The 56,233-nt window shown below is 65.1% G+C and carries 56 protein-coding genes and 1 tRNA gene (2 of these 57 only partly in view); 29 read left to right on the top strand and 28 right to left on the bottom strand.

Features of this window, described 5'->3' with window-relative positions:
• Together RIE31_02930 and RIE31_02925 are read left to right on the top strand one after the other, a co-directional pair.
• Positions 1-404 carry the 3' portion of a cephalosporin hydroxylase family protein gene (locus tag RIE31_02930; GenBank protein MEQ8639556.1) on the top strand. The gene continues 283 nt to the left of window position 1, outside the view, so the window shows 404 of its 687 coding nt (coding positions 284-687); the start codon falls outside the window, past its left edge; it ends in the stop codon at positions 402-404.
• An 11-nt stretch (positions 405-415) separates the two neighbouring features.
• Positions 416-1,591: a DegT/DnrJ/EryC1/StrS family aminotransferase gene (locus RIE31_02925; GenBank protein ID MEQ8639555.1), complete on the top strand. Its 1,176-nt coding sequence runs from the start codon at positions 416-418 to the stop codon at positions 1,589-1,591.
• A 6-nt stretch (positions 1,592-1,597) separates the two neighbouring features.
• Here RIE31_02925 and rfbC read toward each other — a convergent pair whose 3' ends face one another.
• The 10 genes from rfbC to RIE31_02875 all read right to left on the bottom strand — a co-directional run bounded on the left by rfbC (position 1,598) and on the right by RIE31_02875 (position 11,574).
• On the bottom strand, positions 1,598-2,200 hold the full coding sequence (rfbC, locus tag RIE31_02920; GenBank protein ID MEQ8639554.1) for a dTDP-4-dehydrorhamnose 3,5-epimerase: 603 nt from the start codon (positions 2,198-2,200) through the stop codon (positions 1,598-1,600).
• A complete protein-coding gene (locus RIE31_02915; protein ID MEQ8639553.1) occupies positions 2,197-3,504 on the bottom strand; it encodes a class I SAM-dependent methyltransferase in 1,308 nt (435 codons plus the stop codon). The genes rfbC and RIE31_02915 overlap by 4 nt, the downstream gene beginning before the upstream one ends.
• Positions 3,434-4,594 carry a CDP-glucose 4,6-dehydratase gene (rfbG, locus tag RIE31_02910; protein ID MEQ8639552.1) on the bottom strand — a complete coding sequence of 387 codons (1,161 nt, stop codon included), beginning with the start codon at positions 4,592-4,594 and terminating at the stop codon, positions 3,434-3,436. Before rfbG ends, RIE31_02915 begins: the two co-directional genes overlap by 71 nt.
• Positions 4,558-5,373, bottom strand: a complete 816-nt coding sequence (gene rfbF / locus RIE31_02905; GenBank protein ID MEQ8639551.1) for a glucose-1-phosphate cytidylyltransferase — start codon at positions 5,371-5,373, stop codon at positions 4,558-4,560. Before rfbF ends, rfbG begins: the two co-directional genes overlap by 37 nt.
• Positions 5,374-5,494: 121 nt before the next feature.
• Entirely contained in the window at positions 5,495-6,043 is a 549-nt protein-coding gene (locus RIE31_02900; protein ID MEQ8639550.1) for a flagellar assembly protein FliW, read from the bottom strand.
• A gap of 41 nt (positions 6,044-6,084) precedes the next feature.
• Positions 6,085-7,017 (bottom strand): flagellin, encoded by a 933-nt coding sequence (locus RIE31_02895; GenBank protein MEQ8639549.1) that lies wholly within the window; start codon positions 7,015-7,017, stop codon positions 6,085-6,087.
• Positions 7,018-7,034: 17 nt separating this feature from the next.
• Positions 7,035-9,566, bottom strand: coding sequence for a flagellar hook-associated protein FlgK (flgK, locus tag RIE31_02890; protein ID MEQ8639548.1), 2,532 nt, complete (start codon positions 9,564-9,566; stop codon positions 7,035-7,037).
• Between the two features lie 51 nt (positions 9,567-9,617).
• Positions 9,618-10,079, bottom strand: coding sequence for a hypothetical protein (locus RIE31_02885; protein ID MEQ8639547.1), 462 nt, complete (start codon positions 10,077-10,079; stop codon positions 9,618-9,620).
• The gene (locus tag RIE31_02880; protein MEQ8639546.1) at positions 10,076-10,420 is read right to left on the bottom strand and encodes a rod-binding protein; all 345 of its coding nucleotides are present in this window, start codon (positions 10,418-10,420) and stop codon (positions 10,076-10,078) included. Before RIE31_02880 ends, RIE31_02885 begins: the two co-directional genes overlap by 4 nt.
• On the bottom strand, positions 10,420-11,574 hold the full coding sequence (locus RIE31_02875) for a flagellar basal body P-ring protein FlgI (protein ID MEQ8639545.1): 1,155 nt from the start codon (positions 11,572-11,574) through the stop codon (positions 10,420-10,422). The genes RIE31_02880 and RIE31_02875 overlap by 1 nt, the downstream gene beginning before the upstream one ends.
• Before the next feature lie 334 nt (positions 11,575-11,908).
• Between RIE31_02875 and RIE31_02870 the strand changes: the two genes are divergently transcribed.
• Both RIE31_02870 and dksA read left to right on the top strand, forming a co-directional pair.
• Positions 11,909-12,328: a flagellar assembly protein FliX gene (locus RIE31_02870; protein ID MEQ8639544.1), complete on the top strand. Its 420-nt coding sequence runs from the start codon at positions 11,909-11,911 to the stop codon at positions 12,326-12,328.
• Positions 12,329-12,737: 409 nt separating this feature from the next.
• A complete protein-coding gene (gene dksA / locus RIE31_02865) occupies positions 12,738-13,103 on the top strand; it encodes an RNA polymerase-binding protein DksA (protein MEQ8639543.1) in 366 nt (121 codons plus the stop codon).
• 166 nt (positions 13,104-13,269) lie between these two features.
• On the opposite strand, the gene flgH is transcribed toward dksA, so the two are convergent.
• The 4 genes from flgH to flgF are packed head-to-tail and all read right to left on the bottom strand — an operon-like array spanning position 13,270 to position 16,636.
• Entirely contained in the window at positions 13,270-14,037 is a 768-nt protein-coding gene (gene flgH / locus RIE31_02860) for a flagellar basal body L-ring protein FlgH (GenBank protein MEQ8639542.1), read from the bottom strand.
• Between the two features lie 34 nt (positions 14,038-14,071).
• Positions 14,072-15,049, bottom strand: a complete 978-nt coding sequence (gene flgA, locus RIE31_02855; protein MEQ8639541.1) for a flagellar basal body P-ring formation chaperone FlgA — start codon at positions 15,047-15,049, stop codon at positions 14,072-14,074.
• A gap of 4 nt (positions 15,050-15,053) precedes the next feature.
• Entirely contained in the window at positions 15,054-15,845 is a 792-nt protein-coding gene (gene flgG / locus RIE31_02850; GenBank protein MEQ8639540.1) for a flagellar basal-body rod protein FlgG, read from the bottom strand.
• A 56-nt stretch (positions 15,846-15,901) separates the two neighbouring features.
• Entirely contained in the window at positions 15,902-16,636 is a 735-nt protein-coding gene (flgF, locus tag RIE31_02845) for a flagellar basal-body rod protein FlgF (protein ID MEQ8639539.1), read from the bottom strand.
• A gap of 328 nt (positions 16,637-16,964) precedes the next feature.
• Between flgF and RIE31_02840 the strand changes: the two genes are divergently transcribed.
• The 8 genes from RIE31_02840 (at position 16,965) to RIE31_02805 (ending at position 26,012) form a co-directional block, all read left to right on the top strand.
• Complete coding sequence (locus RIE31_02840) at positions 16,965-17,489, top strand: flagellar basal body-associated FliL family protein (protein ID MEQ8639538.1); 525 nt, start codon at positions 16,965-16,967, stop codon at positions 17,487-17,489.
• A 129-nt stretch (positions 17,490-17,618) separates the two neighbouring features.
• On the top strand, positions 17,619-18,623 hold the full coding sequence (gene fliM, locus RIE31_02835; GenBank protein MEQ8639537.1) for a flagellar motor switch protein FliM: 1,005 nt from the start codon (positions 17,619-17,621) through the stop codon (positions 18,621-18,623).
• Between the two features lie 5 nt (positions 18,624-18,628).
• On the top strand, positions 18,629-19,132 hold the full coding sequence (locus RIE31_02830; protein MEQ8639536.1) for a DUF6468 domain-containing protein: 504 nt from the start codon (positions 18,629-18,631) through the stop codon (positions 19,130-19,132).
• Between the two features lie 2 nt (positions 19,133-19,134).
• Positions 19,135-19,797 (top strand): hypothetical protein, encoded by a 663-nt coding sequence (locus RIE31_02825; GenBank protein MEQ8639535.1) that lies wholly within the window; start codon positions 19,135-19,137, stop codon positions 19,795-19,797.
• 5 nt (positions 19,798-19,802) lie between these two features.
• Positions 19,803-20,573: a flagellar motor protein MotB gene (locus RIE31_02820; protein ID MEQ8639534.1), complete on the top strand. Its 771-nt coding sequence runs from the start codon at positions 19,803-19,805 to the stop codon at positions 20,571-20,573.
• Positions 20,570-21,286, top strand: coding sequence for a flagellar motor protein MotB (locus tag RIE31_02815; protein MEQ8639533.1), 717 nt, complete (start codon positions 20,570-20,572; stop codon positions 21,284-21,286). Before RIE31_02820 ends, RIE31_02815 begins: the two co-directional genes overlap by 4 nt.
• Positions 21,283-24,657, top strand: coding sequence for a hypothetical protein (locus tag RIE31_02810; GenBank protein MEQ8639532.1), 3,375 nt, complete (start codon positions 21,283-21,285; stop codon positions 24,655-24,657). The genes RIE31_02815 and RIE31_02810 overlap by 4 nt, the downstream gene beginning before the upstream one ends.
• Positions 24,658-24,905: 248 nt before the next feature.
• Positions 24,906-26,012, top strand: coding sequence for a TRAP transporter substrate-binding protein (locus RIE31_02805; GenBank protein ID MEQ8639531.1), 1,107 nt, complete (start codon positions 24,906-24,908; stop codon positions 26,010-26,012).
• A gap of 87 nt (positions 26,013-26,099) precedes the next feature.
• Here the strand turns inward: RIE31_02805 and RIE31_02800 are convergent, their stop codons facing one another.
• Genes RIE31_02800 through RIE31_02790 form a run of 3 tightly spaced genes read right to left on the bottom strand, consistent with a single transcriptional unit; the run spans position 26,100 to position 28,899 of the window.
• On the bottom strand, positions 26,100-26,945 hold the full coding sequence (locus tag RIE31_02800) for a sulfurtransferase (protein MEQ8639530.1): 846 nt from the start codon (positions 26,943-26,945) through the stop codon (positions 26,100-26,102).
• Positions 26,946-26,954: 9 nt separating this feature from the next.
• On the bottom strand, positions 26,955-28,346 hold the full coding sequence (locus RIE31_02795; protein ID MEQ8639529.1) for a TRAP transporter large permease subunit: 1,392 nt from the start codon (positions 28,344-28,346) through the stop codon (positions 26,955-26,957).
• 4 nt (positions 28,347-28,350) lie between these two features.
• Positions 28,351-28,899: a TRAP transporter small permease subunit gene (locus RIE31_02790; GenBank protein ID MEQ8639528.1), complete on the bottom strand. Its 549-nt coding sequence runs from the start codon at positions 28,897-28,899 to the stop codon at positions 28,351-28,353.
• Positions 28,900-29,008: 109 nt separating this feature from the next.
• Between RIE31_02790 and RIE31_02785 the strand changes: the two genes are divergently transcribed.
• Together RIE31_02785 and RIE31_02780 are read left to right on the top strand one after the other, a co-directional pair.
• The gene (locus RIE31_02785; GenBank protein MEQ8639527.1) at positions 29,009-29,806 is read left to right on the top strand and encodes an NAD(P)-dependent oxidoreductase; all 798 of its coding nucleotides are present in this window, start codon (positions 29,009-29,011) and stop codon (positions 29,804-29,806) included.
• Between the two features lie 9 nt (positions 29,807-29,815).
• Entirely contained in the window at positions 29,816-30,868 is a 1,053-nt protein-coding gene (locus RIE31_02780; protein MEQ8639526.1) for a beta-propeller fold lactonase family protein, read from the top strand.
• A gap of 22 nt (positions 30,869-30,890) precedes the next feature.
• Here the strand turns inward: RIE31_02780 and fliP are convergent, their stop codons facing one another.
• The 5 genes from fliP to csrA form a co-directional block, all read right to left on the bottom strand.
• Positions 30,891-31,577, bottom strand: a complete 687-nt coding sequence (fliP, locus tag RIE31_02775; GenBank protein ID MEQ8639525.1) for a flagellar type III secretion system pore protein FliP — start codon at positions 31,575-31,577, stop codon at positions 30,891-30,893.
• Between the two features lie 77 nt (positions 31,578-31,654).
• Positions 31,655-31,969, bottom strand: a complete 315-nt coding sequence (fliO, locus tag RIE31_02770) for a flagellar biosynthetic protein FliO (GenBank protein MEQ8639524.1) — start codon at positions 31,967-31,969, stop codon at positions 31,655-31,657.
• A gap of 12 nt (positions 31,970-31,981) precedes the next feature.
• Entirely contained in the window at positions 31,982-32,350 is a 369-nt protein-coding gene (locus tag RIE31_02765) for a hypothetical protein (protein ID MEQ8639523.1), read from the bottom strand.
• Positions 32,347-32,706 (bottom strand): EscU/YscU/HrcU family type III secretion system export apparatus switch protein, encoded by a 360-nt coding sequence (locus RIE31_02760; protein MEQ8639522.1) that lies wholly within the window; start codon positions 32,704-32,706, stop codon positions 32,347-32,349. Before RIE31_02760 ends, RIE31_02765 begins: the two co-directional genes overlap by 4 nt.
• A 106-nt stretch (positions 32,707-32,812) precedes the next feature.
• The gene (gene csrA / locus RIE31_02755; protein ID MEQ8639521.1) at positions 32,813-33,091 is read right to left on the bottom strand and encodes a carbon storage regulator CsrA; all 279 of its coding nucleotides are present in this window, start codon (positions 33,089-33,091) and stop codon (positions 32,813-32,815) included.
• Between the two features lie 161 nt (positions 33,092-33,252).
• On the opposite strand from csrA, the gene flgB reads away from it, so the two are divergent.
• From flgB to RIE31_02705, 10 genes are all read left to right on the top strand, one after another.
• Positions 33,253-33,657: a flagellar basal body rod protein FlgB gene (gene flgB, locus RIE31_02750; protein MEQ8639520.1), complete on the top strand. Its 405-nt coding sequence runs from the start codon at positions 33,253-33,255 to the stop codon at positions 33,655-33,657.
• Positions 33,658-33,667: 10 nt separating this feature from the next.
• Positions 33,668-34,081 carry a flagellar basal body rod protein FlgC gene (gene flgC / locus RIE31_02745; protein ID MEQ8639519.1) on the top strand — a complete coding sequence of 138 codons (414 nt, stop codon included), beginning with the start codon at positions 33,668-33,670 and terminating at the stop codon, positions 34,079-34,081.
• 62 nt (positions 34,082-34,143) lie between these two features.
• Positions 34,144-34,452, top strand: coding sequence for a flagellar hook-basal body complex protein FliE (locus RIE31_02740; protein MEQ8639518.1), 309 nt, complete (start codon positions 34,144-34,146; stop codon positions 34,450-34,452).
• A 24-nt stretch (positions 34,453-34,476) separates the two neighbouring features.
• Positions 34,477-34,743: a flagellar biosynthesis protein FliQ gene (gene fliQ, locus RIE31_02735; protein ID MEQ8639517.1), complete on the top strand. Its 267-nt coding sequence runs from the start codon at positions 34,477-34,479 to the stop codon at positions 34,741-34,743.
• 5 nt (positions 34,744-34,748) lie between these two features.
• Positions 34,749-35,516, top strand: coding sequence for a flagellar biosynthetic protein FliR (gene fliR, locus RIE31_02730; GenBank protein ID MEQ8639516.1), 768 nt, complete (start codon positions 34,749-34,751; stop codon positions 35,514-35,516).
• A 9-nt stretch (positions 35,517-35,525) separates the two neighbouring features.
• Complete coding sequence (gene flhB, locus RIE31_02725; GenBank protein MEQ8639515.1) at positions 35,526-36,599, top strand: flagellar biosynthesis protein FlhB; 1,074 nt, start codon at positions 35,526-35,528, stop codon at positions 36,597-36,599.
• Positions 36,596-39,235 carry a PAS domain S-box protein gene (locus tag RIE31_02720; protein MEQ8639514.1) on the top strand — a complete coding sequence of 880 codons (2,640 nt, stop codon included), beginning with the start codon at positions 36,596-36,598 and terminating at the stop codon, positions 39,233-39,235. Before flhB ends, RIE31_02720 begins: the two co-directional genes overlap by 4 nt.
• Before the next feature lie 221 nt (positions 39,236-39,456).
• On the top strand, positions 39,457-40,569 hold the full coding sequence (gene recA / locus RIE31_02715) for a recombinase RecA (protein MEQ8639513.1): 1,113 nt from the start codon (positions 39,457-39,459) through the stop codon (positions 40,567-40,569).
• 229 nt (positions 40,570-40,798) lie between these two features.
• On the top strand, positions 40,799-43,510 hold the full coding sequence (gene alaS / locus RIE31_02710; GenBank protein MEQ8639512.1) for an alanine--tRNA ligase: 2,712 nt from the start codon (positions 40,799-40,801) through the stop codon (positions 43,508-43,510).
• Between the two features lie 10 nt (positions 43,511-43,520).
• The gene (locus RIE31_02705) at positions 43,521-44,708 is read left to right on the top strand and encodes a cyclic nucleotide-gated ion channel (protein ID MEQ8639511.1); all 1,188 of its coding nucleotides are present in this window, start codon (positions 43,521-43,523) and stop codon (positions 44,706-44,708) included.
• Here the strand turns inward: RIE31_02705 and RIE31_02700 are convergent.
• The gene (locus RIE31_02700) at positions 44,705-45,925 is read right to left on the bottom strand and encodes an NADP-dependent isocitrate dehydrogenase (protein ID MEQ8639510.1); all 1,221 of its coding nucleotides are present in this window, start codon (positions 45,923-45,925) and stop codon (positions 44,705-44,707) included. The genes RIE31_02705 and RIE31_02700 overlap by 4 nt on opposite strands.
• A 148-nt stretch (positions 45,926-46,073) precedes the next feature.
• Complete coding sequence (locus RIE31_02695; GenBank protein MEQ8639509.1) at positions 46,074-46,658, bottom strand: TIGR00730 family Rossman fold protein; 585 nt, start codon at positions 46,656-46,658, stop codon at positions 46,074-46,076.
• 205 nt (positions 46,659-46,863) lie between these two features.
• On the opposite strand from RIE31_02695, the gene RIE31_02690 reads away from it, so the two are divergent.
• On the top strand, positions 46,864-47,847 hold the full coding sequence (locus RIE31_02690) for a LysM peptidoglycan-binding domain-containing protein (GenBank protein MEQ8639508.1): 984 nt from the start codon (positions 46,864-46,866) through the stop codon (positions 47,845-47,847).
• A 54-nt stretch (positions 47,848-47,901) separates the two neighbouring features.
• The gene (locus RIE31_02685; protein ID MEQ8639507.1) at positions 47,902-48,513 is read left to right on the top strand and encodes a CDP-alcohol phosphatidyltransferase family protein; all 612 of its coding nucleotides are present in this window, start codon (positions 47,902-47,904) and stop codon (positions 48,511-48,513) included.
• A gap of 22 nt (positions 48,514-48,535) precedes the next feature.
• Here the strand turns inward: RIE31_02685 and RIE31_02680 are convergent, their stop codons facing one another.
• The 4 genes from RIE31_02680 to RIE31_02665 form a co-directional block, all read right to left on the bottom strand.
• The gene (locus RIE31_02680) at positions 48,536-51,910 is read right to left on the bottom strand and encodes an efflux RND transporter permease subunit (GenBank protein MEQ8639506.1); all 3,375 of its coding nucleotides are present in this window, start codon (positions 51,908-51,910) and stop codon (positions 48,536-48,538) included.
• Positions 51,907-52,998 (bottom strand): efflux RND transporter periplasmic adaptor subunit, encoded by a 1,092-nt coding sequence (locus RIE31_02675; GenBank protein ID MEQ8639505.1) that lies wholly within the window; start codon positions 52,996-52,998, stop codon positions 51,907-51,909. Before RIE31_02675 ends, RIE31_02680 begins: the two co-directional genes overlap by 4 nt.
• A 62-nt stretch (positions 52,999-53,060) precedes the next feature.
• The gene (locus tag RIE31_02670) at positions 53,061-53,624 is read right to left on the bottom strand and encodes a PadR family transcriptional regulator (protein ID MEQ8639504.1); all 564 of its coding nucleotides are present in this window, start codon (positions 53,622-53,624) and stop codon (positions 53,061-53,063) included.
• A 280-nt stretch (positions 53,625-53,904) separates the two neighbouring features.
• Positions 53,905-53,978 (bottom strand) — tRNA-Gln (locus RIE31_02665).
• Positions 53,979-54,184: 206 nt separating this feature from the next.
• Here RIE31_02665 and RIE31_02660 point away from each other — a divergent pair.
• The 3 genes from RIE31_02660 to guaB form a co-directional block, all read left to right on the top strand.
• Positions 54,185-55,300, top strand: coding sequence for a Ppx/GppA phosphatase family protein (locus RIE31_02660; GenBank protein MEQ8639503.1), 1,116 nt, complete (start codon positions 54,185-54,187; stop codon positions 55,298-55,300).
• Positions 55,297-56,052, top strand: a complete 756-nt coding sequence (locus tag RIE31_02655; protein MEQ8639502.1) for an RlmE family RNA methyltransferase — start codon at positions 55,297-55,299, stop codon at positions 56,050-56,052. Before RIE31_02660 ends, RIE31_02655 begins: the two co-directional genes overlap by 4 nt.
• Positions 56,053-56,169: 117 nt before the next feature.
• A protein-coding gene (gene guaB / locus RIE31_02650) for an IMP dehydrogenase (protein MEQ8639501.1) crosses the window boundary here: on the top strand, positions 56,170-56,233 show its 5' portion. Its footprint extends 1,394 nt past the window's final position; the window shows 64 of its 1,458 coding nt (coding positions 1-64); it begins with the start codon at positions 56,170-56,172; its stop codon lies beyond the right edge, outside the window.

Genomic DNA, 56,233 nt, shown 5'->3' with positions numbered 1-56,233 from the left:
GCCAGGCCATCGAAAGCCACCCGCTGGCTCGTCGTATTGATCTGCTGGAAGGGTCATCGGTGGACGACCGCATCATGCAGCAGGTTCGCGCCGCGGCGGCCAAAGCCGAACGGGTTCTGGTCATTCTGGATTCCCTGCATACCCACGACCATGTACGGCGGGAGCTGGACCTCTATGCCCCGCTGGTGACCCGGGACAGCTATCTGATCGTCATGGATACCTGTGTCGAGGACATGCCCGCCGACTTCTTCCCCGATCGACCGTGGGGACTGGGCGATAACCCCAAGACCGCTCTGCGTGACTTCCTGAAGACCACCGATCGCTTTGAGACCGACCGGGAAGTCCATGACAAGCTGCAGATCACCGTGGCCCATGAGGGCTATCTGCGCTGCGTCAGAGCCTGACCTCGCCGCCCATGTCCTCGCCGCCCCTATGTATGCCGCCGTCCGGCCGCCGTATCCCGGTGGCCGGCCCGTCGGTCAGCGAACGCGAAATCGCCTATGTCAGCGATGCCGCCCGCACCGCCTGGTACGACCGGGCGGGGGACTATGTCAGGCGGTTCGAACAGGCTTTTGCCGACTGCATCGGCGTCTCGCGCGCCATGGCCCTGCCGTCGGCGACTTCGGGACTGCATCTGGCCTTGGCGGCATTGCAGATTGGCGCCGGCGACGAAGTCATTCTGCCTGATGCCACCTGGATCGCCTCGGCGGCGCCGGTCACCTATGTGGGCGCGCGGCCGGTCTTCGTCGATGTGGATCCGCTGACCTGGTGTCTTGATCCGGCGGCTGTGCAGGCGGCCATCACGCCGCGTACAAAAGCGGTCATTGCCGTCGATCTCTATGGCTCAATGCCGGACATGGATGCCCTGGTCGCTGTCACGGCGCGGCACGGCATTGCTCTCATAGAGGATGCGGCGGAAGCCTTTGGCAGTACTTATCGCGGGCGTTCCGCCGGCCGTCTGGGACGGGTCGGCGTGTTCAGTTTTCATGGGTCCAAGACCATGACAACCGGGGAAGGCGGCATGGTCGTCAGCGATGACGGGTCGCTGATGGACCGCATGGCGGTGCTGCGCGATCATGGCCGACCGCCGGGCGACCGCTTCTTCTACAATGGGGAAGTGGCGTTCAAGTACAAGATGAGCGCGTTCCAGGCCGCGTTCGGCCTCGGCCAGGTGGAGCGGGCCGGCGAGCTGGTAGCCGCCAAACGCGCCATTTTCCGGAGCTATGCGGAGCGACTGTCCGGCGTATCCGGGCTCACTCTTAATGCAGAGCCGGCCGGCACCACCAATAGCTACTGGATGGTGACCGCGGTGCTTGACCCGGCGCTGGGCCTGGACAGCCGGGCGCTGATGGCGGCGCTCGACGCCGATGGCATAGACAGCCGGCCGTTCTTTCATCCATTGAGCAGCCTGCCGGCCTTCGCTCATCTGCCGGATGCCGCCAGCGGGCCGGGCCGCAATCCGGTCAGCTATCGTCTCGGCGCCCATGGTATCAATCTGCCAAGCGCGCTGTGCCTTAACGATGACGATATCGACTATGTGACGGCCCGACTGCGTGCCTCGATTGCCGGCAAGGTCGTGCGGGCGGCCTGAACGGCTTCAGCCGGTAACCGGTTCCTTGCTGCGCCGGGTGGGGTGCAGCACGGCGCGCGGCGTCTGTCCTTCCGCGAAGCCTGGCAGGGCGCGGTCCTTCTCCGAAATAATGCGGTCTCCGCCACCTGGCGGCGTCGGCCAGTCAATGGCCAGAAGCCCGTCGTCCCAACGAATGCCGCGCGAAGCCTCCGGTTCGTGGAATTCACTGATCTGGTAGAAGACTTCGCTGTCATCTGCCAGGGTCTGAAAGCCATGGGCGAATCCCGGCGGGATATAGGTCATGCGGCGGTTGTCGGCTGACAGCTCCGCGGCCGTCCAGTGCCCGTAGGTCGGGCTGCTCCATCTAAGGTCCACGACCACGTCCCAGATGGCGCCCCGCGTGCAGCGCACAAGCTTGGTCTCGGCAAAGGGCTCGGCCTGGAAATGCAGACCGCGCAGGGTGCCGGCCCGCCGGTTGAACGAAATACTGCACTGCGCCAGCCCGGCCTCCAGGCCGTGCTCGGCGAACTCACGCTTGCACCAGCTGCGGGCGAAGAATCCTCGTTCGTCCTCGATGCGGGCGGGTTCGACCACATAGACGCCGTCCAGTGGGGTGCGCAGGAAGTTCATGGCCAGATCTTGAGGTCCGGTATGGCGGTGACGAAGCGTCCTCCCCATGAGCGGATATCGGTCATCTGTTCCATGATTTCGCCACGCAAATTCCACGGCAGAATGAGCACATAGTCCGGCTTGTGCTCGGCAATGGCCTCAGGTCCATAGATCGGTATGTGGCTGCCGGGCATGAAGTGCTGCTGCTTGGCGATGGAGCGGTCAACGGTGAATGGCAGCAGATCCGGCGTGATGCCGCAGTGGTTCAGCAAGGTGTTCCCCTTGGCTGGTGCACCATAGGCCGCGACGCTGACCCCGGCCGCCTGCTGCTCGATGAGAAAGGTCAGAAGATCGCGCTTGATACGGGCGACGCGCGGGCCGAAAGCACGATACGTGTCCAGCGTGTCGATGCCGGCGGCGGATTCCTCCACATTGAGGCGCGCCACATTGACCGACGTGACGTGCGGGCCGTCCGCATGCTGGATATAAAGCCGCAGCGAGCCGCCGTGGGTCGGCAGTTGCTCCACATCGAAGACGGTCAGTCCGTGACGGGCCATCAACGGCGCCACGCTGGCCAGCGACAGGTATGAGAAATGCTCGTGATAGATGGTGTCGAACTGGGTCTCTTCCAGCAGATTGACCAGATGCGGGAACTCGATGGTCCATACACCGGCCTGTTTGAGGATGCGCTTGGCGCCGGCAACGAAATCGTTGATGTCCGGAACGTGGGCCAGCACGTTATTGGCCACCAGCAGGTCTGCTTTCAGGCCTTCGTCGGTCAGTGCCGCCGCGGTGGCCTCGCCGAAGAACATCGACCGCGTGGGGATTCCTTTGACCTCCGCAACCCGCGCCACATTACGTGCCGGTTCAATACCCAGAACCGGAACATTGCGTGCCTGAAAGTATTGCAGCAGATAGCCGTCATTGCTGGCGATCTCCACAACGCGTGTACGTGCGTCCAGCTCAAACCGGCGGCTCACGGTTTCAGCAAAGGCGCGCGCGTGGCGCAGCCAACTGTCGGAATAGGATGAGAAGTAGGCGTAGTCGCTGAAGATGGCTTCCGGTGTGGAGAAGTCCTCGAGTTGGACCATGAGGCAGGCGTCACACACCCACGACCGCAGCGGCAGATACATCTCCGCCCGGTTCAGGTCGTCAATTGTGCGATAGGCGTTCGATGGCGGCATGAAGCCAAGGTCGATGAATGACGTCTTCAGCCGCGCACCGCACGAGCGACACAGCGGCGCCTGCCGGTGTTCAGGCGATGTGCCGGATCCTGCTGTCGGTTTCGTCGCTGCTGCGGTTGCGCCCATGGCTTTCATCTTCATAGGTCTCCATCTGCTGCAAGGTCATGGTGCGCATGGCCGCGCCAGCCTCATGCTGGCGGTACCATTCGGCGGTTTTGTTGATGGTGGTGGCCAGGCTCCACGCCGGACGCCAGCCCAGGTCGGTTCTGGCCAGGCTGGAGTCCAGGGCCAGAAGGTTGGACTCCCGTGCCGGATGGCCGCTTGGCTGATGTGCCCAGCGGGCGTTGCCGCCCCAGGCGGCGGCCAGGTGGTCGGCCAGGTCGCGTACCGCAACCACCGCGTCGGACGGGGGCCCGAAGTTATAGGCCGGGGCGGCGGTGGCGCCGTGGCGGACCAGGTGTTCGGCCAGCCGGATCAGCCCGCCCACCGGCTCCATCACATGCTGCCAGGGGCGCACCGCCTCCGGATTACGCAGGATCAGGGGCTCACCGGCGGCAAAGGCGCGAATGGCGTCGGGCACCACACGGTCGCTGCTCCAGTCGCCGCCGCCGATCACATTGCCGGCCCGCACGGTCACAACTGCCGGGCCTCCGTTGGCGAAATAGGCGCCGTTCCACGCGGCGACGGCCATTTCCGCTGCCGCCTTGCTGGCGCCATAGGGCTCGTGACCGCCCAGAGCATCCGCTTCACGGTAGGGCCAGGCCCATTCGTGGTTGGCGTAGACCTTGTCGGTGGTCATCACCACCGCTGCCTGCACGTCGCGAACACTGCGCACAGCGTCCAGCAGGTTGGCGGTCCCCATGACGTTGGTCTGGAAAGTGGTGAGGGGGTGGGAATGGGCCTCGCGCACCAGCGGTTGCGCGGCCAGATGAAAAACCACGCTGGGGCTGCATTCTTCCAGGCTGCGCCTGAGCGCGGCTGCATCGCGAACGTCAGCGAACTCCGTCTCCACCAGGTCGCGCAGGCCAATGGCTTCGAACAGCGATGGCCGTGTCATCGGCGGCAGGGCATAGCCGACCACATGGGCGCCACGCGTCCATAGGGCCAGGGCAAGCCAGCCACCGATGAAGCCGGTATGACCGGTCATGAAGACCCGGCGGCCGCGCCAGAACTCGGCGCTGGTCATGGGCGCAATCAGGCGGACAGGCGACATGGCTTCCACGTGTGCCATGGCGCGCGATCTTCCCGCCATAGATCTTCCAGCAGCTGCATTTCGCGCACCGTGTCCATGCACTGCCAGAAGCCGTGATGGCGGTAGACCGCCAGCTCGCCGGCTTTCGCCAGGCGTTCCAATACGCCCTGTTCCAGGCTCATATTGGCTTCGGTCCGGACTATGTCGAAAGCGTCGCGCTCGAAAACGAAGAACCCGCCATTGATCCAGCCGTCAGCCGTCTGTGGCTTTTCGGCAAAGCTGTGCACAACGTCGCCGTGCAGCTCCAGCTCGCCAAAGCGCGACGACGGATGAACCGCCGTGACCGTAGCCAGCTTGCCTGTTTTCTTGTGGTGGGCCAGCAGGGCTTCCAGATCCACATCCGACACGCCGTCGCCATAGGTGGCCAGAAAGCGATCACCCTCCACATAGCGCATGGCCCGCCGGATGCGGGTCGCTGTCAGGCTGTCGGCGCCTGTCTCGGCCAGTACGACGCGCCAGTCCTCCAGCGACCGGTCGGACAGGACCGATACCGTCTCCTGGTTGAAATCCACGGCAAAGTCACAGTTGTTCAGGCGGTAGTTGAGGAAATAGTCGCGGATGACATCGCCGCGATAGCCCAGGCACAGCACGAAATTGCGCACCATGAACTGGTGATAATGCTTCATGATGTGCCACAGGATCGGTCGGCCGCCGATAGTCACCATGGGCTTCGGCTTGAACTCGGTTTCCTCCCGCAGGCGCGTACCAAGGCCGCCACACAGGATGACGACCTCAAGACCTTCCAGCTCACTGCTCACGCCTGGTCTCCTGTCATTTGGCGGAACGGCGGCCGCGCGGCCGGTCGCCCCACGGCTATTGCCCCGACAGTCTCGCGGCGCATGGTTAACCGTCGCTTAAGCCGTCGGGCCCGATCCACCCTCAGGCCTTGTTCTGTTCGGCGCCGGTGGCCTGGCCGGTGGGGAAGTCCGGCTGGGCGACCCGGTGGCGCACGGCATAGGCGTTGTTCGGCAGGACGTACTGCCGGCCGAGCTGGCGGCGGGTATCAATCAGAATGGGTGCCCGCAGATTGATGGACATTTCCACCTGATCGCCGGTTCGCCGCACGGCCACCGCATACAAGGTTGCGCGGTCGGCCTTGGCGACCCCCAACGCATCGAACGCCGCCTCCAGATCGCCGGGCGATACCCGCGCGCCATCCGGGCTTTGATGGACCACGATGAAAGACAGGCTGGGCTCGCTCAGGCATTGCAGGAGCTTGAATGCGGCCAGGCGCGGGTCCGGAAGATTGGCCAGGCCATATTCCTGGAACTCGGCGAAGCCCATCATGCCGTGCGGCAGGGTAAGGGTTGTCGCGCGATCAAAGTCGATGGCGCCAAATCGTGTCTCGATTGTAACGGTCTCGCCAGCAGCGGCAGAGGCGCTCGCAGGCGCCGTGGTCTGGCTGGAAGTCGCGGCAGCAGTGGTCAACACAGGACTTACTCCTTCCTGGGGTCGTGCCTTCCTGGCGATCAGATGAACTCAAGCATGGTCAGTCGGGACAGCGCCGACAGCGAGTAGTAGCTGGCCTGCAGGATCGCCTGATCGTTGCTCAGGCGTGTGACGGCTTCGGCCACGTCCACATTCTCGATGTCGCTGATGGTCTGTTCGCTGTACAGCAGATAGTCATTCAGACGGGCGGTCGCTTCGCCGATGCGGTTGCGGGCATTGCCGATGCTGGACCGGATGTCGGGAATGTCTTCGATCGACTGTTTGACCACCCGCAAGGCTTCCTCGAGTCTGGCCGTCTCCGTGTTGGGGTCCGTCACGGTGGCGACCAGGTGCAGAGCCCGCGTCAGGCGTTCGAATCCGCGCTCGCTGGCCGCAACGCCATAGCTGACCGTCACATCGTCGTCGGCGCGCAAGCGCACACGTTCCGTATCACCCTGGTAGTAGCCGAGTGAATCGCCGTCACTGGTGGGAATGGAATACTGGGTCGCCGTAACGGTCTGATCGGGCAGTTGGGTAATATCCACCGGCGGCGTGTCGGTGCGGCTTCCGGAGAACAGATAGCGCCCTTCGCGGCTGACGTTTAGAAGCCCCTGCAGCTCCTGCAGCATGGCGTCGGCCTGCCCGGCAATATTGAGGGCGTCGGCATTGCCTTCATTCAGTCCGTTGACCAGCAACACCTGCAGGTTGGAGGCGATCTCGAACAGCGAGGCGGTACTGGTTTCCATGACCTGCAGCCGTGTGTCCACCAGGGTATTGTTGGCGATGTAGCGGTCGGCGCGCGTGGCCAGGTTGCGCAGCGTGACGAGCTGGCGTGATTCGTCGGCGATGCCGGAGAATGTCTGCGACTTCTTGCCGGTGGCTATCTGTTGTTGGGTGCCGTAGATGCGCGACTGGGTTTCCTGGGTGATGCCAAGAACGAGGCGGTGCTGGGCGTAGGTTCCGACGTTGGTCATGGTCCCTGTCCTCCGGCCTATGCGGCCAGTTCAGCCAACATGCGCAGCATGTCGGACGCGGTGTTGAGGACCCGGGCGGCGGCCGAGTAGGCGTTCTGCAGCATCATCATCTCGGCCAGCTCCTGATCCACATTGACGCCGCTGACCGACGATGCCTTGTACTCCGTATTGTCGAACAACAGGTCGCGGAACGCATGGTCGTCGATGGCGTTGGCCGCGTTGGCCGCGTTCAGGGCAACAATCGCGCTGCCATAGCCGGCCAGTGTGGTCTGCATCGGGGCCAGACCGCCGGCGCCCGCGAAAGTCTGATTGCCGGTAAAGGCCTGCGACAGGCTGATGACGTTTCGGGCATCACCGGCGGAAACGCCGGCGCTGTTTTGTGGCAGACCGAACGCGGCGACAAAGGATTGGCCGGCGCCGTCCATATCAACGCCCAGCTCCTCCACAGCTACGTGCAGTGTGCTGTCATTGCTGGTCAGAACCAGTGTGCCGGTGCCGCTGACCGTGGCGGTGATGGCTACGCCCTGTATGCCGGCCGCGGTGTTGATGTCATTGACATAGCTCGCCAGGGTCGCCGGATAGGTGATATCATTGACCAGGTCCAGGCTCAGGGTGTTGCCCTGGACGGTGCCGTCCGCATTGGTCACCGTTAGCTCCAGGGTGCCGGCGGTTGGCGCCGCGATGGCGCCTGGCACCACGCTGCCGGCCAGCGCCGGTCCGGTGCTGCGGGCGGTCGCCGTGTCCAGCAGGCCGCGGCTGAAGAATGCCGGGTTGGTCTCGATATCGCTGCGCAGCGCGATGTTCGCGGCCTCGGACCCGCGCAGCGTTGGGGTCAGGCCGAAATAGGCGGCCAGCGTTGTGCTCGCGCCGTCTATGGTTACGGACTCGCTGCCCAGCGTGATGGCGTGGGTGGAATCATTGGCCTGCAGGACCAGGCTGGTGCCGCTGGCGGCGGCCGTGATCGGCAGCCCCTGACCGTTGGCGATGGACGTAATGGCTGCGGCGAAACTGGCCAGGGTCGCGGGATAGGTGAATGCCGCATCGGCCAGATCAAGCGACAGGGTGCCGACGGTCGCCCCGTCGTCATCCTGAACCGTGATGGTGGTCGTGCCGGTGGGGTCGGCCGGTGCGCCCGGTGCCACCACCGCTCGTGCCACGGTTCCCGTCATGATGTGAATATCGGTCGAAGTCGTGAACAGATCGTTGAGGCCCATATACTCGGAGAATCCACGGCCTGTCCCGGCCATGGCGCTGTTGCCCTGGTTTATGGCGACGCCGTGACCGGTGGTGTCCGCTGTTAGGACCAGCCGGTTGTTGACGACGCTGGCGGTCACCGGCGTGGCGGTGCCGGCTGCTGTGTTAATGGCGTTGGCGATGTCGGCCAGCGTCGCCGGCCAGGTCAGGCCCGACAGGTCCAGGTGCAGCGCATCCCCCTGCAGGGTGCCGGTGCCGTCTACGGCGGCGATCCTGATTGTTCCGGTGGAGCTGGCAATGCCTGACGCCCAGGTGTGGCTGCCGGTCAGCGTTGCCGGCGCCGGCAGCCCGGACCCGCCATTGTGCACCACGTTCAGGGCATCACGGATCTCGCGGGCCAGGGCGTCGATTTCTTCGTTCAGGTTGGGCAGCGACTGATCGCGCAGGTCCAGCAATCCACGGATGCGACCGGAGGAGATCAACGGCGTGGCGTCCAGGATCTCGCCGGCGCTGTCCAATAGGATGCCGGCAATGCCGCCTGACGGATAGTTGGTGGCGTTCAGCGCCACATAGTCAGGATCGCCCGGCGCCACATAATGCAGCGCCGGGTCCATGCCGACGGCCCCGGCATAGCTCAGTGTCGCCGCGCCGCCGTTGCTCAAGGGCCGGCCATTGCCAAGCAGGACGATGACTTCCCCGGTTTCGCGGGTATAGGAGGTGATGTCGATGTTTTCAGACAGGGTGGCCAGCGCGCGGTCCCGTTCGTCCTCCAGATCGCCCACCGGACGGCCCAGCGACAGGTTGGTCGATATCTTGCCATTCATCTCTTCGATGATCGAAAGCTGCGTGTTGACCGTATTGACTGCCGTGGCGATCTCCTGGTCGGCCTGCAGGCGAAGCTGCTGCAGGCTGCTCGACAGATTGTTGAGCTGGTTCACCAGCTTGATCGAGGCCTGGATCGTGTCCAGACGCAGGCCTGCGGACTCCGGTGAGATCGACAGCGCATCGATGGCCGTGGACAGCGAGTTGATGGTAGCGCTCACATTGGCGTCGCTGCCCGGGGGGCCGAACATCTCCTGCATCAGGCTGAAATAGTTGTTGCCGACGCTGGCCTGGCCCAGCCCGGATGCCTGGATGCGCAGGTCGTTCAGCAGGAAGCGGTCAACCTGGCGCGTAATGGAGCCGATATCGACGCCCTGACCGAGGCCCGCGACGACCACATGTTCGCGGTTGACCACCTTGCGGGAATAGCCCGGCGAGTTGGCGTTCGCGATGTTGTTCGACGTGACCTGCAGCCCGGTCTGGCTGACACGCAGCGCGCTGAGGGCGGTCGAAATGGCGATGGAGAGCGACATGGCTTCGGTTGGTGGCTTTGTTCGGTGGCTGTGGTTGGCTGGCGTGGGGCTCTAGTAACGTCCGTTGATGGCCATGGCCGGTCGGCTGGCACCCTTCGGCGCGGGTCGGCTGGCGATGCCGGCGGCGTCATAGGTGTCGGCGCCGGGCTGCTGCCGTACGACACTGTCGGCAATGGCCCGCAGCAGGCGGTCGTTGCATTCACGGGCGGCCCGCAGGGCGCGCTCGTTGGCCGCCGCTACGTGGGCAAAATGGGTGATCGCGCTTTCCATCTCCGCGCGCAGGGCGGGCGCCACCACCTGCAACAGTGTGGGATTGCCTTCCAACGCCCGGTACTGCTTTTCGAAGGACTGAATCAGCGCGCTCTTATCCTCCTGCAGCGCTACGATGTCTCTCGGGCCGATCTGACGAAGGCGACCGCATTCGTCTTCCAGCAGGGCGACCAGCCGGCTCGCCGTAGCGATCAGCGACTCTACTTGTTGGGTTGGGGTATGGCCGTAGGGGGTAGTGGTCATGTGACCTCCTGCTGGTCCAGAAACATGCGAACGATGGAATCGGCGATGCCGACGCCGCCTTGCTGGGCAATCGTTTCGCCATAGCGCTGCAACAGCAGCGAGCGGTAAATGCCTTCGCCGAAGCCGCCGCCAAAGGCGCCGTCGGTCTTGATTCCGGCGAACATGCTTTCCATGACATGTGACAGGAAGAACGCCTCGAATTCTTCCGCGGCGTTCTGCAATGTGTCTGGCGTGGCAGAGCCGTCACGTACCAGATGGGACAGGCGTCGCGCCGCCGCATCCGGGGCGGGCGCCAGGTCCGGTGTCTGGGTCAGGGCAGCCAGTCCGCTCAGGTCGCTCATTACAGCAGCTCGATTTCCGCCTGCAGGGCGCCGGCCGCCTTGATGGTCTGCAGGATGGTGATCAGGTCGCGCGGCCCGATCCCCAGCGCATTGAGGCCGGCGACCAGATCACTCAGGCTGATTCCGGGCTCCAGAACCGCCATGCGCGCGTCCTGGTCTTCGTCAACCTCAACGGTTGTGCGCGGCACGGTTACCGTGGTGCCGCCGGTTGAGAAGGCGTTGGGCTGTGATACCTGCGGGTTTTCGCTGATGCGGATGGTCAGGTTGCCCTGGGCGATGGCGACCCGATTGACCCGGACATTTTCGCCCATGACGATCACGCCGGACTGTTCGTCAATGACCACCCTGGCCAGTTGATCGGACTCGACCCGCAATTGTTCGATGTCGGTCAGCAGGGCAACCGTGTCGCCCTCATAGCGTGCCGGCACCTGCAGGGCGACGGTCGCCGGGTCCAGCGGACGGGCTGCCGGCAGACCGAGAAATCCGTTGATCGCCTGGGCCATGCGCCGTGCTGTGCTGAGGTCGGCGTTGCGCAGGCTGATATTGACGCTGGTCATTCCGGCCAGCGAGAACCCGACCTCCCGTTCGATGATCGCCCCGTTTGCCATGCGGCCGGTGGTGGGTACGCCTTTGGTCACTGAAGAGCCTGAATCACCGCCGGCGGCAAAGCCTGAGACGGTAACCGGCCCCTGGGAGATGGCGTAGACCTCACCATCGGCGCCAAGCAGCGGCGTCACCAGCAGGGTGCCACCCAGCAAGCTCTTGGCATCGCCAAGGGTGCTGACGGTCACATCAATGCGTGTTCCCTGGCGCTGGAAGGGCGGCAGAGTAGCGGTGACGATCACGGCCGCCACATTGTCCGTATCGAGATCCGCTGCAGCATCGCGGGTGTTGACGCCCAGGCGCTCCAGCATGCCAATCAGGCTTTGCTGGGTGAAGGGTGAGGAGCCCAGGGAGTCGCCGCTGCCGTTAAGGCCGACCACCAGGCCATAGCCCACCAGCAAATTGTCGCGCACCCCTTCGAAGGTGGCGATGTCCTTGATGCGGGACTGCGCCGCTACTGGCTGAGGCGCCAGGATGATCGCCATGATCGCCGCCACGCAGGCGGTGGTCAGGCGGCGGATCAAGCGGCTGGAAAACTGGCGTGGGGGCATCGGGCTGTCGGTCCTCGGGCAGGGGTCTGCGCTTCGTGATGCGAAAACCGTGCCACGGGGGACCTGGCTGCGTTTGTCGGCGCAACATGCTGATGCAAAAAGGAAAACCACCTGGCGCACCGGCAAGAGCGGGCGCCGGCGTGGCCAGGCGCGCCGTCCTGCCCGGCAAGCCCTGCCGGGCAGAGGCTGCATCTTTACCGGCCGTTAAGCGTATGGACCGCAGTGTCGCCGTCATGACGGGCGATACGCATTGCACTGCCGGTGCCGGCCGCACCGATGCGCCGGCGAGAGATGTCAGACGCGCTGTGATGCTCCATGAAGCATGTGATCCACCATGAAGATTGACGGCGCTGCTCCTGCCCGTGCGCCTGCGCCGCGACGGGCTGACCGCGCTCGTGCCGGCGCCGGCGGGGCCTTCGCCAGCCATTTGCAGGAAACTGCCGGCCCGGCGGTCACCGACGCGCCTCGCCCGGTACACGCCACCGCACCTCTGTTCAGCCTGCAGGAGGTTCCTGACGCCGCCAGTGAAGCACGGCGCCGGGCGGTCGGCCGGGCGGACGTGCTGCTTGACCGCCTGGACGACATTCGCCATGCCCTGCTGCTTGGCCGCCTCAGCCAGAGACAGATGGAAGACCTGTCACGACAGATTCGATCCGCCCGTGGTCGGGTGGCCGATCCGGCTCTGGAGGCTCTGCTGGACGACATTGATCTCCGCGCCCGCGTCGAACTGGCCAAACTCGCCACCACCGCCTGACAGCGTCCCGCCGCCCCGCCCGAAAAGACCCCCCACGGATCGGCCCCCGCGGAACAGGCCACACAGACCGGGCCGCCGCCGCTCGCTTGTGATTGGCGGCATTTTGCCTATACTCCGCGCCCAAAACCGGGGTGTGGTCACGGGACAGTTGGCGGGAATACCCCTGAAACCTTGGTGTTTCGAAGGGGCTCCTGCGCTTCCCGGGGGCTGCCGGCCGGTGTGATCCGCAGGCGTGACGGCTTGCCGTTGCCGCCAGGGAGGGGAAGACGTGGTTGAAACAGGGACAAAAACGCGAAACGGCCGGCGCAGCGCTGCCAGGACCCCGGTCCGGGCGGCGGCGCCCAAACGGCGCAAACGGGCGCCCGCCCGCTTGACGGCAAACTACCGGCCGTCGCCTGAAGAACCGTTCATGAACCCGGTGATGAAGGACTATTTCCGGCTGAAGCTGCTGCGCTGGCGCGAAGAACTGCTGGCGGAGACCACGGAAACGTTGGAAAGCCTGCAGCGGGATGCCCTGTCGGCGGCCGATCTGGCGGATCGCGCCACCATGGAGGCGGAGCGGGCGCTGGAGCTGCGCACCCGTGATCGGGAGCGCAAGCTGGTGCAGAAAATCGACGAAGCCCTCAAGCGCATTGCGACGGACTCCTTCGGATACTGCGAAATGACCGGTGAGCCAATCAGCCTCAAGCGCCTGGAGGCGCGGCCGATCGCCACTCTGTCTATCGAGGCGCAGGAAATGCACGAGCGTATGGAGAAGACGTTCCGCGACGACTGAGGCTCGCCTGCCTGTCTTCAACGGGAGGAAGGGCGCTGCGCCGTCGGCCTCGGACAATGGCTGTAAAATGACTTGCGGGTGCGACCCGGTCCCGACCTCCGGATCGCACCCGCTGTCGTCCGCCGCGGACGGACGGTCCCCTGGGCCGCTTGCGCGATCCCCCGGCCTAGAACGGCCAGATAATGTCGTAAATCTGCTGGCCGTAGCGTGGTTGCTGGACGTCGGTCAGGTGTCCGCGGCCGCCATAGCTGATGCGCGCTTCGGCGATCTTTTCATAGCTGATCTGGTTGGTGGACTCGATGTCCTGCGGCCGGATCACGCCGGTGATCTGCAGCTCCCGCACTTCGAAATTGACCCGTACTTCCTGGCGGCCGGCGATCACCAGATTGCCGTTTGGCAGAATCTGAATCACCGTCGCGGCCACCTGCACGGTCAGGGATTCGCTGCGTGTGATGGATCCGGTCCCGGTCGTGCTGCCATTACTGTCCAGGTCCACCAGATTGGACGGGTCCAGAGATTCCGGCAGGATCTGACCCAGGCTCGCTTCATAGCCGAGTAGCGTAGCCGAGGCGTTTTCGGCCGCAACACGGCTGCGATTGGTGGAGTTGGACAGGGTGGCATTGTCCGAAATGTCGATGGTCACCGTCAGGATGTCACCTACGGTGGAGGCGCGCTGGTCCTTAAAGAAGGCGCGTGTGCCCTGTCGCCACAGAGAGTTGGAAGCGGGCAATTCCATCACCTGTGTCGGCATCGGCAGGCTCACGGGCTGGTAGCCGGTCACCGCCACGGGATTCTGGATTGATGTGAGGGGCGGTTCGCTCCCCACCTGGGCCAGCTTCTCCACGGTGCCGGCGCAGCCGGCCAGCACCATAAAGGCGCTGGCCACCAGGCTGACCGTAAGGGGTCGCGACGAATTGCGGGGCTTGGTGGTCATGATGATAGGCTTTCTGAAGAGCGCTGGCCGGGGATCACTGGCGCAGCCGCGCCAGGTTCGGCGCACCGGATTGGGACTGGGTCGGGATGACGGCAACGGTATCTCCGTCGACGACGACGGCATCAACGATACGGTTGGACTGGGCGTTCATCACGGCAATGGACTCGCCGCTGGCGCCGTTGACCATGGCCCGGCCCTGGGCGGTCAGGGTCAGGACGTTCGTGCGGTAGATGATGGTCACCAGGCTGCCCTTGCTGACGACGACCGGGGTGCGCAGGTCGCTTGGCCGCAACGGTTCGCCGGCGGCGATGGTGCGGCGTACGGCGCTGCCTACCAGCCGGTCTGTGTCCAGAACCAGGTTGCCCCGCAGCTCGGATTCGCGCAGGCGCACCGTGACAATATGGTCATCCGTCACCACCTCGCCGGCGGCCAGGTCATAGGCCAGGACCGGTACCATCACCGTCGTATGGACGCGGCCGCTCAGGGCGAATCGGTGTTGCGCGGTGCCGCTGGCCGGCGCCGCAAGTATGGCTGTGAACCGGCCGCTCGCCGTGTCGAAGGCCAGATCGCGCACGGCGATATCGGCGCCGCCCGTGTCGGTGGTCGGAACGTGGAACTCGATCGGACGACGGCCAAGATCAATCTCCATTTCCTTGCCAAGCCCCTGGACTTCCAGGGCCTGGGCCACCGCCGCTTCGATGCTTTGGCGATCAATCAGCGTGCTGGCCCGGCTCAGGCGAATACGGTCGAAGCGGCTGGCCGGTTGCCAGTCCAGACGGTACTGACGAGCCATTTCGGCCAGCCATGCCGCGTCCAGAATCACGCTGCGGCCGGGTTCGGGCGCGAAGGCGACGGGAATGTCGGCCATCTCCGCGGCATTGTCGAACAGATCGCCGATGCGCACCACGTCGCCGGTGACCACCGTATCGCTGCGTAGCGTCAGCGGACTCGCCGCCAACGCCGCGCCGGCAAAGATCATGACACTGAATAGAGCGAGGCTGAAGAGTCGCATGGCGCTAGATCGACTGCGCTACGGTGGTCATCATCTGATCTGACGTCTCGATGACCTTGGCGTTCATTTCATAGGCGCGCTGGGCGGTAATCAGGTTGGTGATTTCCGACACCGTGTTGACGTTGGATGTCTCCACATAGCCCTGGATGATCGTACCGAATCCAGAAGTGCCGGGTGTGCCGGTAACCGCGCCGCCGGAGGCTATGGTCTCTTTGAACAGGTTGTCGCCGGCTGCCTGCAACCCCGCTTCATTGAGGAAGGTGGCCAGCAGCAACTGGCCCTGGGTCACCGGGGCGACGGCGTCGGCGGTCTTGACGATGACTTCGCCGCTGCCGTTGATCGTAATCTCGGTGGCGTTGGCCGGAATGGAGATGTTCGGTACCATTTCATAGCCATCGGCGGTCACCAGAACGCCGGTCGGGCTTAACTGCAGTGCGCCGGCGCGGGTGTAGGCCGTCTCGCCGTTGGGCAGTTCTACCTGCAGGTAGCCGCGGCCCTGCAGCGCAACATCAAGCGCATTGCCGGTGGCCAGAAGGTCACCCTGGTCCGTAATGCGGTAGACCGCCGCCGCCTTGACGCCGGTGCCCAGTTGAATGCCCGATGGCACAACCGTGCCGGTATCGGATGAATCCGTGCCGGCCAGATTGATCGTCTGGTAGAGCAAATCCTCAAAATCCGCCCGCTGGCGCTTATACGCCGTGGTGTTCATGTTGGCGATATTGTTGGATATCACCTCGACGTTGAGCTGCTGAGCCAGCATGCCGGTTGCGGCGATGGAAAGAGCGCGTTCACTCATGACGTGTGTCCTTTGTCGGGCGGATGTCGGTCGGGATGAAAATCACTGTGCTGGCCCTATGCCTGGCGCACCAGGGAACGGATGGCGCGCAACTGGCGGTCGTTCTCCTGGTCGATCATGCGGCTGGTTGAGACGAAGGCCCGCTGCAGCGAGACCAGCTCGGTGATCTGGCTGATCGGTTGCACATTGGCGTCTTCCTGGGCGCCCTGGCGAATGGTCGCCTCCTCGGCGGCAATCGGCGGTGTGCGGCTGCTGAACAGACCGCCTGCGGCCTTCTCCAGGGCGTAGGGGGAGTCGAAGGCAACGAGCTGCAACTGTCCGATCTGACCGTTCTCGGTAGAGATTGTGCCGTCGGCGGCGATCTCGATGTGGCCGTCATCCTGGGCAAAGACGATGGGCTGCCCGCCCTGGCCCAGGATCGGGTTGCCGTTGCTGGTCACCAGTTGGCCGGTGTCATCCAGCTTCAAACGACCGTCGCGGGTATAGCGTTCGCCGGCATCCGTCTCGACCACCAGCCAGCCTTCGCCTTCGATGGCGAGGTCGAGCGGGTTTCCCGTGCTGGTGATCGCACCGGGTGTCAGGTCCAGCACTGTCGCGCGGTGCTCGACAAAGGAAATCCGGTCACGGGTCGCGCCGACCGGCGCTTGCGGTCTGGCCAGATGCTCGGCGAACAACATGCGATCGGCGCGGAACGCCGTCGTGTTCATGTTCGCCACATTGTTCGCCACGACCTGCAGGGCCTGATTGATGACCGTCAGTCGCGACAGGGCAACATAACTCGGGTTCTTCATGGGCTTGGCGCCTCCGGGTCGGGTCCGGTTGGCGGCGGGGTCGGGTGCCGCGACCCTTTATGTGCAGATGCCGTGCCAGCCGGGAAAATACGCGGAAAACCGCCATGGACGCGTACAGCGGGCGAGCCCGGCCCGGCCCGGGAGGGCTGCATACGTCGTTATGCCCGGCAAGTTCTGCCGCGGCCCGGCAAAGACCAGCCGTCGGGCCGTCGCCGCAAGACATTGTTAACCACCAAAGGCCAACAATCGCCGTGCCAAAGGGCGATCACGCGGGCCAGACCATGGGCCGACCGGATTGTCCATGCCGCGCCAGGCCGGAGAGCAGATCATGAGCAGCACCGAACTGACCAGTGATGAGGCCGAGGGTGAGGGTGTTGACGGCGAGGGCGAGGCCCCCGCCCGCAAGAAGCGCGCCGGCAAGAAGCTGATTCTGTTTATCGCGGCGCCGGTGGTCTTGCTGCTGGCTGCGGCTGGCGGTCTGTTTGCGACGGGCATGATTGGCGGCGGCGGTGGCGAGGACGACCATGCCGAAGCGACCGAGGTGCTGCCTCCTGTGTTCTTCGAAATGCCCGAGATGCTGGTCAATCTGGCCAGCGACGGACGGCGCAGCAACTTCCTCAAGGTCCAGGTGAGCCTGGAGGTTGGCGGCGAGCACGACATTCCGCGCATCAAGGCGGCGATGCCGCGCATCGTTGACAGCTTTAATGCCTATCTGCGGGACCTGAGGTTGGAGGATCTGCAGGGAAGTGCCGGCATCTATCGCCTGCGTGAAGAGTTGCTTCTGCGTGTGACGCAGGTCGCGGCGCCGGCGGAGGTGCGCGATGTGCTGTTCACCGAGATGCTTGTCCAGTAGCGCTTGAGCGCCCTGTCAGCCCGTTAGCTCGCCGAGAGGTTCATGTCAGATACCACCGATATTGCAGCACCCGAAGAGCAGGCCGCCGCACCCGCCGGTGACGATGACGCCGCTGCGGCCTGGGAAGCCATGCTCGAAGAGGGCGAAGGCGGCGACGCTGGCGATGACGATGGCGAGAACGCCGACCGCATCCTTGAGCAGGCGGAAATTGACAGCCTTCTCGGCTTTGGCGGCGACGGCAATGGCGAGGCCACGTCCGGCGTTCAGGCCATCATCAACAGTGCGCTGGTCTCCTATGAGCGGCTGCCGCTGCTGGAAGTGGTCTTCGACCGCATGGTGCGCCTGCTGACCACCAGCCTGCGCAACTTCACATCCGACAATGTGGAAGTGTCCCTGGATTCCGTCACATCGGTGCGCTTTGGCGACTATCTGAACTCTATCCCCCTGCCGGCCATGCTCAGCGTGTTCCGCGCCGAAGAGTGGGATAATCAGGGCCTTTTGGTCATCGACAGCGCGCTGATCTATTCCGTCGTTGACGTTCTTCTGGGCGGTCGTCGCGGTACCGCCGCGCGCATCGAGGGCCGGCCATACACGACGATCGAGCGCAATCTGGTGGAGCGCATGATCCATGTGGTCCTGGCGGATTTTTCCGCTGCTTTCGATCCCTTGTCCGCGGTCACCTTCCGCTTTGACAGGCTGGAAACCAACCCCCGCTTCGCCTCCATCGCGCGCCCGGCCAATGCCGCTGTTGTGGCTCGTCTGCGCATCGACATGGAAGACCGCGGTGGTCGCATAGAGGTCATCATTCCCTACGCCACCCTGGAGCCGATCCGCGAGCTTCTGCTGCAAATGTTCATGGGCGAGAAGTTTGGCCGTGACTCCATTTGGGAAACCCATCTGGCCACACAGTTGTGGAACACCGATGTGGAGATCGAGGCGGTCCTCGATCAGCAGCAGGTTTCACTGCCCACGGTTTTGAACCTCAAGGTGGGCGACCGCTTCGTTTTGGATTGCACAGCCAATAGCCCTGTGGCCTTGCGCTGCGGTGACGTGGTCCTGTTCGAAGGCAGCATGGGCCGGCAGAAAGACCGCATGGCGGTCAAGGTCTCAGACGTCCTCTACAAAAAGCGCTGACGGTCATGCTCTCTCTCGATATCGCCATTATCCTGCTGCTTGCTGTGGGCATTGGTTATGCGTTCGTGCTGGACCGCCGACTGGCCCGGTTGCGCAATGACCGCGATCTTCTGCAGCGGCTGCTCGGCGACTTTCAGCGGACCACCCAGACCGCCGAGCGCGCTATCGCCGGCCTCAAGACGGCATCCACCGCCGATCAGCGGTCTTGGGAAGAGGAGACCGCGCGGATTCGCGCCATGCGCGAAGATCTGGATGTGATGATCCAGCGCGGTGAAAGCGTCGCGCACCGCCTGGAATCCACGGGCCGTACGCCCTCGTTGATGCCGGGGGCGCCAGTGGCGCCAGTGTCAGAGGCATCCGCGCGGCGCCCGGCGGCGGCCGCCGCCGGCTCGCCGACTACCGGTATTTCACCGGCGATCGCTCAGCGCTACACAGCGGCGCCGCGGCCGACCAGTGACCGCCGGCCGGCCGGGCGGGCGGTTGGCGCGCGTGCACGGGCGGTGACCTGACGATGGCGCATCGAGCCTTTGCCTTGCGGCCTTTGTCGCTTTTTGTCATCGCCGCGGCTTTGTTCCTGGTTGTCCGCACCGGTCTGGTTCTGTTCGACGGTGGACCCTCTGCCCGTGCCTCTGAGCAGACCGGGGAAGCGCCGGCCACGGCGGTGGAAGTGGCGGCGGCGGATACCGCGGACGGCGACGGGAGTGAAGCCGCGACGGAGGAGTCCGGCGTCCTGCCGGCGGCCGCGCTGACCACTGGCCTGTCTGATGCTGAACAGGCGGTTCTGGATGAAATTGCCGAGCGTCGTCGTGAAGTGGCGGCGCGTTTGCAGGAGCTGGACCAGCGTGAAGCTTTGCTGATTGCCGCCGAACAGCGCATTGAGGCCAAGGTTGGCGAACTGACCGCCCTGCGGACGCAGATCCAGGCCCTGGTCAAACAGGTCAACGAGCAGGAAGAGGCGGAGTTGAGGAGCCTGGTGCGCATTTATGAAAGCATGAAGCCCAAGGAAGCGGCGCGCATTTTCGAGGACCTTGAACTGGCCATTCTGCTGGACATCGTCTCCCGTATGAAAGAACGGTCGAGCGCCGCCGTCCTCGCCGCTATGGCGCCCGACACCGCGCGCATTATCACAGCGGAACTGGCCAGACGGCCGTTGCTTCCCGGCGAGGGGAGCTGATCGCCGTGGTCCGCTGGCCGAAAAGCGCCACCGCCGATGCCGCCAGCGCCAGGGTTGCGGCGATGCTGGGCGGCGGTCCGGTGGTGGCAGAACCCGTCGCCGGTGACGGGATCGCTACCCATGCCGGTGTGCCGTCCCGCTCCATGGCTGATGCCAACCTCTACCTCTATCTCGGCCTGTTTTTGATCCTGCTGGCCTTCTTCATTCTGCTCAGCTCTATTTCTGAAGTGGATGCGCGCAAGGCGCGCGACGTAATGCAAAGCGTCAATCAGGCCTTTGCCCCGGGCTGGGGTATCGCCGCCGACGGCAGTGACAGTGAGCCGACGCCGGAGCTGGCCAACGCGGCGGAGGCCAACTTCAACCACCTGACGAAACTGTTCAGTGCCGCTTTGCCGGGCTTGACTGTCAGCCGGCTCAATGCCGGGAATGCCCTGCAGATTGATGTAGCGACCGACGCCCTCTTCGCCGCCCAGGGGCCCGATGGCCCGCGTACGGTGCGACCGTCGGTCATCCCCCTGCTGTCGCGCGTGGCGGCAACCGTCGCCCGGCCGGCCGGCGCCATACATCTGGCGGCAAATGTACGTATGGCCGATCAGCCTGGTGCCACGTCCCGGATCGTGGCGGACAGCGGTCTCCTTGCGCGCGCTCTGCTTGCGGCCGGGGCGCCGGCCGGGCGCCTTGCTATCGTGCTCGATTCCGAAACCGGGGACGAAATGGTCCGCTTTGTCTTTCATGCGGTGCCGTCGGACGCCGCGACGGATGCAGCTACCCAATGAGCGACGTGGCACCGGTTCAGCCCACGACCGGGACGGTTTGGTCGGCGCCGATTGCAGAGGCGGGCGGCCCATCGCGAACCGTATGGCTGTTGTCCTTCGCTGACCTCGTTTCGCTTTTGCTGACGTTCTTCGTGATGATGTTTGCCATGTCGACGGTAGCGAACGACCGTTGGTGGCAGTTTGTCGACGGGCTCGCGGCCGGTCAGCGCGATCAGGTCAGCGAACCGCTCAGCCAGGCAGACGGCCGGGTGGATGCACGCCAGATTCTGCGACCGCGGGATCTGTCCTACGTGGCCGTCCTTGTGGAACAGCAGCTACGCGCCGATCCGTTGCTCGGTGGCGTCTTTGTGGAACGCTGGCCGGACCGCCTTGTGGTATCGCTGCCGGGCGACCTGTTGTTTGCGCCAGACCGGGCGGAGCTGGCGCGCGCAGGACAGGCTGCCGTGGCCCGCCTGACTCCATTGCTCAACAGCCTGCCCAACCGGATTGAGCTGGCCGGTCATACGGACCCGCAGCCGTCCCGCCGCTTTCCCTCCAACTGGGAACTGTCGCTGGCGCGGGCGGCCAGTGTGGCGCAGGCGCTTGCCGTCTCCGGCTATGCCGGACGCCCGGCCGTCAGCGGTCATGGTTCCGGTCAGTTTTCCGGTGGCGATGGTCCCGCGCAAAGGCGCGCCCGGCGGGTTGATATCGTCATCACGGAGGCGGCGCGATGAATCACCACCGCTTCGCCGCTCTGGTCATCGCGGCCATTGCCTGCCTTGTGCTGCTGCCGGCAAACCCGGCCCCGGCGGCGGCCTCGACCGAACCTGCCGTCCGGGTTGGCGTCCATGACGGGTTTGGACGCATCGTCGTGGATTGGGGGCGGCCGGTGGTCTATGAGGCGGCAATCACGGACCAGGCGCTTGCTGTTCACTTTGCCGATCCGGTGGGGGATATCGCCCTTGCGGCGGTGCCAAGGGGCCTGGTCGACTATGTGGCATCGGCCGATGTCAGCGATGATGGCCTGACCGTCACTTTCCGCTTGAGGCGGGACTACCAGTTGCGTCAGTTCCGTCTGGGTCATGCGCTGGTGTTTGACCTCTATGCGGTCGACGCCATGGCTGAGGCCGCCGCGACCCTGGCGCGCATGGCGACGGCTGCGGATGCGACGGACCAGCCCGCGGCGGGTCAGGCCGCGACGGCAACGCCGGTGGAGACGAGCCCGCCTCCTGTTACCGTTCGGGTTGGCGAGCACAGCGCCTTCTTTCGCCTTGTCTTTGACTGGCCGCAGCCGGTGGATGCGGTGGTCAGCCGGGCCGGGCCAGACGTCACCGTCACCTTCAGTCATCCGGGCGTACTGGCCACGGACCGCCTGGCGGAGGAACTGCCGCCCTTCGTCACTCTCGGCCAGGTCGATGCCCAGGGCAGCGGCGTGCGCGCCCGCTTCGCCATCCCTGCCGCCTCCGATCTGCGCCACTTCTCGCACAACAACTCTTTTGTGCTGGATATCATGCGGCCGCCGATGTCGCCGCCGGAAGAAACACCAGCGCTTGCTCAGGCTGGCGTTGACACCGCTGCGGCGGACGGCGTTGTGGCACAGGACACAGAAGCCCCGGCGGAGCCGCAGCCCACCAGCCTGCTGGCCGCGGCTGAGGCGGTGGCGACGCCGCCACCGGCCGCCGGGCCGTCCGATGGCCTTCCTATCGTCCCGGTTGGTGTGCGCCAGAGCGGTGATGCGGTCACGCTCTCCTTTGGTTGGACACAATCGGTGGCTGCCGCGGTGTTTCGCCGGGATGGCTTTATCTGGATTGTCTTTGACCGCGCGGCTGACCTGGACCTGCAAGCCCTGGAACAGGCTGGTGGCGTCGCCGGCCGGGCGCAACGCGTTGAAGGGGCCGACGCCGCCGCGCTCCGTTTGCCGGCGCCGGGGCTGTGGCCCACGGTGTCACGCGATGGTCTCGTCTGGACGGTCGAGGTGCTGCCGGAATGGCGACCGCCACAGTTTCCGCTGGACTTCACGATTGTGCAGGACGGTGGCGCGCCGCCACATCTTTTCGCGGCCATCGGTCAGGTCGGGCGCATCATCGATCTGCATGATCCCGACGTCGGCGACACCCTGCGCATTGCACCGGTGACCCCGCTTGGCTATGGCGTTGAATCGGAAAGACAGTTTCCGCAACTTACGCTGCTGGCCTCGGTCCAGGGCGCGGCCGTGGCCGTGGTGGCCGACGACGTGGTTGTGAGCGACGACGGCGGCATTCACATATCCGCCGCCGACGGCATCCTGGTGTCGCCGGTGGTTGACCGTCTGATGGACTCGGCTCCCGGCGGAGGCAGTTTCTACGGTCTGTTCGACTTTGCTCGCTGGCGGCGCGATGATCTCGGCGGATTTGAGGCGGCGCGTCATACCCTGATGCAGGCTGCGGTCGCGGCCGGCGGTCTGGCGGTGCGCGGCGCGGGCACAGGCGTGGGCGAGGGCGACGAAGCCCGCAATCTCGCCCGCCTCGATCTGGCGCAGTTGCTCTTCGCTCATGGCCGCTCTCGTGAAGCCATGGGTCTGCTGGCGGTGGTTGGCGAAAGCGATCCCGAACGCCTGCGTCAGCCGTCGTTTCGGGCCCTGACCGGGGCGGCCGCGTGGCTGGCCGGGGATATGGACCGGGCGGCGGCGGACCTGCTGGTGTCCAGCCTGGAGAGCGACCCCCATGCGGCGCCCTGGCGGGCGGCGGTGCTGGCCGCAAGAGGTGAACCGGTGGCGGCGCTGGCGGTGTTCGGCAAGGGCCAGCAATACCTGTTGGATTACCCAGCGCCCTATAGCGCCGCGCTCACCATGGCCATGGTGGAGGCGGCGCTGGAAAGCAATGACGGCCTGGCCGCGCGCCGTTTGCTGGACGATCTGGACCTGATCCCGGCAAGTGACGCCGGCGCCGGGCGGCGGGCTCTGCTCGCCGCCCAGACCGCGCTTGCCCTGGGCGATACCGCGAGCGCGCTGGCCGACCTGGATGGCCTGGCGGAGACCGGTGACCGGTTTGTCCGGTCGCGCGCGGTTATGGCCCTGACCGAAGCGCGCCGGGCCAGCGGCGAGATCACGCTCGACCAGGCCATTGAGGCGCTGGAAGCCGTTCGCTTCACCTGGCGCGGCGACCGCTTTGAGTTTCGTATTATGCGCGAACTGGGCGAATCCTATATCGCCGTCGGCCGCACACGCGATGGCCTGGCCACCCTGCGCAAGGCGGTCGAGGCCTATCCCGATCATCCGGCGGTGGCGGCGGTGGCCGATACCATGCGCGCGGCCTTTGCCGAGGCGTTTCTGTCGTCGGACGTGCGGCTCAGCCCGGTGCGGGCCATCGCCCTATTTGATGAGTTTCGTGAACTGACCCCCGGCGGTAGCGACGGCGACCGTCTTATTCAGGGGTTGGCCGATGATCTGGTGCGGGTCGATTTGCTGCACCGTGCCGGTGAGCTGCTGGCCCATCAGGTGGAGTTTCGATTGTCCGGTGAGTCCCGCGCCCGGATCGGCGCGCGACTGGCTCTCGTCCGCCTGCTGGATCAAAAACCGGTTCAGGCCATGCAGGCTCTCGACCAGACCAACATGATCGGTCTCGACAACGACCTGCGTCTGGAGCGTCGTCGCCTCTATGCCCGCGCCCTGGGCGAAGTGGGCTCCATGGGAGAGGCGCTGGCACTGCTCGATGGTGACCATACGGCGGCGGCGGATCGTCTGCGGGTTGAACTGATGTGGCGACAGGGCGCCTGGGGCGATGCTGCGCGTATTCTGCAGGGCCTCGCCAGCGCCGTGCAGCCCGATGCGCCGGACACAGCCCTGGACCTCGATCAGGACTCTGCCAGCCTGGTGCTCAATCTGGCCGTCGCCCAGGCGCTGGCCGAAGACGAGCGGGCCCTGGCCGCCACCGCGGCCCGTTTTGCGGTGGCCATGGAACGAACCTTCTACGCGGATGAGTTCCGCCTGGTCATTGGCGGGCAGGGCCGCGACGTGGTCCTGTCACGGACCATTGCCCAGCAGATTGCCGAGGTCGGCGATTTCGAGGCCTTTCTGGCCGGCTACCGTGAGCGGCTGCAGGGCACAGACCTGAGCGCCATCAACTAGGCCGCCCGTCTCGGTCAGCCGGCGTGGAGTGTGATCCCCGCGTCAATCGTGACCCCCTTGTAAATCGTGACCCCCTTGTAAATCGTGCCCCCCTTGTAAATCGTGACTGGGCGTTGAATCGCATTTTCGCCCGCCCACGCTTCATGGCACACTGCCTGCGCCCGGCCCCGCCAGCGTGGCGACGGCAGGCGACGGCCGTCAGTCCTTGAATGCTGGCGGGCATTGGAACGCAGGGGAGGACTCTACACATGAAGCGTCGTCAATTCGTCAAAGGCGCGGCCCTGGTCGGCAGTGGCGCGGTAGCAACCGCGGCCAGCGGCCTGGCGGCGCCGGCTATCGCCCAGGAGCGCACGGAATGGCGCATGGTCACCACATGGCCAAAGAACTTTCCGGGTCTGGGTGTTGGTGCCCAGCGTCTGGCCGACCGCATCACCGCCATGTCCGGTGGCCGGCTGACGGTCACCGTCTTCTCCGGCGGCGAACTGGTGCCACCTCTTGAGTCGTTTGACGCGGTTGCCGGCGGCTCGGCCGAAATCAGTCACGGTGCTGCCTATTACTGGCAGGGCAAGAGTCGCGGTCTCGTCTTTTTCACCGGTGTGCCCTTTGGCATGACGTCGCGGGAGATGGCGGCATGGGTGCGCTACATGGGTGGTCAGGAGATCTGGGACGAGATCAATGACCAGTTCGGCGTCAAGGCGTTCCTGTCCGGTGACACCGGCACCCAGGCCGGCGGCTGGTTCAAGGAGCCGCTGGAAACGGTTGCCGACATCCAGGGCATCAACTTCCGCACCCCCGGCCTCGGCGGCCAGGTGTGGGAGCGTCTCGGCGCCACCGTCGTCAACCTCCCGGCCGGGCAGATCTTCCAGAACCTGCAGTCGGGTGCGCTCAATGCCGCGGAGTTTGTCGGCCCCTACAACGATCTTGCCCTCGGCTTCCATCAGGTGGCGAAGAACTACTACTTCCCCAGCTTCAACGAGCCTGGACTGGCCACAGAACTGGCGGTCAACAAATCGGCCCTGACGTCACTGACGCCTGACCTGCAGCTGATCGTCGAGATTGCCTGCCAGGCGGAATATGATCAGGTGGCGTCGGATTTCTATGCCAATGATCCGCCGGCCCTGAAGACTCTAGTGGAAGACCATGGTGTGCAGGTCCGTCAGTTCCCGGACGAGATCATCGAGGCGGCGGCCGGTCATGCGGCCGACATCTATGGTGAACTCCGCGAGGATGGGGATGCCCTGACCCGCAAGGCGATGGAGAGCTTCTTCACGGCCCTCAACGCCCTGCGTACCCGCACCGCCATGGTCGATAACGCCTTTGTCACCGCCCGCGAGAAGTACTTCCACTTCTCCTAGGCGCGGGCCACGGACCCGGACCGACGGAAGGGCCCGTCGCCTCGCGCGACGGGCCTTTTCCATGTGGGCGCGGCCGCCGCTCCACCATCACCGTTCTATGGGAACACCCACCAGGCTGCCCCATTCGGTCCATGACCCGTCATAACTCCTGACGTCGGGATAGCCCAGAATCTGGGTCATGGCGAAGCAGGCCAGCGTCGCCCGATGGCTCAGACGACAATAGGAAATGATCCGTTTGTCGGGGGTGGCGCCCTGTTCGACAAATAACCGCCGCAGCTCGTCGGCCGGCCTGAAGGAACCGTCCGCTGCCAGCAGCTCTTCGAAATGCAGCGGCCGGGCGCCAGGGATGCGGCCGGTGCGTTCGGCGCCGTGATCGGGTGAATTCGGCGGACTGACCCGTTCACCGCTGTATTCCTCTGGCGAGCGGTGGTCCAGAAGCACCGTATCACCGCGGTCCAGGCTGGCCAGAACATCATCGCGGGTGGCCCGTGTGGCCTGCTCATCGGGCCTGGCCACCGGCGTGTAGGTCATAGGCCTGATCGCCGCCAACTCGGTTGTAAGCCGGCGCCCCTCCGCCTCCCAGCGGCGCCGGCCGCCGTTGAGAACCCGTGCGTCCGGGTGGCCGCACAGGCGGAACACCCACCAGGCGTATGTACCGAACTGCAGGGCTGGATCGCCATAGAACACGACCGTCGTGTGGTTGCCGATCCCAGCCGCGGCGCAGCGTTCGGCGAAGGCCTGCGGGGTGGGAAAATCCCGTTTCAGCGGGTCCCACAACATAGCCTTCCAGTCCCAGAACTGGGCGGTGGGAATATGGCCGCGGGCGAAGTCTTCGCCGCCGGTCCAGTTAAGGGCCACGACCCGCAGGTTCGGGTCGTCCAGATGGTCCTCCAGCCATTGCGGCTCGACCAGAGCGTGTGGCGTTCTGTTCATGGCCATAGCTTACCCGAATATCTGTGCGGGCAGCCAGGTCGCCAGCTCCGGGAACAGGAACAACAGGACCATGGCAAGGATTTGCAGGCCGACGAATGGAATCACGCCGCGGTAGATCTGCCCGGTGGACACTTCGGGCGGCGCTACGCCACGCAGATAGAAGAGGGAAAAGCCGAACGGCGGCGTCAGGAAGCTGGTTTGCAGATTGACTCCGACCATCACGCCCAGCCACAGCGGGCTGACGTCCATGGCCAGGAGTACCGGGGCGGTAATGGGGATGACGATGAAAATGATCTCGAAGGTATCGAGAATGAACCCCAGAACGAACATCAGTGCCATGACAAACAGCACGGCGCCCGCGACGCCGCCCGGCAGACTGGTCAGTAGCTCCTCCACCAGCTGGCCGCCGCCCAGCATCCGAAAGACGATGGAGAACACCATGGCGCCGAAGATAATGATGAAGATCATGGAGGTAATGACCGCCGTCTCGGTCACCACCGCCCGCAGGTTGGCGGTGGTCAGGCGACCGCGCATCAGGGCCATGACACTGGCGCCGATGGCGCCGACGGCCGCCGCTTCGGTCGCCGTAGCGATGCCGCTGAGGATCGAGCCCAGCACCGCCAGGATCAGCGTCATCGGCGGCACCAGGGCGACTCCGACGTCGCGCAGCAAGGTGCGTCGCTCCTCGGCCGTGGTTTGCAGGGCCGGGCTGCTTTCGGGGTCGCTTACCGCCTTGAATACCACCCACGCCATATACAGCGTCACTAACAGGAGCCCCGGCAGAAAAGCGCCGGCAAACAGGTCGCCGACCGATACCGGCGTTGGCGCAAAATTGCCTTTGGCCATCTGCACCTGCGCGTTCATGCCGGCCAGCATGTCACCCATGAAGATCAGTACCGTTGACGGTGGAATAATCTGGCCCAGGGTTCCTGAGGCGCAGATGATTCCGCTGGCCATCTCCGGTTTGTAGCCGGCCTTCAGCATCGCCGGCAGGCTCAGCAGGCCCATGGTCACCACCGTCGCGCCGACGATACCGGTGGATGCGGCCAGCATGGCGCCGACGATAATGACCGACAGGCCAAGACCGCCGCGCAGGGCGCCGAACAGCCGGCCCATGGTCACCAGAAGCTGCTCGGCCAGACCGGAGCGCTCCAGCATTACGCCCATAAAGATGAACAGGGGCACCGCCACCAGCACTTCGTTTGCCATCAGACCGGTGTAGCGGGCCGGAATGCTGGCCAGGTTGGAGGCATCGAACGCGCCGACCAGCCAGCCTAGCAGAGCGAATATCAGTGATGTCCCAGCCAGTGTCAGGGCAACGGGAAATCCGGCCAGAAGCACGGCGATGATGCCAAAGAACATACAGACGGCGAGGATCTCGCCGATCACCAGCGCGTCCATGCGGTTAGCGGTCTTCGCTATAGCGCAGATGCGACGGCAGCAGGTGGCTGTGCCGCGCCAGCTCCAGCACCGCCCGCAGCGCCATGGCGACGCCCTGCAGCATGACCAGACCGGCAAACACCAGGATGAAGCTCTTCAGCACGAAGAGACCGGGCATACCGCCAATGTTGGATGAGGATTCCATGAAGCGCCACGAGCGCGCCACATAGGGCCAGCTCCAGATGACCACCGACACTGTAAAGGGGAACAGGAATACAAGCGTACCGATCAGGTCGACCCATGCCCGGCTGCGGACGGTCGCTTTACGGTAGAAGATGTCCACCCGTACATGGCCATCGCGCAGCAGGGTAAACGCGGCAACGCCGGTGAACATGATCCCGTTCAGCCAGACGTAGAGATCCTGCAGCCACACAAAGCCGATGGAGAAGACATAGCGCAGGACCACCACCAGAAAGCAGACCAGCACAATGCCCAGGGTCAGCCAGCACAAGGCGCGGCCAAGCGCGGTGTTGAACGCGCTGATCGCCAGAACGAGGCGTGCCACGAGCGTCATAGCAGTGGGCCGTCGGTTGCTCTCCGGTCGGTCAAGCTAGCGTGGCCGGCGGGTGATGAGAAGGTGCAGCCGCTTGCACACACCCGGCTGCCCTTCCTAGGATCGGGGCATGGATGATCTGCGCTATGGCCGTGTGCTGATTACCGGCGCCGCTGGCGCCATCGGCCGGGTCTTGCGGTCCGGACTGGCCGGCAGACATGGCTGCCTGCGGCTGCTGGACGTGGCGCCGCTCGGGCCCGCCGCGGCGGCGGAGGAGGTGATTCAAGCCGACCTGCTGGACGGGCCGGCGCTGGATAGCGCGCTGGCCGGTGTCGATGCGCTGGTCCATCTGGCCGGCGCGCCGGATCCGCGTGATTTTGCCACCATGTATCGCACCAACGTGCACGGTCTCTATATCCTGTTTGAGGCCGCCCGGACGCATGGTGTGCGGCGCATCGTCTTTGCCTCGTCCAACCATGCCTATGGCATGGCTCCGGTCGACCATCCGGTCACCGTGACGGATCCGCCACGGCCTGACAGCTTCTATGGGGTCACCAAGGTCTTTGGCGAAACGCTGCTGCGCTACTACTGGGACAAGCACGGCATAGAATCTGTCAGCCTGCGTATCGGCAGCTTCACCGAACGGCCGACCGAGCAGCGCCATCTGTCAACCTGGCTCAGTCCGGCTGATGGCGTGGCTCTGTTCGACCGCGCCTTGAAGCAGCCCGATGTCGGCGCGGCCATTGTTGTGGGCATGTCGGCCAACCGCCGCCTGCGGGTGGGCGAAACCAACTGGTCGGCCATCGGCTACCGGCCGTCGGACGATGCGGAAAGCTGGGCCGGGCGTTTGCGTGAAGAGAATGTTGACGTGGACGGGCCACCGCAATGGGGCCGCCATGGCGGCGCCTACGAAGCGGCCGATCATTAGGCTTGCCCGGTGAGCGCCGCCACCTCGTCTCCTGCACCCTTTGTCTGTGTCAGCCACGCCGACAGCCGCGAGGTCGCAGTGTTCTCCTTCAACACGGCTACGGGGTATCTGGCCGAAGCCCAGCGCCTGCCGGTTCCTGGCATCGCCATGCCTATGGCGCTGTCGCCGGACAATCGAACCCTCCATGTGGCGCTGCGTAGCGAGCCCTGGGCCATCGCCAGCTTTCGCATAGACGGCGCGGCCGGTCGCCTGCGCCCGCTTGGGGTGACCCCGGCGGCTGCCAACTTCGCCTATATCGCCACTGACCGCGGCGGCCGCTATCTTCTCGGCGCATCGTTTACCGGCAGTTGTCTGGCCGTGGCGGCCATAGATAACGACGGCGCCGTCGCGGCGCAGGCCACACAAATCGTCGACACTCCCGCCGCCGCTCACTGCATTCTGGCTGATCTGAAGAACCGCCAGCTCTTCGTCCCGTGTCGCGACGGCAATTGCGTTCTTCGTCTGCCGTTCGATCCGGCGAGCGGTCGGGTTGATGAAGCGGCGGCCCGGCGGATCGTGATGCATGACGGGGCCGGTCCCCGCCACATCGCTTTCCACCCTTCGGGCGCGGTGCTCTATCTGCTTAATGAAAGCGACGGCTCGCTGGTCATTCTGCCGGTGGACGACATGCCAGGCGCGCCGGTCCCCTCAGCTATCCCCACGCCGATCCAAATGTGTGACGCCTGTCCGCCAGGGTTCAGCGGTCCGGCCGCCGCCGCCGACATCCATTTGACGCCGGACAGCCGCTTTCTCTACGCTTCGGTGCGCGGCTCAAACACGTTGGCCGGCTTTGCCGTCAGCCAGGACGGCACGGGCCTGTCACCGATTGGCCACTGGCGGACAGAAACCCATCCCCGTGGTTTTGCGGTGTCGCCTGATGGCTGCTGGCTGGTGGCCGCCGGCCTTCACTCCCACCGGCTGGCGGTCTACGGGATTGATCCGGCAAGCGGCGTCCTCGACCACCGGCACACGATCACCTCGCCAGGCGGCCCCAACTGGGTCACGTTTGTCCAGCCGCGCTGAAGGTTGGCCGGGCTGAACCCGTTCAGGTGCCGAAGCTCTGCACCAGCGAACCGGCCACCAGATACCAGCCGTCAACAAGGACGAAGAAAATCAGCTTGAAGGGCAGGGAGATCAAGACCGGCGGCAGCATCAGCATGCCCATGCTCATCAGCACCGAGGCCACCACCAGGTCGATAATGAGGAAAGGAACAAACAGCAAGAAGCCGATCTCAAAAGCGCGTCGCAACTCGCTGATCATGAAGGCCGGCACCAGCGCCCGCAGCGGCGTCGCTTCGGCGCTGGTTACGGGCTCGGCCCCGGAAATGTCCAGGAACAGGTTCAGGTCCTGCGGCCTGACATGGCGCAACATGAAATCACGGACTGGTCCCGACGCCCGTTCGAACGCCTCGGCTTCGTCAATCTCTTCCGCCATCAGCGGCACCAGCGCCTCGTCATAGGCCCGTTCCAGAGTCGGCGCCATGATGAACGCCGTCAGGAACAGAGCCAGGCTTACCATGACCATGTTCGGCGGTGTTTGCGGCATGCCGATGGCGTTGCGCAGGAAGCTCAGCACGACGATGATTCTGGTGAAGCTGGTCACCATGATGATGATGGAGGGGGCCAACGTCAGGACGGTCAGAATCAGCAGAAGCTGAACCAGCCGGCCGGTGGCGCTGCCACCTTCGCCGAAATCGATGTCCAGGCTCTGCCCCATGGCCGGTGTCGCCATGACGAGCAGCAAGGTGGCCACCGGCAGAACCCGGGCCAGCCAGCGGCCGGCGCGGTCACTCAGCGGGGCGGCGGCGATCATTGCGGGCTGCCCTCCGGACCGGCGGCAGCAATATCTGTGGCGGAACGACGAATGCTGCTTTCGACAACGCAGCTCTGACCGGGTCCGACCAGAATCAGGTGCTCCGCATCGTCCCGCCGCACCAGGAACAGGCGGTTGCGGGCATCAAGCGAGGTCTGTTCCACGACGCCAAGCCGTCGGGCCCGGCCGAAGCTCTGGCCCCGCCCCAGGATGCCGGCGCCGAAGCGGCGCAGCAGCCAGGCCGCCACGCCGATCAGGCCAAGGACGACGAAGAGCGCCAGGACGAACCGGGCAATGGTTGTGAAATCCATGATGTCGGTGGCTTAGGGCTTCTTGCGCGACGGTCGGCTGTAGGCGTCGGTCGCCCGCTGGCGCTGGCCTGTTTTGTCGAGGTCCTTACGGATGTCGCTCTGTTGCGCCTTCATGCGCTCGGCCAGGGCGTCCAGGTCAGAGACCAGAACCATAAGTTGCGGGCGCAGCGCCTGCCGGTCGCTGCCCACGCTGTTCTCGGCGTGGGCGCAAAGATCGCGCACGGTCTCGTCCAGAGTGGACAGGTCGGCGACACCGCCGTTGCGGACATTTTCCGTGGCGGCGCCGACCTGAGCGATGGCGCGGGCCAACGCGCGGCCGGCCGCCTCAACACTGGCCTCGGCGGACCTGGCTGACGCCTGGCTGTCATTCTTGTCGCTCATGCAGAGGCTCCCGGATTGAGCTCAGGCTCCGCCAGGGCCGGCAAGCGGCCATTGGCCTGATAGACGTAGGAAAGGATTTCGGCCACGGCGGCAAAGGCCTCCAGCGGGATTTCGCTGTCCACATCGAATGCTGCCAGCAGTTCCGCCAGGTCGGCGTCTTCGCGGACCTTGATGCCGCGTTCCCAGGCCAGCGCAAGAATCTGCCGGGCCAGCCGGCCGCGGCCGCTGGCGGTAATGCGCGGTGCCGGGTCGCTCTCCATGGCGTAGTGCAGGGCGATGGCGACCGGGGTCACGGCGTCATGCGGATCGCCGTCTTCAGCTATGGCACGGTCAGACTTCGGCGGTTTGGTTGGCACCAGCGCACTCCCATCGGCAATCGGCCGACATGCAGGCGCCCAGTGTCCGGCAATTATGCTTAACGAAGGGTGAAAGCCGGGGCCGTCCGGCCTGATACGCGCAAGCCTAGTCGCCGGGCTCGTCGTCGCCCGGTGATCGTGCTGTCGATGCTGTCGGGTTCGTCTGGCCTGTCTGGCCCAGGGCGTGGACCAGATCGTCGCCACCGGCTGCGGCGGCGCGGTTCTCCGCCTGGATCCGTTCATGCACTTCGCGGCGCAGGACCGTGGTATCGGGCGGAAACTCAAAGCCCAGCTTGATGGACTTGCCGCGGATTTCCACCACGGTCACTTCCACCGTGTCGTTGATAATGACGGAATCGCCGACTTTTCGCGTGAGATAGAGCATTTCGGGCCGTCCTGTCCCTTGGTCCCCGTGTCTGACCTGATACCTTTACCTCTTCTTAACACTGGCTTGCCACTCTGCCACGGCAATTTAGCGCGAATTGTAGCTATCTCGGCCGCCGGCCGCCCGTGATCGGGTTGGCGGCGGCAGGAACCCGGGGCCGAATGGACTTCACCCAGATCCCGTTGTTCGGAATGCTCACCCGGCGCATGACCTGGCTGCAACAGCGTCAGGATGTGCTGGCCCAGAACATTGCCAACGCCGATACGCCGCAGTACCGGCCGCGCGACCTCAAGCCGCTGAACTTCCGTGAGCTGCTGCGCTCCACCGAGGACCGCCTGCCGCCGGCGACGACCCACGGCGCCCATCTGGCCTCGGCCAGTCGGCCTGGCCCGTTTCGCGCCGAAGCGGATCGCCGGCCGGTGGAAACCACGCTTTCCGGTAATTCCGTGGTGCTCGAAGAGGAGCTCATGAAGGTTGGCGAGGCCAGCGTCAACTATCAGACCATGACCGGCCTGTATCGCCGGCACATCGCCATGTTCCGCACCGTCCTTGGTCGCAACAGCTAGAGAATCGCTCATGGAGACTCTTTTCAAGAGCCTGATGATCTCCGCCGCCGGTATGCGCGCTCAGGGAACCCGCCTGCGCGTCATCTCGGAGAACATCGCCAATGCGCAGTCCACCGGCGACTCCGCCGGTGCTGCGCCGTATCGGCGCAAGACCATCAGTTTCGAGAACGAGCTCGACCGCTCTCTCGGACTCAATCTTGTGCAGGTCGGCCGCATCGGCCTCGACCGCAGTGAATTTGTCCGTCGTTACGAACCCGGCCATCCGGCCGCCGACGACGATGGCTACGTTCTCTTTCCCAACGTCAACGCGCTGGTCGAAGCCAATGATATGCGGGAGGCCCAGCGCTCTTACGAAGCCAATCTGAGCGTCATCGAAGCATCGCGATCCATGCTTCAGCGGACCGTGGAGCTGCTGCGTCGTTAACTCATCCTGGCGCCGGATTGCGTTGCCCGACCCGACCGGCCGTCAGCCAAGGAGACTAGATAATGGCTGTCACCCCGACTGCTGTGATTTCCGCCTATGCCCGTATCCAGGGGGCCGCGTCCGGCGGCCTCGATGCCCGTCCGCAGGACGGCGCCGGCGCCTTCGCCGGCATGGTCAAGGAGGCGCTGGCGGGCGCCGTGGATGCCGGCCGCCACAGCGAGGCGGTCAGCGCCCAGGCGGTCGTCGGCGAGGCGCAACTGGTTGATGTGGTCACCGCGGTCTCCAATGCGGAGCTGGCGCTGGAAACGGTTGTCGCGGTGCGCGACCGGGTGATCCAGGCCTATCAGGACGTGTTGCGGATGCCGATCTGACGGCTGCGTCGGAGCGTTCTGACCATGAATGATCTGGCTGTTCTGGAAATCGCCCGCGATGCGATCTGGACCATGCTCACCATCGGCGCGCCGCTGATGCTGGGGGCGCTGGCCATTGGGCTGATCGTCGCCTTGTTTCAGGCTCTGACCCAGATTCAGGAAATGACCCTGACATTTGTGCCGAAGATCATCGTGATGGCGGTCATGCTGATTCTGTTGCTGCCGTTCATGGGCGGCGCCATGGGCGCACTCATGGAACGGCTGGTTGAGCGTATTGTTACGGGCGTCTGACCGGCGTGCTGGCCCAGCTCCTGACCCAGGAAGTGGTCGTTGTCTTTCTGGTCTTTGCGCGTCTCGGCTCCGCCGCCATCCTGCTGCCGGGGCTGGGCGAGGCATCGGTGCCGGTGCGTGTTCGTTTGCTGGCCGCTCTGGCGCTCTCTGTCGCTGTGGCCCAGATGGTGCGGCCGACCCTGCCGGCGGTGCCGGACATGCCTGTGGCTCTGCTGGTTCTGCTGGGCGGGGAAATCGCCATCGGTCTCTTCATCGGTACGATCGGCCGGTTGCTGGTTATCGCTCTCGCCATTGCGGGAGAGATTGTCGCCTTTCAGACCAACCTGTCCGCCGCCCAGGCGTTTAATCCGGGGCTTGGCCAGCAAGGGGTTCTCACTTCGTCCTTTCTGACCACACTGGGCGTCCTGCTGATCTTCGTCACCAATCTGCACCATGTGCTCATCGCCGGGCTGGTGGACAGCTATCTGGTATTTCCGCCATCGCAGTTGCCGCCGCTTGGCGACGTTACGGATACGGTGGTGCGGACCGGCGCTGAAGCCTTCCTGATCGCCGCGCAGATCACCGCACCTCTTCTGCTCATCGGCATTGTCTTCAATATCGGGCTCGGCATTCTGGCCCGGCTGATGCCCCAGTTGCCGGTGCTGTTTGTGGCATTGCCGGCGCAGATCGGCATCGGTCTGACGGTTTTCGGCCTGACCCTGTCGGCTGGTATGCTGATCTTTCTTGATCGCTTCGCCGATATCTGGACACGTTTGTTTGCGGCGGGGCTGTAGGCCGGCGGCATGTCAGACTCCCAGGACGATTCCCAAAAAACCGAAGACCCCACCCAACGCCGGCTGGAAGACGCCCGGCGCAAGGGTCAGGTGGCCGTCAGCCGCGAGGTCAATAGCTGGCTCATGCTTCTGGCTGGCGCGGTGGTGGTCGGGCTGATGGCGCCGTCCATCATGTCCGGGCTCACCGGTTCACTGACCGGGTATCTGTCGCACGGTTATGATCTGGGCCTGACCATTCCCGATTTGCGGGCCGGCGTCCTGCACACCGTCCTCAAGGTCGCCGTTGTTCTCGTGCCGGTCATCAGCCTGCTGCTGATCGCGGCGGTTCTGGGCGGCCTGTTGCAGAACGGCTTTATGCTGACGGCCGAAAGCGTTCAGCCGAAGCTTGAGAAAATCTCGCCGGCCAAGGGCTTCAAGCGCCTGTTTTCAAGCCGCGCACTGGTCGAGTTCACCAAGGGCCTGGTCAAGATCGGCCTGGTGACGACGGTCATCACCATTCTGGTCATGCCCATTCTTGGCCGGATAGAGTTGATCGCCGGCATGGCGCCGGGCCCGCTTCTGGGTGAACTGCACGCCCTCGTCATCAAGGTGCTGATCGGCGTTATCGCCATCATGGCGATTGTTGCGGTGCTGGACCTGCTCTATCAGCGCCAGCAGCACACCAAGCAGATGCGCATGAGCCGCCAGGACCTGAAGGACGAATTCCGTCAGACCGACGGCGATCCCATAGTCAAGGCGCGGTTGCGGCAGATCCGTTCAGAGCGGGCGCGGCGACGGATGATGGCTGCCGTGCCAGAGGCCGATGTGGTCATCACCAACCCGACCCATTTTGCCTGTGCGCTGAAATATGACATAGACTCCATGGACGCCCCGGTTCTGGTGGCCAAGGGGGTGGACCATGTGGCGAAGCGCATCCGCGAACTGGCGCAGTCGCACCATATTCCAGTGGTCGAGAACCCGCCGCTGGCGCGGGCCCTGCATGCCGGTGTAGACCTCGACCGCGAGGTGCCGCCGGAGCACTATCGGGCGGTGGCGGAAGTGATCGGATATGTGATGCGGCTCAAGGGGCAGGGCAGGCGATGAGCAGTGAGGGGCGCGCCCGTTCGGTCTGGCGCCGGCCGCGCTCCGTCCGCGGCCGCCGTCATGCCCATCTGGACCGCCCGCCGCAGGCGCCGCCGCCGCCGCCTGAGCCTTTCGCCGCGCCGGCGCCGGATGTGCCCCTTGCGGGCGATGACCCGTTCCTGCGCCGCAGCGGCCGGCACCTCGGGCTGTCCGGCCGCGTCCTTGCGCTGGTTCTGGGCCTTCTCGGTGGCGGCGGTCTGGCCATCGTCACCATCGCGCTGCTGCGGACCACGGCGGCCCGTCCGTTCGCCAATGATTTTGCGTGGGCCGCGGCGCTTGTGGCTGCCCTGGCGGTTGCCGTTGTGGTCTGGTGGCTGGCCCGGCGGGCCCGGCTGCAGAGTGCCGCGCTGGAAGCGGCGCCGCAGGGCCATGCGGTGCTTTCCGCCGGCGGCCGCATCCTGTTCGCCAACAACCAGTTCAGGGCGCTGTTCGGCGCCGGCGCGCAGCCCATAGACGCGGCGCGCGGACGCGCGGCGGATGACGCCGGTCGGGTCGCGCTGGCGCGGCTGGAGCAGTCCGCCGCCGCCCGTGTGGCCGCGCGCAGCGACGTGGCGGTTGTCGTTCCCAGCGGCGAGACCCGCTGGCTCGACGTCAGTGTTCATCCGCTTGGCCGGTTTGCCGATGCCACCGCGTGGAACTTCGAGGACATTACAGAGCGTCGTGAAATGGCGCAGGTGCTGAGCGAGGAGCAGCATAAGCTGGTGGACTTTGTGGAGAACGCGCCGGTTGGCTTCTATTCGGTTGATGCCGATGGCCGGTTCGTCTTTGTCAATCATGTATTTTCCCGCTGGCTGGGCAGCGATCCCGATACCCTGACATCCGGTGACCGGCGGCTGCATGATTTTGTCGCTCACGCCCTGCCGGACACCACGCCGGCCTATGATCCGTTCGGCACTTTTGGCAGCGAGCGGTCCGGTGAGGTGACCTTCCGCACGGCCGATGGCGGCCTGTTTCAGACCCACATAACCCAAAGCGTCGTGCGCGCGCCGGAAGACGGCGGTCTGCGTACCCGTTCGGTCGTCCGCGACCTGACGCCCGAGCGTGAGTGGGAGCAGGCGCTGCGCAGTTCCGAGGTGCGGTTCCAGCGGGTCTTTGAGGACGCCCCCGTCGGCATCGCCGTGCTCGACAGCGACCAGCAGGTGACGGAGGTCAATCACGCGTTGGCGGCCATGGTCGACGCGAAGGTGGCCAGCCTTGTTGGCCAGCCGGCGGCGGAACTGGTGGCGCCGGCGTCGCGGGCCAGCCTGCTGGCGTGGCTTGCCGGGTCCCCTGAATCACAGGTCACCGACGCCGGTCATGGGCTGGAGGTGGTCATGGCCGGGCAGGCGCGCCGCTCGGCCAATCTCTTTGCGCGCCGCATAGAACGGGAGGACGGCACGCCGGGACACGTCCTCCACTGTCTCGACGTGACCGAGGCCAAACGGCTCTATTCCCAGTTCGCCCAGGCCCAGAAGATGGAGGCGGTCGGCAAGCTTACCGGTGGCGTGGCCCATGACTTCAACAACATGCTGACCGGCATTATCGGCTTTTGCGACCTTCTGCTGCTGCGCCACAATCCCGGCGATCCGTCCTTCGGCGACATCATGCAGATCAAGCAGACCGCCAACCGCGCGGCGGAGCTGGTGCGCCAGCTTCTGGCCTTCTCGCGCCAGCAGACACTGCGGCCGCAGGTCCTCGACCTGACCGACGTGGTGACCGACCTGGCCGGTCTGTTGCGCCGTCTGCTGGGCGCCGGCATCGACCTGCGGGTGGTCCACGCCCGCGGCCTCGGCCTGGTGAAGGTGGACAAGGCGCAGATGGAGCAGGTCATCATCAATCTGGCGGTCAACGCCCGCGATGCCATGCCCGATGGCGGCGTGCTGGACATTCGCAGCGCCGAGGTGCGGACGGAATCGCCGACACCGTTCGGCGGCGACATTTTGCCGCCGGGCGACTATGTGTCGGTTGAAGTATCCGATACCGGGACCGGCATAGCCGACGATGTGATCGGCCACATTTTTGAGCCGTTCTATTCCACCAAGAAGGTGGGCGAGGGCACCGGTCTCGGCCTGTCCTCGGTCTACGGCATCATGAAGCAGACGGGCGGCTATATCTTCGCCCGCTCGCGCCCGCCAGGCGATGCCGCCGGCCGTGGAACGACCTTCTATCTCTTTCTTCCGCGTCACGCGGCGGCGACCGCCAGCCCGGCCAGCCCGACGGTTGACGTTCGTTTGCGCGACCTGACCGGGTCCGGCGCGATCCTGCTGGTGGAAGACGAGGATCCGGTGCGGATGTTTGCGGCCCGCGCCCTGCGCAACAAAGGCTATGAAGTGCACGAGGCGGCCAGTGGCGAGGCGGCCCTGTCACTGCTTGACGGCGCGGCGGCCCAGATTGACCTGCTGGTGACTGACATCGTCATGCCCAACATGGATGGCGCCAGTCTGATTCAGGAAGTGCGTCGCCGCCGGCCGGACCTGCCGGCCATCGGCATTTCAGGCTACGCCGAAGATGCCTTCCGTCAGAAGCTGGCGCCCGACGGGCTGACTCACTTTCTGCCCAAACCGTTCAACCTCAACGACCTGGCGGCCAAGGTCAAAGAGGTCATGCCCAGGCGCTAGCCGCCGGTCGGCGTAGCTATCCCGGCCGCAACCGCCGTAGTCCCGCCACAACCAATGAGAACAAAATAGGTACTTGCACAAAAGAACAAAACAGGTACAGTGCCTCTCCGGCCCATCAGACCGGTTTCGTGAGGCAAGGCCTCCCGGGCCCGGCGGGATCCGGGCAGGCCAGGGCGGGATTGCCCCGCCCCGGGGCTACGGCGATAAAGGGAGGCAAGCCAATGGCGGCGACGAATTTGCGGGTGGTGGACGGGCCGATGGAGCGACGTGCGGGCGAGCGCGAAAAGGCGCTGGAGGCTGCCCTCAGCCAGATCGAGCGGGCCTTCGGCAAGGGCTCGGTCATGAAGCTTGGCCAGCGCGGTTCGGCGGTGGAGGCTGAATCCATATCCACCGGCTCTCTCGGCCTCGATATCGGCCTCGGCATCGGCGGTCTGCCCAAGGGGCGCATCGTCGAAATCTACGGCCCGGAAAGCTCGGGCAAGACCACGCTCGCCCTGCATGCCATTGCCGAATCCCAGAAGAGTGGCGGCGTCTGCGCCTTCGTCGACGCCGAACACGCCCTTGACCCCTCCTATGCCCGCAAGCTCGGCGTGGATGTGGAGGAGCTCCTCATTTCCCAGCCCGATGCCGGTGAGCAGGCGCTTGAGATCGCCGACACTCTGGTTCGCTCCGGCGCCATAGACGTGCTGGTGGTGGACAGTGTCGCCGCGCTGGTGCCGCGGGCGGAGCTGGAAGGGGAGATGGGGGATACCCATGTGGGCCTGCAGGCGCGGCTCATGAGTCAGGCCCTGCGCAAACTGACCTCGTCTATTTCCCGTTCCAATTGCCTGGTTATCTTCATCAACCAGATCCGCATGAAGATCGGCGTCATGTTCGGCAGCCCGGAAACCACCTCCGGCGGCAACGCGTTGAAGTTCTACGCCTCCGTTCGTCTTGACATCCGTCGCATCGGCCAGATCAAGGAACGCGATGAGGTGATCGGCAATCTGACCCGGGTCAAGGTGGTGAAGAACAAGATGGCGCCGCCATTCAAGGTGGTGGAGTTCGACATCCTCTACGGCAAGGGCATTTCCAAGGAAGGCGAGCTGATTGACCTTGGCGTCAAGGCCGGCGTGGTGGAGAAGTCGGGTTCATGGTTTTCCTTCGACGGCCAGCGTATCGGCCAGGGTCGCGAGAATGTTCGCCAGTTCCTCAAGGACAATCCTGACATGGCCGCGGCCATAGAGCGCACCGTGCGCGGCAAGGCCGGCATCATCGATGAGGCCATGCTGGCCGATGACAGCACCCCTGCCGCTTCGGAGTCCGAAGACGTCGCCACGGCGGATATGGACTAGGGGCGTCGCCGGCCGGCGGATTGCCGGCCGGCTGCCCTACACGGCTGGCACGGGCGCGCCCGGCGGATTACCGCCGGGCGTCGTGCTGTCGGGCGTGCACAGGCCCGCAAACCCCAAGGGAAACCCTGGGTGAATGTGGACAGCGCCCCGGCCCTGGCCTACAACAACGTCCTGTTTTTCTGGGCAAATCCACCATGCACGGGTTTCGCCGCCATCGCCGGACGGCATCATGATACGCGCCAACGACATCCGTACCGCCTTTCTCGATTATTTTGCCGGTCACGACCACCAGCCCGTGGCCTCCGGGCCGCTGGTGCCGGCCAATGATCCGAGCCTGCTGTTCACCAACGCCGGCATGGTGCAATTCAAGAATGTGTTCACCGGGGCCGAGTCCCGGCCCTATATGCGAGCGGTAACGGCGCAGAAGTGTGTACGCGCCGGCGGTAAGCATAATGATCTGGAGAATGTGGGCTATACCGCCCGCCACCACACTTTCTTCGAGATGCTGGGGAATTTTTCCTTCGGCGACTATTTCAAAGACGTCGCTATCGACTTGGCCTGGGCGCTGATCGTCCGCGAGTGGGGCGTTGATCCGGCGCGCCTTCTGGTCACGGTCTATGCCGATGATGAAGAGGCGGCGGCCCTGTGGCGCAAAATCTCGGGCCTGCCGGATTCGCGTATTCTGCGTATCCCGACCTCGGACAACTTCTGGTCCATGGGCAATACCGGGCCGTGCGGCCCGTGCAGTGAGATCTTCTATGACCATGGGGACGCCATCGCTGGCGGGCCGCCCGGTTCGCCGGATCAGGACGGCGACCGGTTCATGGAGATATGGAACCTGGTCTTCATGCAGTTTGAGCAGGTGGATGGCCAGACGCGGATTGATCTGCCGCGACCGTCGGTTGATACCGGCATGGGGCTGGAGCGCATGGCCAATGTCATGCAGGGAAAGCACAACAATTACGATACCGACCTGTTCCGCCCTCTGATCGAAGCGGCGGCTGATTTTGCCGCCGTCGACCCGGACGGCGCGAAAGTGGCATCCCTGCGCGCCATTGCCGATCATGCGCGGGCGTCCAGTTTCCTCATTGCCGATGGCGTCCTGCCATCCAATGAAGGGCGCGGCTATGTCTTGCGGCGCATCATGCGTCGCGCCATGCGCCACGCTCATATGCTGGGTGCGCGCGATCCGCTGTTGTGGCGTCTGGTGCCGGTGCTGGAAGGGCTGATGGGCCAGGCCTATCCGGAGCTGACCCGCGCGCAAGGCCTGATTGAGGCCACGTTGCGGGGCGAGGAGAACCGCTTCCGTGAAATGCTGGAACGTGGCCTGCGCCTGCTGACGGAAGAGACCGGCCGCCTGGCCGGCGACGCCCCACTGCCTGGCAATGTGGCGTTCCGTCTTTATGACACCTTCGGTTTTCCGCTGGACCTGACCCAGGACGTTTTGCGGGCCGAGGGACGAGAGGTTGACGTCGCTGGTTTCGACAGCGCCATGGAGCGGCAACGGGCCGACGCCCGTCGCGCCTGGTCCGGCTCCGGCGACGCGGCGGCGGAGCGCATCTGGTTCACTGTGCGCGAACGGGCGGGTGCCAGTGAGTTTCTCGGCTATAACGCGACCGCCGGCGAGGGGCTGGCCCAGGCCATTGTCCGGGACGGGGTCGAACACGACCGCGCCGCCGCTGGCGATCAGGTTGCCATCGTCTGCAATCAGTCGCCCTTCTACGGCGAGTCCGGCGGCCAGATGGGCGATACCGGTACCATCGTCGCCAGTGCCGGCAACAGCCATCAGGCGGACCTGCGTATTCACGTCACGGACACCCAGAAGCGTGCCGGCGATCTGATTGTCCATATGGCGACCATCGAGTCCGGCATTCTTAAGGTTGGTGACCGGCTGCTGCTGCAGGTGGATGCCGGACGCCGGGCAAAGCTGCGCGCCAATCATTCCGTTACCCATCTGCTGCACGCGGCGCTGCGGCGCCATCTGGGCGATCAGGTGACCCAGAAGGGGTCTCTTGTGGCCCCGGAACGGCTGCGCTTTGACTTCAGCCACGAGCGTCCCCTGACCAGCGACGAGGTGGACCGCATCGAGGCGGAGGTTAACCATCGTATCCGGCTTAATGCGCCGGTGGACACGCGCATCATGACCCAGGATGAAGCGCTGGCCGAAGGGGCGGTTGCTCTGTTCGGCGAAAAATATGGTGATGAAGTTCGTGTTGTGCGCATGGGCGGTGCGGCGCTCGATGAAGACGCGCTGTCTGATGCGTCCGCCGGCCCGGCCGCCGCCAGCTATTCGCTGGAGTTTTGCGGCGGGACGCATGTGGCGCGGACCGGTGACATCGGCGCCTTTCGAATCATCGGCGAGAGCGCCGTCGGTGCCGGGGTGCGTCGCATTGAGGCATTAACCGGCGAGGCAGCCCGCCGCTGGGAGCGTGAGCAATACGCGGCGCTGGAAGAATCCGCCGCTGTCCTGCGTGCGCCACCGGCCGCTGTGCCGGAGCGTTTGCGGGCCCTGGTGGAGGAGCGGCGCCAGATGGAACGAACTCTGGCCGATGCCCGCCGCCAGATCGCCAGCGGTGGATCCGCCGAAGCGGTGGCCCGCACCGTCAGCGGCATTCAGTTTGCCGCCCGCGTCCTGGCCGACATACCGCCGCAGGAACTGAAAAGCATGGCCGATGGACTGAAGGCGCGGCTTGGCTCGGGCGTCGTCGTCATCGTCACCACCAATGACCACAGGGCGTCTCTTGTGGTCGCTGTCACCGATGACCTGACCGCCCGTTTCGATGCGGTCAAGCTGGTGCGCATCGGCTCTGCGGCGCTCGGCGGCAAGGGCGGTGGCGGGCGGCCCGATATGGCGCAGGCCGGTGGTCCCGACGGCGGCCGGGCCGAAGCGGCGGTGGCGGCCATCGAGGCCGCGCTGGCTGCTGCTGGCGAAGCCGCCTGACGGCGCTGACGTGGCTGGCCGCAAGCACCACGGACCGCGCGCCTGGCTGTACCGGATTCTTGAGGACGAAACCCCGCCACCGGGTTGGGCCACGGCCGTCCGTGGCGGTCTGGTTGCCCTGATCATTATCAATGTGGCGGCGGCCACCTTCGAGACCGTCAGCCAGTTCCGCGACTTGTCGCCGCTCTTTGTGGGCATCGAGCAGGTCTCGGTGATGGTCTTTACGGTGGAGTATTTGTTGCGTTTGTGGGCGGCCGGAGAGCCGCCCCACCGCGAGGGGCCGTTGCCGCCGCAGTTGCCGGCCACCGCGCTGGGCCGGCGGCTGCGCTGGATCGTGTCGCCGCTTGCGCTCATTGATCTGCTGGCGATCCTGCCTTTCTATCTGGCCGCGGTGCTGCCGGTGGATCTGCGTATGCTGCGGGTGTTCCGCCTGCTGCGCATTCTCAAACTCAGCCGCTATTCACCGGCCCTGGCCACGCTCGGTCGTGTGCTGGTGGCGGAATCGCGCGCCGTTCTTGCCTCGCTGCTGGTCATGGCGGTCCTGCTCCTGGTGGCGGCCAGCCTCATGTTCTGGATCGAGGGCCGGGTCCAGCCGGAGGCCTTCAGCTCGATTCCCATGGCGCTGTGGTGGGCCGTCTCCACCGTCTCCACGGTCGGTTATGGCGACGTTGTGCCGGTAACCGCGCTGGGCAAGCTGGTGGGCGGCGTCGTCATGCTTTTGGGCATTGGCGTCTTTGTCCTGTGGACCAGTGTCCTGGCTTCCGCCTTCGCCGCAGAGATGCGGCGGCGCGATTTTGTCGTGTCATGGACCATGGTGGCGCGGGTGCCGGCCTTCAGCCATTTGCCGGCCGACCGCATCGCGGAGATCGCCGACCTGCTGCAAAGCGAGTCGGTGCCGGCCCGTTATACGATCACCCGCCGTGGCGAGACCGCCAACAGCATGTATTTCATTCTGTCGGGCGAGGTCGAACTGGACATTCACCCGGAACCGGTGCGGTTGGGGCCGGGTCAGTCTTTTGGTGAGATTGCGCTGCTGCAGGGGTCGGACCGCACCGCCACCGTGACGGCGCTGACTGATTGCCGGCTTCTGGTACTGCCCATGGCCAGCTTCCACAATCTGCTGGATTCGGACCCGCGGCTGCGCGCCGCCATCGTCAATTCAGCCGAGCGTCGCGCCCGCGGCGATACGGCCGACTAGGCGTTCAGCGCCTTCCTCAGGCGACCCTCGACCGCATCGAGAAACTGATTGGTGGTCAGCCACTTTTGCTCCGGCCCCACCAGCAGGGCCAGGTCCTTGGTCATCTGACCGCCTTCCACCGTTTCGATACATACCCGTTCCAGGGTGCGGGCAAAGGCCTCCACATCGGGTGTTGCGTCCTTCTGGCCGCGAAAGCCAAGGCCGCGAGTCCAGGCGAAGATGGACGCGATCGGGTTGGTGGAGGTTTCCTCGCCCTTCTGATGCTGGCGGAAGTGTCGGGTGACCGTGCCGTGCGCCGCCTCCGCCTCGATGGCCGATCCGTCCGGACTCATCAGAACGCTGGTCATCAGCCCCAGAGAGCCGAAGCCTTGTGCAACACTGTCGGACTGCACGTCGCCGTCATAGTTCTTCGCCGCCCAGACGAATTCGCCATGGTTCTTCATGGCGAACGCCACCATGTCGTCAATCAACCGGTGCTCGTAGGTCAGCCCGGCCTCCTTGTAGGCCTGGCTGAACTCTTGCTCATAGACTTCCTGGAACAGGTCCTTGAAGCGGCCGTCATAGACCTTGAGAATCGTATTCTTGGTGGACAGATAGACCGGATAGCCGCGCTGCAACCCGAAATGCAGACAGGCACGGGCGAAACCGCGGATCGATTCATCCACGTTGTACATGGCCAGCGCCACGCCGGCGCCGCTGAAGTCGAACACCACGTGCCGGATGGTCCGCCCGTCGGGATTGGTCGGCGTGAAGGTAATGCTCAGGCGGCCGGCTTCGGGAATCAGAAAATCGGTCGCCCGGTACTGGTCGCCATAGGCATGGCGGGCGACGATGATCGGGTGAGTCCAGTTTGGAATCAGACGGGGCACGTTGCGACAGACGATGGGTTCGCGGAACACGGTGCCGTTCAGGATATTGCGGATGGTGCCATTGGGCGAACGCCACATTTCCTTCAGCGAGAATTCTTTGACCCGTTCCTCGTCCGGCGTGATGGTGGCGCATTTGACGCCGACCCCGTGGCGTTTGATCGCCTCGGCCGCGTCAATCGTGATCTGATCGCCGGTTTCGTCGCGCTTCTCGATGCCAAGATCGTAATACTCCAGCGACACGTCCAGGAACGGTAGAATCAGGCGGCGGCGGATGTCGGCCCAGATGACCCGCGTCATCTCGTCGCCATCCAGTTCCACCAGGGGGGTCTTTACCGTGATTTTCGCCATGGGGATTCCGTCCGTGGAGGGGCAGGCGCAGGGCGCCGGGAGATCTGGCCCGGACCCTAGACTTGGTGCTTTGGTGTGGCAAGGCGGATGCTTGCCGGCGGTTCTTGCCGGCCGCTCTTGTATTATTGCGCCCGGTGCGCCGACCGGACTACATGCGCTCCGTCAGGGCCGCCGCTGCCGGTTGCTCCATGTGCTCCAGCAGGTCGAGGGCGGCGGCAACCGAGGTTGCCGTGTGGAACAGATCAAGGGCCGAGCCGGCGGCATAGCCCTGTGCAACGACGCTGTGTATGAGGTCATTGAGCGGGCGCCAGTATCCGTCCACATCAAGCAGGATAATGCCGTTGTCATGCAGGCCGAGCTGCCGCCAGGTGAGGATTTCCAGGGTCTCGTCCAGGGTGCCGAGGCCGCCCGGCAGGACGATGAAGGCGTCGGCCAGGCTGGCCATCATTTCCTTGCGCTCGTGCATGCTGGAGACGATGCGCAGGTCGCTGACTCCGGTATGTCCCACCTCGACGTCTTCCAGATGGCGGGGAATAATGCCGATGACCTTGCCGCCGGCGGCAAGGGCCGCATCGGCCAGGTGGCCCATCATGCCAACGCGGCCGCCACCGAAGATGGTGGTGATTCCGCGCTCCGCCAGCGACCGGCCCAGGTCCTGCGCGGCCCGGACATGGGCCGGCGGCGCCGGCTCGGCCGACCCGCAGTAGACACAGACCGTAGTGATGCGCGTCATGGTGTTGCCCAAAGCGTCCTGGCGGAAGGTGGCGCACCATATCGCCTCCGTCCAAAGCTGGCGAGGGTGGCGGAGGGACGGTTGATTGCGCCTCCAAAGGGGGCGGTCTAGGGTGCGCAGGCGGGCCACGGGGTCGGTTGAAGCCGGAGACAGCAATGGAACCTGAGGGTGCGAGAGCTCCCGTCACACGCGGAACGGCAACCCCATGACCCGGCCGGTCATCGTCGGCCTGGTCGGTGTCGCACTGCTCGTTGCGGCCCTGGTATGGAATTTCGCGCAGCACGACGGTCAGTCGCCGCCAGAGTCTGCGGAGGTCGCCGCGACACAGGGCGACGGGACGCTGCCTGATACGGGTCCGGGCGCCAGCGACGTGCCTGACGCCGTGATTGTTCCGACTTTCGATGTGGTGCGCGTTGGCCCGGACGGGAACGCCGTCATCGCTGGCCGGTCAGCACAGAATGCCGAGGTGACCGTGCTGGATGGAACGGCGCCCATCGGCGTCGTCACCGCTGACGAGCGCGGCGAATGGGTTCTTGTGCCCGATGAACCGCTGGCGCCGGGCGATCATGAGCTCAGCCTCAGCGCCCGACTCGGCGATGGGACGCCTGTCTTGTCGGAACAGGTGGTCATCCTGTCAGTGCCGGAGCGCGATGAGGCCAGTGGCGCCCTGGCTGTGGCCTCGTCACGGGACGGCGCGGGCGGTTCAACCATCCTGCAATTGCCGGCAACGTCAGGCGACGGTGAAGGCCCGCCAGGCGGGCTGGATGTGGTCGACTATGACGATGAAGGACAGGTGGTGTTCGGCGGTTCCGCCGAACCGGGCCAGCGGGTCCGTGTCTATCTCGACAACGCCTTTGTTGGCGAGGCGCTTGCCGGCCCGGACGGCCGCTGGCGTCTTGTTCCCGACGCGGCTATTGCACCGGGCGACTACACCTTGCGGGCCGATTTACTGGATGATTCCGGAACGGTGGTGGCGCGGGTTGAACTGCCGTTCGCGCGGGCGCCGGTCACTCTGACCGCGCAGACGCGGGTGATCGTACAGCCGGGCAACAGCCTGTGGCGTATTGCTCGCCGGGTCTATGGCGAAGGCCTCAGCTATACCGTCATCTATGAGGCCAATCGCGACAGCATCCGCGATCCTGATCTGATCTATCCCGGCCAGGTTTTCGCCGTCCCGGCCTCTCCCTGATCGACGCGGCCGGCCAGTTGATCGGTGACGGACGTCCTGTGATTCCATAGAGCGATGTTTGATGCTGCTCTGCGTCCGCTGATTGACCCGCCGCTGAACCGTGCCGCGCGCTGGTTGACGGCTCTGGGACTCAGCGCCAATGCCATCACCGTGGCGGGGTTCGTGATCGGCGCCGGCGCTGTCATGGCGGTGGCCGCCGGTCTGCCGCTGCTTGGCCTTGCTCTGTTGGTCGCCAATCGGATCGCCGACGGGCTCGACGGCGCCGTCGCCCGCCAACGGGGGCCCACCGACCTCGGCGGTTATCTCGACATCGTCTTCGACTTTCTGGTCTATTCCGGTCTGGTGTTCGCCTTCGCGGTGGATGATCCGAACCGGGCTATGGCCGCCGCGTTCCTGATATTCAGCTTTGTTGGCACCGGCGCCACGTTTCTCGCCTACGCTGTCTTTGCCGCCAAGCGCGGACGGACAACCGCTCGCCAGGGGGCCAAGTCCATCTACTACCTGGGTGGGCTGACGGAAGGCACAGAGACCTTTGCCGTGCTGGTCCTCATGTGTCTATGGCCGGCCGGCTTCACGATTCTGGCGTGGCTGTTCGCCGCTCTCGCCTGGCTGACCGTCCTCGGTCGCGTTGCGGCGGCCTGGCGCGACCTGCGCGACTCGGGCTGACCCTCTTTGCCGGCAGGTCTGCCTACTCGGCCGGCCGTGCGGAGGTACGGGTGCCTGACTCCGCTTCAACCGGGCTCTGCCCGCGGCGCGAAAACCAGTTCGCCACATTCTCCTTGGCCATAAGCGCAGAGGGGGTAACCACCAGGGTGAGAATAGAGGCGAAGGCCAGGCCGAAGGCTATGGCCGAGGCCAGTTGCACCCAGAACTGGGTGGAGGGCCCGCCTACCGTCACCTCTCTGGTGACGAAGTCGATGTTGAGCTGGAACACCATCGGTGCCAGGCCGATGATGGTCGTAATCGTGGTCAGCAGAACCGGCCGCAGGCGCTGGGCGCCGGTGCGGATGATGGCCTCGCGCACGTCGGGGAATGTCTTGCGTACGCGATCATAGGTATCGATCAGAACGATGTTGTTGTTGACCACAATGCCGGCCAGCGCGATGACGCCGATACCGCTCATGACGATACCGAAAGGCTGGCCGAGGATAAGCAGGCCGAGAAAAACCCCGGTTGTGGACATGACGACCGCGGACAGAATCAGAATCACGCTGTAGAAGCCGTTGAACTGAGCCAGCAGGATGATGGCCATGACAAACAGGGCGATGACAAAGGCCCGCTGCAGAAACGCCTGGGCTGCTTTCTGTTCCTCGTCTTCGCCCTTGAAGGTCACCTCAACGGCCGGATTGAGGCTGGCCCCGGCCAGCCACGACCGGATCTGGCGCACCTTGTCGTCGGCCAGCACGCCTGGCTGCACATCGGCCTTGATGGTGATGACGCGTGTGCCGTCGCTGCGAAACAGGGTGCCGGTGCGCTGCACCGGCGTACGCTGCACAAAGTTGCTCATGGGCACCGCCCCCTCGGAGGTCTGCAGGCGGATGCTGTCCAGCCGCGCCAGGGTCCGGTCATCGTCCGGGAAACGAACGGAGATGTCGATTTCCTCGTCCGTATCGTCCGGCCGGTAGGTGGAAATCTTCAGGCCTTTGGTGACCAGTTGGACGAAGCTGCCGATCATCTGCACATCGGCGCCGAACTTGGCGGCCTGGGCGCGATCAACCGTGATTTCCCATTCGATGCCGGGCAGGGGGCGGGTATCCTCGATATCCTTGAGCCCCGTCAGACTGTCGATATAGGCGCGGACGCGGCCGGCTGCTGCGTCCAGCGCCACCGCGTCATTGGAGGCCAGTTGCACCTGCACCGGCTTGCCCACCGGCGGGCCGGCCTCCGCCTGCGTCGTCTCGATGAAGATGCCGGCCAGCCCGCTGGTGCGGTCCAGGATATCGGCCATGATGTCAGCCGCCCGCCGTCGCACCTGCCAGTCGCGAAACTCCAGGGTGATGCGGCCGATCACATCCTCGGCGTCATTGTCCTGTGACTGAATATTGCCGGCCACGGTGTAGATGGTCTTGAAGTCATTGTGGTCGCGCTGGACCGCCAGCACATGCGCCTCCACTTCGCGCACCAGATGCGCTTTTTCCTCGACCGACAGATTGCCGCGGGCGTGGATCGACAGATTTGCCTGGTCGGGCTCCGCGTCGGGAAAGAACTCGACGCCGCGACCCAGCTGACCATAAAGCATCCCGGCCACCACCAGTAGGGAGAAGGCCCCGGCGATGATCAGGCCAGGGCGCCGCAACGCCCTGTTCAGGATGTGAACATAGAGCCCGGCGAGCCCACCCAGCTTCATGATGTCGAGATCCGTGTCGGACTCCAGATCACGCACGACCCGGCCCTCGCCCATGGCCGGCGGCTGCATGATGGCGCGCGCCGCGCGGCGGCCGAGTTTGTGGCCGATCCACCCTCCGGCCAGGGCGCCGGGAATCGCCAGCAACAGCCCGCCGGCGAAGCCGGGCACCACCAGACCAACGACGCCGCCGGCCAGCCAGCCGGTCAGGGTGGCCCCCAGGGCGGCGCTGAGCGCCAGCACCAGAAGGTGAGCGAAGAAGCCCAGATTGACCCCCAGTACCGGAACGAAAATCAGAGCCATCGCCAGGGACGCCACCAGCGTCACCACCAGGGTGATGGGCATGAATTTCATGAACTCGCCGACAATGCCGGGCCAGAACAACAGTGGCGCAAAGGCGGCCAGCGTCGTCGCGGTAGAGGCGATGATGGGCCATGCCATGCGCTTGGCGGCGGTGGCGTAGGCATCGTGCGGCGAGGCGCCTTCGGCCAGCTTGCGCTCGGCATACTCGGTCACCACAATGGCCCCATCCACTAGCAGGCCGACCGACAGGATAAGCGAGAACAGAACCACCATATTGACGGTCAGCCCGAACAACTGCAGGGCCAGAATGCCGGTGAGAAAGGCGCCGGGAATGGACAGGCCGACCAGGGATCCGGCGCGCACCCCCAGCGCCCCCAGAATGACGATCATCACCAGAAGAACGGCGGCGATAACGTTGTTCTGCAGATCGCTTAGGATGCGCTTGATGAAGACGCTGCCGTCCTGCGCGAAGCTGACCTCAAGGTCGGCCGGCCAGGCGCTTTGGCTGTCGGCGACCACCGCGCGCACCTGCTCGATGGTCTCGATGATGTTCTCTCCGGTGCGCTTGGAGACTTCCACCACCACCGCCGGCTGACCGCCGACCCGGGCCAGCAATTCACGATCCTTGAAGGTGCGGCGAACGGTGGCGATGTCGCGGACCTTGATGACCGAGTCGCCGCTGGTGATGAGCGGCATGTCCAGAATATCGTTGACCGATTCGAACAGGCCCGGGATCTTCACGGCGAAGCGGCCGGCGCCGGTATCGAGCGATCCGGCGGCCACAAGCTGATTGGAGCGGGCCAGCAGCGTCAGAATGTCCTGCAGGTTCAGCGCATAGGCCTCGATCCGCACCGGATCGACGATGACCTCCACCACTTCTTCGCGGTCGCCTCGGATATTGGCCTCCAGGACCGTGGGAATGGTTTCCAGTCTGTCCTGCAGGTCACGGGCGATGCGCACCAGGGCACGCTCGGGTATGTCGCCACTCAGGGTGATGGCGAGGATCGGGAACTTGCTGAGATTGACCTCATTGACGGTCGGCTCGTCGGTGTCGTCGGGCAGGTCGGCTTTGGCCGTATCCACGGCCTCGCGCACATCGATCATGGCCTGGTCAATGTCCTGACCGGCCTCGAATTCCAGCAGGACATTGGCGCCGCCCAGATAGGCGGTGGAGCGCATTTCCTTGACGCCCTCGACGGTGGCCATCTCCTGCTCCATGGGCCGCACCAGCAGGCGCTCAGCGTCCTGTGGCGAAATGCCCTCGTGGTGCAGCGAGACATAGACGATGGGGATATTGATGTCGGGTTCGGATTCCTTGGGAATCGTGATCCACGCGGAGGTACCCGCCACCAGCAGGAACAACAGGCCGACCAGTGTGGTGCGCGAGCGCGAAAGGGCCGCGTCGATCAGGCTCACGAGGCGGCTCCGCCACTGCCGTCGATGACCGGGTCAACAAGCTGGCCATCGACCACATATTCCTGGCCGACCGTAATCAGCCGCACATCGCGCGGCAGGCCGCCGGCCACAATGCCATCTGTCTCATCGGCCAGAATCTGTATGGGCACGAAGCGCACTCTGTTGTCGTCATCGACGATCTTGACACCGATGGCGCCGCTATCCGACAGCGACAACACGGCGGGGCTGAACTTGTGGGCCGTGACCTCCCGCGTCAGCAGGGCGATCTGCGCGGTAAGGCCGGCCCGAATGGCATAGTCGCTGTTGTCCACTTCCATCTCGAAGCGGTAAGTGCGGGTCGCTTCGTCAGCGGTTTGGGCGATGAAGTGGACAACACCGCTGACTTCCTGACCGCTGGCCAGAATGGCGCTGCCGACCTGACCCTCGCTGATCTGGCCAACCTGGATTTCCGTCAGGCTGCCGACCACCAGTAGCGGGTCAAGATCGACGATCTCGGCCACGCTGTCGCCCACCTTGAGATAGTCGCCCACTTCCGCATGGCCGGCGGCGATCACCCCGGCGAAGGGCGCGCGGATGCGGGTTCGCTCGATATCCAGCGCCATCTGGTCAACCAGGGCCTGGGCCTGCTCCCGTGCTGCCTTGGCGGCCGCCAGGCTGGTTTCCGAGCGAAAGCCACGCTCACGCAACTCCGTCGCCGCCCGATACTCAATATCCCGTTGCGCCAGCAGGGCCTTGGCCTCGGCCATCTGTGCCTGACGGTCATCCACGGCCAGGGCGGCGATGGTCGCTTCATCGGCGATGGCCGCGCCGCGCTCTACCGCCAGGCGGACGATGCGGCCGGGGGTTTCGGCCCGCACCTGAACCGTGCGCGATGCTTCGGTCCGGCCGGTCACGTTCAGAGTCAGATGTCGCGGCTGCGCCGTCACGGTCTGCACGCGGACCCGTGGCGTCGGCCTGGGCGCCACGGTCTGTGCCGGCTCCCCATTGCTGGCCGTGGACTGGCGCGGCTGCCCACTGAACTGGCCGGACAGGATCCAGGCCGCCACAAGCACGGCGATGACCACAGCGGCGATAATGGATTTGCGCATGATTCAGGTCCTGACGGAGGGTCGCCGGGGCCGGGCCGGCCGGCTGGCGAATGTGCGGCAGATCATTCGGCGGCTTCCTTTTCCGCCCCCTGGGCGGTCTTTTCCGCCATCAGGGCGGTGCGCACGGCAATGTAGCGATTGTCTTCGAGAAATGTGACGGCGGCCTGATAGACGGCGCGGGCAAATCCGGCGACAAAATCGGCGCCCGCGGCCGCTGCCCCGTGGTCGGCCTGCGCCATCTGGTGGAGGCAGGCACGATACTGTGCGATTCGGGCGTCAATCACATTCTCGATCAGCCGCGCCGGCAGGTGTTCGGCGAAATGCATCATAAACAAGAAGTCGGAGCGGAAGCGATCCGGCGGCGGTGGTTGCGACAACGCCTGAATCAGCTCCAGACGACCGAGCGGGGTCAGCCGGTAGACTTTCTTGTCCGGGCGCTTGGTTTGTTCTTCGGTCCGGCAGGTGACGAGACCGTCACGGCTCAGACGGTTGAGCGCCGGATAGATCGAGCCAAACCCGGCCTCGACAAAGTGACTGAACGGCCCGTCTTCCAGGTGCTTCTTGATCTCATAGCCGCTGGCTTCTCCGGACGTCAGGACGCCTAGGCAGACTGTGCGAACATCCATGGCGGTTTCCGGTCTGTGTAAGGCAGCAGGGCAGGTGCCGATTGCCGGCGGCCCATAGGATACCCTATCAACTCACCAATAATAGAATATATCAATATATATTGCGTCGATATATCTGCGGAATGATCTGTCAAATGAGATAATTTCTCCACGCTCCCCGACCGGCGCTTGCCGGCACCCGGCCGTCATCGCTGTCATCGGCGGCAAATAAGCGGATCGGTGACCGTCTGGGCGGTGCCGCCCGGCCTTGATGCCGGGCTGGCCGCCAGAGCGGCGCGGCTGGCTGGGGGACCTGGATTCGAACCAGGACTGACGGAGTCAGAGTCCGCAGTTCTACCGTTAAACTATCCCCCAGCAGGCTGGTCGCGCGTTGCTGTCGTCGCCCAGATAGCCAATATTGGCGGTGTGATGCAAGGGTTGCGGGTTGAAGGCAGACCGGGCCGGGGCTGTTTGCCGGCCATTGCGCCCTGGCCGTTGCCCGGTGTCGGGCCGCTTTGCGCTGCTTGGCTGCCCGTGTAGGCTCGCGGTTCGGGCCCGCAGGCGGTAAACAGCAAGGCACCATGACCGGCAGGACGCGCAGATTCAGTCAACTGTCCCGTCGCTGTGACCCGGCCATCCGCGATTCTGACGGCCGTAACCCTGAACAGGCGGTCTACGCGGCGCTTGATCTTGGCACCAATAACTGTCGCCTGCTGGTGGTACAGCCGCAAGACGGCGGTTTTCGCGTCCTTGACGCCTTCTCCCGTATCGTCCGTCTCGGCTCCGATCTGGCCCGCAATGGCTGCCTGCACGAGGCCGCGATGGCGCGGACCCTGGCGGCGTTGCGGGTGTGCGCCGGAAAAATACACCATCATCGCGCGACACAGGCGCGCTGCGTGGCCACGGCGGCCTGCCGCCAGGCCGGCAACGGTACGGTATTTCTGAACCGCGTGCAGGCGGAAACCGGTCTGGTCATAGAGACCATCACGCCGCGCCAGGAGGCCGCCTATGGTCTCGCCGGTTGCCTGCCCCTGTTCGAGGCCGACAAGCCGTTCGGCCTGATCTTCGATATCGGCGGCGGCAGTACAGAGCTTACCTGGTTCCGTTTCCAGGCCGGCGGCCGGCCGGAAATCGTTGATTCCTTGTCGGTGCCGCTGGGTGTGGTCAATCTGGCTGACCGGTTCGGCGATGGCGCGGCGGAGGCGGCCGATAGTGCCGCACTGGTGGAGGAGTTCGCCGTCGCGCTGTCCGGCTTCGACCGGCGCAATGGCATTGCCGGGCAGGTGGCTCTGGGTCGTGTATCCATGGTCGGTACCAGCGGCACCGTCACTACCCTCTGCGGTATTCACCTGGACTTGCCACGCTACCATCGTCAGGCGGTGGATGGCTGCCGCCTGTCCTTCGACCAGCTTGCGGCGGCGGCAGTGCGTGTGTCCTCGCTCGATCTGGCCGGACGGGTGGCGCACCCGTGCATCGGACCGGGCCGGGCCGACCTGGTGGTGCCGGGATGTGCCATCCTGGATGCCATCTGCCGGCAATGGCCGGTGGGAACACTGGCTGTGGCCGATCGCGGCCTGCGTGAGGGCATGTTGCTTGACATGATGGCCCGCACCGGCGACCTGCCGGCTCGCGTGGCCGCCGCCGTCATGGCCGCCGTGGACGAGACCGTGACCGCTGTCCGGGCGCAGTCGCCGTGACGCGACGGGTGCCGCTCAGGCCGGGCAAGCGACACGGCGCCGCCGCCGGGTCCGGTACGCCAGGTGAGCCGTCGCGGGCGCTGACCAGCCGGGTTGAAAGTGCGCGCGGCCGGCGCAGCAGTTCCACCCGCTGGCTTAGTCGTCAACTCAACGACCCCTATGTTCAGGCGGCGCAGCAGCAGGGCTATCGCTCGCGCGCCGCATTCAAGCTGCTTGAAATCGATGACCGGCTGCGTCTTCTTCGGCCGGGCCTGAGGGTGGTGGACCTGGGCGCCGCCCCCGGTGGCTGGACCCAGGTTGCTGTGCAGCGTGTGGCCGCACAGCAGCGCGGTGCCGGCAGGGCTGGCGGTTGCGTCGTCGCCGTTGATTTTCGCGCCATGGCCGCGGTGCCGGGCGCCATCCACCTGGAAGCGGACATCACGGCTGAAGATACGCCGGCGCGGATCGCCGATGCTCTGGGGGGTGGTGCCCATCTGGTCCTGTCTGACATGGCGCCCGATATGATGGGCGAGGCGACCACCGACCACCTGCGGAGCATGGCGCTGGGCGAAGCCGCCCTTGATCTGGCCATGGCCATCCTGGCGCCTGGCGGAGGATTCGTTGCCAAACTGCTGCAGGGACGGGATCTGCCGCCCTTCGTCACCCGCCTGCGCGCCCACTTTTCGGCGGTGCGCCAGATGAAGCCGCCGGCCAGCCGTGTCGATTCGTCCGAGGTCTATGTGGTCGCCACCGGCTTGCGGCGGCCGCAATGACCATGGCGGCGGCGGTTTTGGCCGGCCGCGGCGCCGCCGGTCGGGGCGGCTGTTCCGTCCGGTCCTTGTCGCTTGGCCGGTGATGTGTAATATGCGCCAACTTTTTCGGGGCGAATGATGGATTTTCCGGTCGGGCTTTCCTTTGACGATGTCCTGCTGGAGCCTGCCCGATCCGAAGTCC

It is taken from the genome of Alphaproteobacteria bacterium (genome assembly GCA_040218575.1).
Classification (GTDB): Bacteria; Pseudomonadota; Alphaproteobacteria; order JAVJRE01; family JAVJRE01; genus JAVJRE01.
The sequence above is the reverse complement of the archived record's forward strand: the minus strand, read 5'-3'. Positions and strand labels throughout refer to the sequence as shown.

Coding starts and splice junctions, on each gene's coding strand:
- RIE31_02925 (MEQ8639555.1), top strand. CDS start 416: ATGTCCTCGCCGCCCCTATGTATGCCGCCGTCCGGCCGCCGTATCCCG.
- rfbC (MEQ8639554.1), bottom strand. CDS start 2,200: ATGAACTTCCTGCGCACCCCACTGGACGGCGTCTATGTGGTCGAACCC.
- RIE31_02915 (MEQ8639553.1), bottom strand. CDS start 3,504: ATGAAGATGAAAGCCATGGGCGCAACCGCAGCAGCGACGAAACCGACA.
- rfbG (MEQ8639552.1), bottom strand. CDS start 4,594: ATGGCACACGTGGAAGCCATGTCGCCTGTCCGCCTGATTGCGCCCATG.
- RIE31_02895 (MEQ8639549.1), bottom strand. CDS start 7,017: ATGACCAACGTCGGAACCTACGCCCAGCACCGCCTCGTTCTTGGCATC.
- flgK (MEQ8639548.1), bottom strand. CDS start 9,566: ATGTCGCTCTCCATCGCCATTTCGACCGCCCTCAGCGCGCTGCGTGTC.
- RIE31_02885 (MEQ8639547.1), bottom strand. CDS start 10,079: ATGACCACTACCCCCTACGGCCATACCCCAACCCAACAAGTAGAGTCG.
- RIE31_02880 (MEQ8639546.1), bottom strand. CDS start 10,420: ATGAGCGACCTGAGCGGACTGGCTGCCCTGACCCAGACACCGGACCTG.
- RIE31_02875 (MEQ8639545.1), bottom strand. CDS start 11,574: ATGCCCCCACGCCAGTTTTCCAGCCGCTTGATCCGCCGCCTGACCACC.
- RIE31_02870 (MEQ8639544.1), top strand. CDS start 11,909: ATGAAGATTGACGGCGCTGCTCCTGCCCGTGCGCCTGCGCCGCGACGG.
- dksA (MEQ8639543.1), top strand. CDS start 12,738: ATGAACCCGGTGATGAAGGACTATTTCCGGCTGAAGCTGCTGCGCTGG.
- flgH (MEQ8639542.1), bottom strand. CDS start 14,037: ATGACCACCAAGCCCCGCAATTCGTCGCGACCCCTTACGGTCAGCCTG.
- flgA (MEQ8639541.1), bottom strand. CDS start 15,049: ATGCGACTCTTCAGCCTCGCTCTATTCAGTGTCATGATCTTTGCCGGC.
- flgG (MEQ8639540.1), bottom strand. CDS start 15,845: ATGAGTGAACGCGCTCTTTCCATCGCCGCAACCGGCATGCTGGCTCAG.
- flgF (MEQ8639539.1), bottom strand. CDS start 16,636: ATGAAGAACCCGAGTTATGTTGCCCTGTCGCGACTGACGGTCATCAAT.
- RIE31_02840 (MEQ8639538.1), top strand. CDS start 16,965: ATGAGCAGCACCGAACTGACCAGTGATGAGGCCGAGGGTGAGGGTGTT.
- fliM (MEQ8639537.1), top strand. CDS start 17,619: ATGCTCGAAGAGGGCGAAGGCGGCGACGCTGGCGATGACGATGGCGAG.
- RIE31_02830 (MEQ8639536.1), top strand. CDS start 18,629: ATGCTCTCTCTCGATATCGCCATTATCCTGCTGCTTGCTGTGGGCATT.
- RIE31_02825 (MEQ8639535.1), top strand. CDS start 19,135: ATGGCGCATCGAGCCTTTGCCTTGCGGCCTTTGTCGCTTTTTGTCATC.
- RIE31_02815 (MEQ8639533.1), top strand. CDS start 20,570: ATGAGCGACGTGGCACCGGTTCAGCCCACGACCGGGACGGTTTGGTCG.
- RIE31_02810 (MEQ8639532.1), top strand. CDS start 21,283: ATGAATCACCACCGCTTCGCCGCTCTGGTCATCGCGGCCATTGCCTGC.
- RIE31_02805 (MEQ8639531.1), top strand. CDS start 24,906: ATGAAGCGTCGTCAATTCGTCAAAGGCGCGGCCCTGGTCGGCAGTGGC.
- RIE31_02800 (MEQ8639530.1), bottom strand. CDS start 26,945: ATGAACAGAACGCCACACGCTCTGGTCGAGCCGCAATGGCTGGAGGAC.
- RIE31_02795 (MEQ8639529.1), bottom strand. CDS start 28,346: ATGGACGCGCTGGTGATCGGCGAGATCCTCGCCGTCTGTATGTTCTTT.
- RIE31_02790 (MEQ8639528.1), bottom strand. CDS start 28,899: ATGACGCTCGTGGCACGCCTCGTTCTGGCGATCAGCGCGTTCAACACC.
- RIE31_02785 (MEQ8639527.1), top strand. CDS start 29,009: ATGGATGATCTGCGCTATGGCCGTGTGCTGATTACCGGCGCCGCTGGC.
- fliP (MEQ8639525.1), bottom strand. CDS start 31,577: ATGGCGACACCGGCCATGGGGCAGAGCCTGGACATCGATTTCGGCGAA.
- fliO (MEQ8639524.1), bottom strand. CDS start 31,969: ATGGATTTCACAACCATTGCCCGGTTCGTCCTGGCGCTCTTCGTCGTC.
- RIE31_02765 (MEQ8639523.1), bottom strand. CDS start 32,350: ATGAGCGACAAGAATGACAGCCAGGCGTCAGCCAGGTCCGCCGAGGCC.
- csrA (MEQ8639521.1), bottom strand. CDS start 33,091: ATGCTCTATCTCACGCGAAAAGTCGGCGATTCCGTCATTATCAACGAC.
- flgB (MEQ8639520.1), top strand. CDS start 33,253: ATGGACTTCACCCAGATCCCGTTGTTCGGAATGCTCACCCGGCGCATG.
- flgC (MEQ8639519.1), top strand. CDS start 33,668: ATGGAGACTCTTTTCAAGAGCCTGATGATCTCCGCCGCCGGTATGCGC.
- RIE31_02740 (MEQ8639518.1), top strand. CDS start 34,144: ATGGCTGTCACCCCGACTGCTGTGATTTCCGCCTATGCCCGTATCCAG.
- fliQ (MEQ8639517.1), top strand. CDS start 34,477: ATGAATGATCTGGCTGTTCTGGAAATCGCCCGCGATGCGATCTGGACC.
- flhB (MEQ8639515.1), top strand. CDS start 35,526: ATGTCAGACTCCCAGGACGATTCCCAAAAAACCGAAGACCCCACCCAA.
- RIE31_02720 (MEQ8639514.1), top strand. CDS start 36,596: ATGAGCAGTGAGGGGCGCGCCCGTTCGGTCTGGCGCCGGCCGCGCTCC.
- recA (MEQ8639513.1), top strand. CDS start 39,457: ATGGCGGCGACGAATTTGCGGGTGGTGGACGGGCCGATGGAGCGACGT.
- alaS (MEQ8639512.1), top strand. CDS start 40,799: ATGATACGCGCCAACGACATCCGTACCGCCTTTCTCGATTATTTTGCC.
- RIE31_02700 (MEQ8639510.1), bottom strand. CDS start 45,925: ATGGCGAAAATCACGGTAAAGACCCCCCTGGTGGAACTGGATGGCGAC.
- RIE31_02695 (MEQ8639509.1), bottom strand. CDS start 46,658: ATGACGCGCATCACTACGGTCTGTGTCTACTGCGGGTCGGCCGAGCCG.
- RIE31_02690 (MEQ8639508.1), top strand. CDS start 46,864: ATGACCCGGCCGGTCATCGTCGGCCTGGTCGGTGTCGCACTGCTCGTT.
- RIE31_02685 (MEQ8639507.1), top strand. CDS start 47,902: ATGTTTGATGCTGCTCTGCGTCCGCTGATTGACCCGCCGCTGAACCGT.
- RIE31_02675 (MEQ8639505.1), bottom strand. CDS start 52,998: ATGCGCAAATCCATTATCGCCGCTGTGGTCATCGCCGTGCTTGTGGCG.
- RIE31_02670 (MEQ8639504.1), bottom strand. CDS start 53,624: ATGGATGTTCGCACAGTCTGCCTAGGCGTCCTGACGTCCGGAGAAGCC.
- RIE31_02660 (MEQ8639503.1), top strand. CDS start 54,185: ATGACCGGCAGGACGCGCAGATTCAGTCAACTGTCCCGTCGCTGTGAC.